Raw genomic sequence first — 42,383 nt, forward strand, 5'->3', positions numbered from 1 at the left:
GGTTGATAAAGCACTAATAGCAAAGCTTAGAGAGAAATACATGCAATGCCCGCCGGAAGGCATGTCGGCGGATGAAATCCGTGAGATGGACGATGAAGACCTTCTCGATATGGATTACTTCATGCACGAAGATGATGAATTCTTTGACGAGGTAGACTGATAATAACAATCAGCATACCTCCGCTTTGCATGGCCCGGTCTTGCCCGGGCCTTCAATTCAAGGTTGCGCCATCAAGGCGCAATTTCCTATTAAATAAAAAAACCACCTGAATAATCAGGTGGTAATTTTTAATACTTAATTAACTAAACAATTAAGCTCTTTCTACTTTGTTTGATCTAAGGCAGCTTGCGCAAACGTGCATTCTCTTAGTAGAGCCATTAACCTTACAAGCAACGTGCTGAACGTTTGACTTCCAAACTCTATTAGATCTTCTATGAGAATGGCTTACGTTGTTTCCGAAATGAACGCCCTTGCCACAAATATCACATTTAGCCATTTTGACACCTCCTTATAAGCCATGTAATGTTTAAATCTAATCATTTCATTGCGGTTTGTGTCCGCAACATTGATATATTAGCAGAAAGTAAATATAATTGCAAGTAAATCTTACAAAAAATATGGTTTATTTTTTATTAAACTGCTATTATAATACTATATGTATGCGATAAGATGGCTTTTTAGGCTATCTTCTATAAACGCGTTAAGGAGGAAATATATGAAGGCTTCTGTAGTGAATACGCATATGGGAAATATTTCTATTGATAACGAAGTAATTGCCCAGTACGCAGGTGCTGTAGCAATGGAGTGCTTTGGCATTGTTGGTATGGCAAATGTTAATGTTAAGGATGGACTTGTTAGTCTTCTTAAACTGGACTCTATGACAAGAGGAATCAACGTAACTCTTGACGAGGGTGATAAACTTAGACTTGACTTCCATGTTATAGTTGCTTATGGTGTTAGTATTTCTGCTGTATCAGAAAATCTTATAGATACTGTTAAATATAAGGTAGAGGAATTTACGGGGCTTGAAATCGAGAAGATCAATATCTATATCGAAGGCGTCCGTGTAATTGACTAATTCGATTGCAAGTTCTAGGAGGAATTTATTTTGAGTAACAATTGTTTAGACGCTAAGATGCTGTCAAAGATGTTTTTGACTGGTGCCAAGAATCTTGAAGCCAAGAAGGAATGGATAAACGAGCTTAACGTTTTCCCTGTTCCTGATGGAGATACAGGTACCAACATGACAATGACGATCATGTCTGCAGCCAAGGAAGTAAGCTCCCTTGGAGAGAATGCTTCCATGGAAGCCATCTGTAAGGCTATTTCTTCTGGCTCACTTCGAGGGGCTAGAGGTAACTCGGGTGTTATTCTTTCGCAGCTTCTTAGAGGATTTACCAAGGTTGTTAAGACCCACGATGAAATTGATGTAAAGATTCTTGCAGAAGCTTTTGATAAAGCTGTAGAGACTGCCTACAAGGCAGTTATGAAGCCCAAGGAAGGTACAATCCTTACCGTAGCCAAGGGCGCTAGCGAGAAAGCTAAAGAGCTCGCTGTAGAAGGTACAGAGGATATTGAATATTTCAGCAATGAAGTTATTAAATATGCAGATGAGGTTCTTGCCAAGACTCCTGATATGCTTCCTGTTCTAAAGCAGGCTGGCGTTGTTGATTCAGGCGGACAGGGTCTTATGCAGGTTCTCAAGGGAGCTCTTGATGGTTACCTCGGCAAAGAGATTGATCTTTCTATAACAGAAGAACAGGTAACACCTGGTGCCAGAACTAAGGCTGAGCCTAAGGAAGAAGACATCAAGTTTGGCTATTGTACAGAGTTTATAGTTCTTTTAAATAAGCCTTTAAATGTTAAGCAGGAGATTGATTTTAAGGGATTTCTTGAATCAATCGGTGACAGTATTGTTCTCGTTGCAGATGATGAAATCTGTAAGGTTCATGTTCACTCAAATGATCCTGGACTAGCTATTCAGAGAGCTCTTATGTATGGTCAGCTTTCAAACATGAAAATTGACAACATGAGAATGGAACATAGAGAGAAGCTTTTCCATGAAAATAGCGATGGTTCTTGGGCTGAGATCAAGACAGAAATTAATGGCGCTGCTGAAATGACTCCAACATATTCCAAAGATGATGAGATTCCTCTTGGAAACAAGGTTAATATGGATAGCGAAGAGGAAAAGGCGCCTGCAGAGCCTCCTAAGGAAATTGGATTTGTTACCGTTTGCGCTGGATCAGGCCTTGCTGATATCTTCAGAGGACTTGGTGTTGACTATGTAATAGAAGGCGGTCAGACAATGAACCCAAGTACTGCGGATATTTTAGACGCAGTTGAAAAGGTTAATGCTAAGACAGTTATCGTTCTTCCTAACAATAAGAATATTATTCTTGCTGCAAATCAGGCTGCAATTATGTCTGAAGATAATGCAGATGGAAAGAAGATTGTAGTTGTCCCATCCAAGACTGTTCCACAGGGAATTACTGCTATTATTAACTATGTTCCTGAGACTCCAGTCGATGAAGTAGTTTCTGCAATGACTGAGTCGCTAGGTACAGTAAATACAGGTGAAGTTACTTACGCTGTAAGAGATACCAAGATTGATGATGTTGAGATCAGACAGGGTGATTACATGGGTATTGGTGATGCCGGAATCCTAGCAGTTGGTGGAGAGATTGCGGACGTTACATTTGACATGCTTGATAAGATGATGTCTGAGGAGCTTGAGCTCATCAGCATTTATTACGGAAGCGATGTAGATGAGAAGGACGCTGATGCTCTCAGGAGCAGAGTTTCTGAGAAATTCCCTAATTGTGATGTAGAGCTCCAGTATGGCGGTCAACCAATATACTACTACATAGTTTCAGCTGAATAATAAGAGTAATATTGCCGGGCTTTTTGCCCGGCTTTTTCTTTATGCACAATACAATGTATAATAGTTTTATCTTTGATTTTAGGAAGGTGCCATTATGGGGAGTGGTTATTCTCAGGAACTAGTAATAAACTTAAAAGGAGTCGGGGAGAAGATATCTAAACTTTTTGAAAAATGTGGTGTAAGGACTGTTGGAGATCTTTTGTCCTACTATCCAAGAGCCTATGACGGTTTTCTTGCCCCTGTAAGAGCATGTGATGCCATTTCAGGCCAGGTTAACGCTGTTAAACTTACTATAATTGGCAGTATAGTGAAACGTCGTGTCAGAAACCTCTCTATTATTGCTTTTGAAGCTGCTGATGAAACTGGCAGAATAAAGATGACCTATTTTAATGCTCCATATCTCGCTTCTTCTCTCAAGAGCGGAACAACTCACATATTTAGGGGCATGGTTCAAAAGAAGGGCTCATTTTTAACTATGGATCAGCCCAAGATGTATAGCATAGAAGAGTATTCATCTCTAATTGGAAAGCTTCTTCCAAGATACCCTCTAGTAAAAGGACTGACCAATAATGCGGTTATGAAAGCAATGGAACAGGCCTTTCTAGGGGCTGAAGCCTCTAAAGAGTTTATACCAAGCGATATCCTGAACAGGCTAGGGCTAATTGGTCTTTCAGAGGCTGTTAGAGGCATTCATTTTCCTGCAAATGAAAAAATGCTTGAAGATGCCAGAAGAAGGCTTGCATATAATGAATTTTTACTATTTGTGTTAAGACTAAGGCTCCTTAAGAAGAATTCTGAAGAATTGTCTAATTCTTTTCCTATGCTCGAAACATCAGAAACCAGACGTTTACTAGAAGTTTTACCATATAAATTAACAAGTGCTCAGCTGCAAGCCTGGGAGGATATTCTTCATGATATTTCAGGGCCGTCTGTAATGAACAGGCTAATTCAGGGTGATGTGGGATCTGGCAAGACAATCCTGGCTTTCATGGCTCTTTTAACTGCCGCAGCAAATGGCTACCAGGCAGCTCTCATGGCTCCGACAGAAGTCCTTGCTGCCCAGCATTTTGAAGGTTTTAAAGAACTTATCGATAAATATGGTATCAGCTCCTTGAAACCAGTTCTTTTAACAGGAGCTCTTTCTGCCAAGGATAAAAGAGAAGCCCAGCGCCTTATAAGTCTTGGAGAAGTAAATTGTATTATCGGAACAAATGCGCTCATACAGGACAAAGTAGATTATAAGAATCTCGCGCTTGTAGTTACCGATGAGCAGCACAGATTTGGAGTAAGACAAAGAGAAGCTCTTGCTGGTAAGGGACTTAACACCCATGTTCTTGCTATGAGTGCCACACCAATTCCCAGAACACTTGCGATAATTCTTTATGGAGATCTTCATATATCCATAATAAATGAACTTCCAGGCGGGCGTCTCCCTATAAAAAACTGTGTTGTAGGAACTGACTACAGGCCAAAAGCTTATAAATTCATAAAAGATCAGGTAGAAGCCGGGAGGCAGGCTTATGTCATTTGTCCTATGATAGAAGAAGGAGAACTTGATGGCCTATGCAATGTGACAGATTATACTGAAATACTGCGTCAGAACTTACCGTCCAGTATTCGTGTTGAGATGCTCCATGGCAAAATGAAGCCAAAGGAAAAGGACGAGATAATGGAAGCCTTTGCAAGAAAAGATATTGATGTTCTTGTTTCTACCACTGTTATCGAGGTTGGAATTAATGTCCCTAATGCAACTGTAATGATGATTGAAAATGCTGAAAGATACGGCTTATCTCAGCTGCATCAGCTAAGAGGAAGAGTTGGACGTGGTAAGCATCAGTCTTACTGCATTTTTCTAAATACCTCAGAAGGTGAAGATGCTAAAAAGCGTCTCGATATCATGAATAAGTCAAATGATGGATTCAAGATAGCAGAGGAAGATTTAAGACAGCGAGGGCCTGGCGACCTTTTTGGAGTTCGACAGAGCGGAGACCTTAATTTCAGGGTAGGGGATATCTATCATGACAGTGATCTGGTAAAAGAATCTGCCATGGACGCTGATAGAATTTTATCCGAAGATCCAGACCTAAGTCTTCCACAATATCGTGTGCTTAAAGAGACACTAGCCACAAAATCTGCAAATTTTATTGACTTTGCTACTTTATAAAAGTAAGATATCTTTAGTTGAATAAGAAAATAGGAGCATTATCGGCACAAGCCGGGACAGGGGAGAAAATGTCTAAGATAGCAGTTATAACTGATAGTAATAGCGGAATCACACAGTCTCAGGGTAAGGAACTTGGTATTTTTGTTGTTCCTATGCCATTTACAATTAACAACGAAGATTATTTTGAGGACATAAACCTGACTCAGGATGAGTTTTATAACAAATTAGCAGAAGATGCTACTGTTTCTACAAGCCAGCCATCTCCAGATTCTCTTATGACTCTTTGGGATAAGGTTTTGAAAGAGTATGATCAGATTATTTATATTCCAATGAGTAGCGGTCTTTCTGGATCATGCCAGAGTGCTTTTATGATTGCATCTGAAGAATATGAAGGCAAGGTATTTGTTGTAGACAATCAGCGAATATCTGTAACTCAGAGACAGTCGGCCTTAGATGCCAAGGAAATGGCAGAGGCTGGGCTTTCTGCAGAAGAAATCGTTGAAAAGCTTATGGAGAATAAGTTTGAATCAAGCATATATATTATGCTTGATACTCTATATTACCTTAAAAAGGGCGGCAGGATAACACCTGCAGCAGCTGCACTTGGAACACTTTTGCGCTTGAAACCGGTTCTTCAGATTCAGGGCGAGAAGCTTGATGCTTTTGCCAAGGCAAGAACAAGTTCTCAGGGTAAGAATATCATGATAAATGCCATTAAGGCAGATATAGAGAACAGGTTTGGAGGCATGGAAGCCAAGGACTTCTGGATTTCCTGTGCCTATACCAAAAACTTAGAGTCTGCAAATGCCTGGAAGAAGGAACTGGAAGATGCTTTTCCGGGATTTGATATAAATATGGATCCTCTTTCATTATCTGTTGCATGTCACATAGGACCTGGTGCACTGGCAGTAACAGTAACGAAAAAGGTTCATTTCTGATTTACAAATTATTATTTTAGAAAAAAGTTTTATTAAAGGGGTTTTATAGCATGGCATCATTTGAACAATATGACGCTTCCAGTATTACAGTACTAGAGGGGCTTGAAGCAGTTAGAAAGCGTCCTGGTATGTACATTGGAAGTGTTACCACTCGTGGACTTAACCATCTGGTTTATGAGATCGTTGATAACGCGGTGGACGAACATCTGGCAGGATTCTGCACAATTATCCATGTTACTCTTGAAGCTGATGGTTCAGCTACAGTTGAAGATAACGGAAGAGGTATCCCTGTTGGAATGCACGCAAAAGGCATTACTGCTGAGCGTGTAGTTCTTACTATGCTACATGCCGGCGGTAAATTTGATAATAATGCATATAAGACAAGTGGTGGACTTCATGGTGTAGGTTCATCAGTTGTTAACGCGCTTTCAACGAGAATGAGCGTTAGAATTAAAAAGGATGGTTTTATCTATGAGGATTCCTATGAGAGAGGAATTCCTACGACCAAGCTTGTTGACGGGCTTCTTACACCAGTTGGAACAACTAGGGAAACAGGAACATGCATAAATTTCCTGCCTGATGATACTATTTTTGAAAAGACCAGATTTAAAGAGGATGATATTAAATCAAGGCTTCATGAAACTGCTTATCTTAATCCTGAACTTACCATTATTTTCCAGGATAAGAGACCAGGCGTTGAGGAATATATAGAGTTCCACGAGCCCGATGGTATCACTGGCTTTATCAAGGATATGAATAAGTCAAAAGAGTCTGTGCATGAGGTAGTTTCCTTTAGCGGTGAATCTGAAGGTGTAGAGGTTGAAGTTGCCTTTCAGTATGTCAATGAATTCCACGAAGAAGTCCTTGGCTTTTGTAATAACATCTACAATGCCGAAGGTGGTACACATCTAACCGGCTTTAAAACTATGTTTACTAATATCATCAACCAGTATGCAAGAGAACTCAATATCCTAAAGGATAAAGACAATAACTTTACAGGTACTGATGTTAGAAATGGTATGACTGCAGTTGTATCCATCAAACACCCTGATCCTAGATTTGAAGGTCAGACCAAGACTAAGCTTGACAATCAGGACGCTGCCAAGGTTGTTTCAAAGATAACTGGCGATGAGATGACAAGATTTTTTGATAGAAATCTTGAAGTCCTTAAGTCCATTATTGGCTGCGCTGAAAAAGCTGCCAAAATCAGGAAAACTGAAGAAAAAGCCAAGACCAACATGCTTACCAAGCAGAAATATTCCTTTGATTCTAATGGTAAGCTTGCAAACTGCATCAGCAAGGATGCTTCTAAATGCGAGATATTTATTGTAGAGGGAGATTCTGCCGGCGGCAGTGCCAAGATGGCAAGAGACAGGAATTACCAGGCTATTCTTCCAATCAGAGGTAAGATCCTAAATGTTGAAAAGGCTAGTATCGATAAGGTTCTTGCCAATGCTGAGATCAAGACCATGATCAACGCTTTTGGCTGTGGCTTTTCAGAAGGCTATGGCAATGATTTCGATATTAATAAACTTCGATATGACAAGATCATTATCATGGCGGATGCCGACGTTGATGGTGAGCATATAGCAACGCTACTTCTTACCTTGTTTTATAGATTCATGCCTGAACTAATATTCCAGGGGCATGTTTATATTGCCATGCCACCTCTTTACAAGGCTATTCCTGCAAGAGGTAAAGAAGAGTATCTATATGACGACTCAGCTCTTGCAAAATATAGAGCTACTCATAAGGGCAGCTTTACACTTCAGAGATATAAGGGTCTTGGTGAAATGGACCCTGAACAGCTTTGGGAGACAACTCTGGATCCAGAAAAGAGACTTTTAAAGGCAGTTGAGATTGAAGATGCCAAGATGGCTTCTCAGATGACTGAGCTTCTTATGGGTGTTGATGTACCTCCAAGACGAGAATTTATTCATCAGCATGCCACAGATGCTGAACTTGATATTTAACATGATATAGGTTAAGCATTTTGACTTTACATAGTATTACTCGGGAGAAAAAATGGAAGATAGAATTATCAAAACCGAATATTCGGATATAATGCAAAAATCATTCATAGATTATGCTATGAGTGTTATTGTTGCCCGTGCGCTTCCTGATATCAGAGATGGTCTCAAACCTGTTCAGAGAAGAACTCTTTATGATATGTATGAACTGGGCATCAGATATGACAGACCTTACAGAAAAAGTGCCAGAATTGTGGGCGATACCATGGGTAAATACCACCCACATGGTGATAGCTCTATTTATGACTGTCTTGTAGTAATGACTCAGGACTTTAAAAAGGCTGTACCCCTTGTAGATGGTCATGGTAACTTTGGCAATATAGAAGGTGACTCGCAGGCAGCCATGCGATACACCGAGGCTCGTCTAGCCAAGATTACCCAGGAGCATTTCCTTGAAGATCTGGACAAGAATGTTGTTGATTTTGTTCCAAACTTTGATGAAACTGAAAGAGAACCATCTGTACTACCAGTTAAGATACCTAATTTCCTGATAAATGGATCTGAAGGTATAGCTGTAGGTATGGCAACCAGCACTCCTCCTCACAATTTAGCAGAAGTTATTGATGCTGAAATTGCCTATATGCAGGATGATACTCTTACTACCAAGGATCTTATGAAATACATAAAAGGTCCGGATTTCCCTACAGGCGGCATAGTCATCAATAAAGATGAACTTTTAGAAATCTATGAAACTGGTGTTGGTAAGATCAGGATCAGAGGTAAGGTAGAGACCGAAAAGGGCAAGAATGGTCATATCAATCTAGTTATAACTGAGATCCCTTATACAATGATCGGTATGGGAATTGGCAAGTTCATGTCAGATGTAGCTGAACTTGCTGAAAAGAAAGTCACAAACGATATCATTGATATTTCAAACCAGTCCTCCAAGGAAGGTATCCGCATTGTTATTGAGCTAAAAAAGGATACTGACGTTGAGAACTTTACTAATCTTTTATACAAAAAGACCAAGCTAGAGGATACTTTTGGCGTAAACATGCTGGCTATCGACAATGGCAGGCCCGAGACTATGTCCCTAAAAGAAATCATGAGGGCTTGTGCTGATTTCCAGTTTGAAGTTGCAACACGTAAGTACACAACACTTCTAAAAAAGGAACAGGACAAAAAGGAAATTCAGGAAGGTCTTATAAAAGCCTGCAATGTAATTGATCTTGTTATTGAAATCCTTAGAGGTTCCAAGGATAGAGCTATGGCCAAGAATTGCCTTGTAAACGGAATCACTGATGGTATCAGCTTTAAATCAAGAGAATCCAAGGCCATGGCTGCTCAGCTCATGTTTACTGAGGCTCAGGCTGACGCGATTCTTGAGATGCGCTTATATAAACTGATTGGTCTTGAACTTGAGGCACTTGTTAAAGAGCATGAGGCGACAGTTGCAAACATTTACAGATATGAAGATATTCTTGAAAGCCACGAGTCAATGTCAATGGTAATCCAGAATGATCTTCAGAAGATTAAAAAAGAATTCCAGGCCGCAAGAAGAACAGTTATTGACAACAGAGAAACTGCTGTTTATGAAGAAAAACCAGTAGAAGAGATGGATGTGGCTTTTATCATGGATAGATTCGGCTATGCCAAGACAATTGATGCTTCTACCTATGAAAAAAATAAAGAAACCATCCTTGCTGAGTTCAAATACTCATTCATAATGAAAAATACAGGAAAGGTATGTTTCTTTACAAATACCGGTAATCTTCATACAGTCAAGGCAATGGATCTTCCACAGGGCAAGATGAGGGATAAGGGAGTACCTATCGATAATGTAAGTAATTTTGATACTTCCAAGGAAACAATCATTCTTGCAGCCAGTCAGTCAGACCTTAATCTTTACAGAATTCTTTTTACAACCAAGATGTCTATGATGAAAATTGTAGATGGCGGAGAATTCGATGTTTCAAAGAGAACAGTAGCTGCCACAAAGCTTGCTGATGGCGATGAAGTTGTAAATGTTGAGATACTTCATGCTCAGAAGACAGTTATACTTAGGTCTAATGAGGGATTCTTCCTTAGATTCTATGTAGATAGCATACCAGAAAAGAAGAAGGCTGCTGTGGGCGTAAGAGGAATGCGCCTTGGTAAAAATGATTATATTAGAGATGTCTTTTACCTTAATGATATGGAGGAAAGGGCGATTGAGCACAATGACAAAGAGCTTCAATTGGGACATCTTAAGGTAACCAGTCGTGATACAAAGGGAACAAAGGTAAGATTATGAGAGTAATAGCAGGTAGCGCCAGAAGACTTAAACTTGTAACTCCAGAGGGCAATGATACAAGGCCAACTCAGGACAGAATCAAAGAAACATTATTCAATATGCTGCAAATGCAGGTTCCAGGGGCCATTTTCATTGATCTTTTTGCTGGAAGCGGTGGAATCGGTATAGAAGCACTTTCAAGAGGAGCCAAAAAAGCTTACTTTATTGAAAATGCTCAGGGCGCTTATAAATGCATAATGGCCAATCTTAAGACCACTCATTTTGAGGAAGATGCAACAGTTCTCAAGCAGGACGTTGTTATAGGACTTAGAAATATTCATGAAGAAGAAGCTGACATAATTTTTATTGATCCTCCTTATCATGAAGATCTGTACGAGAGAACTTTAATGCAGCTTTCATCTATGGATTATGTTACTGAGCATACCATGATCATTTTGGAAAGCCCCCTTGAAATGGACTTTGATTTCGTAAATGATCTTGGTTTTGAAATCAGAAGAGTAAAAGAGTATAAAACAAATAAGCATGTGTTTATATATAGAAAGGCAGATTAAATGAAGACTGCATTATACCCAGGTAGTTTTGATCCAGTTACTTACGGACATTTGGACATTATAAGACGTGCATCCCGTATGTTTGATACAGTTATCGTGGCTGTCATGTGCAATTCCGCGAAAACTCCATTGTTTACGCTTGATGAACGTGTTAAAATGATAAGAGAGTCTGTAAAGGATCTTGATAATATCATTATTGAGTCTTTTGATGGTCTTCTTATTGACTATTGCAGAGATAAGAACATTCATACAGTTGTAAGAGGCCTTCGCGCCATTACAGATTTTGAATATGAACTTCAGATAGCACAGACTAACAGAGAGTTATCTCATGGTGAAGTAGACACAGTTTTCCTTACAACTAACATCAAATATTCTTATCTTAGCAGCTCCGTTGTCAAGGAAGTTGCAAGCTATAATGGGGATATAACACCATGTGTTCCGGATTTTGTAGCAAATGCGCTATATAGTAAATTCGGATTTGACAGATAATTAAGAGACTAATTTAGGGGGATAATAGTATGACAAGTAGGATTGAGCAGCTGATTGATGAAATCGAAACCTATATCGATAACTGTAAGCCTCAGCCACTTTCACAGACAAAAATCATTGTCAACAAGGAAGAAATCGACGAACTTTTAAGAGAACTTAGAAGCAAGACTCCTGAAGAAATCAAAAGATATCAGAAAATAATCAGCAATAAGGAAGCCATTTTAAATGATGCAAGGCAGAAAGCTCAAAACCTTATTGATGAGGCTACAGCCCATACAAATGAGCTTATCAATGAACATGAGATCATGCAGCAGGCTTATGCTCAGGCTAATGAAGTTGTATCTCAGGCTGCTTCACAGGCCAAGGAAATACTAGACAGAGCTATGATTGAAGCCAATGACATGAAGGCATCGGCTGTACAGTATACTGATCAGCTTCTTGCGGGTGTAGAGGATATTATTTCTCAGTCCATCGATGCAACAAGCAAGAATAATGATGATATTATTGCAAATATTAAATTAAACAGCGAAAATATGATCAAATCGATCAACCAGAGTAATGACAGCATTTTGTCTGCACTTACTCAGTACAGCGAGGTTATAAGATCTAACAGGTCAGACCTTCGCCCACCAGAGGTTATTAAACAGGCACCTGAGCAGGTTGCGGCTCCAGTTGAGAATGCCAGCGACCCTTCATCTAATACAGCACCTTTAGACATTGATCTTCTTTAATTTAATTCTTATAGGCTGTCGCCATCGGCGGCAGCTTTTCTTAGATTATAAAGTTATGTAATTATTTAGGGGGATTTATGAAAAGATTACTATCAGCTATTTTTAGTTTTATTTGTATTTTTATACTTGTTTTCTCTAGATATAGCACTACAAGCATTGCTGCTCCTAAGACTTATGTAATAGTCATAGATCCTGGACATGGCGGAGTTGGCGACAGGAATCTCGGAGCTCAGTATAACGGCTTTTCCGAGAAGGAATTAACCTTGATGGTTGCAAATGCCATGAAGGCCGAACTGGAAAAATATGACAATGTGTCTGTATACCTTACCAGGGAAACAGATACTATTGTAGGTCTTGATACTAGAGCTGCTATTGCCAAGAATCTAGGGGCTGACTTTGTTTTCAGTATTCATTTTAATGCCTCTTCAGAGCATTTATACTACGGAAGTGAGATATGGACTTCTGCATTTGGATCTTATTATCAAAAAGGTTATGATTTTGGCCAGATAGCAAGCAATGAACTTGCATCCCTTGGTTTGTATCAGAAGGGAGTAAAAACTAAGATAGGTAATTCTGGGAAAGACTATTACGGAATTATCAGAAACTGTGTTGCGAGAGGAATCCCTTGTGATATAATCGAGCACTGCTATTTGGATCATGCTTATGATGTTCAGCACCTTAGTCAAAAGGATTTCTGCACTAAGCTGGGAGTATCAGATGCTACAGCAGTAGCTAAATATTTTAAATTAAAATCATCATCAACAGGGGTTGATTATTCAACCTTCTCTTATAAATCGGTTAAAAAGCCGACTAGTACTGTTTATCATGATACAACAGATCCTGATACATGCCAGATAAAGACACTGGCCTATGACAGCACAAGCAGAAACGTCCTTGTAGAAATGACAACAAAAGACAAGCAAAGCCCCATAATTTATTTCTCTTATAGTTATGATGGTGGTACAACATTCTCACCTCTTCAAATGTGGGATAGGACCAAAGAAACGCAATCTTTTAATGTAAAGATACCAGCTTCTGTAAAAACATCCAATATAGTTTGCAGAGCTTATAACAGCTATGAACTGTTTAAACAGAGTAATGAGGTAACAATTGAGACTAGATAAATTTTTAGGACTTATGGGCGTTGGTACCCGCAAGCAGATAAAAGAATATGTAAAAAACGGAAGATGCCAGGTAAATGGTATAGTTGTTTCCAAAGCTGACATCCATGTAGATGAGAATAAAGATGTAATATCTTTTGACGGAAATGAGCTCGGATATAGCAAGTACCATTACTTTATGCTATACAAACCGCAGGGAGTAGTATCAGCGACAACAGACGGCAGGAACACAACTGTTCTTGACCTTCTTGCAGATGAAAATGTAAAGGGCCTTAGTCCTGCAGGAAGACTTGATATTGACACAGAAGGTCTTTTACTTTTGACAGATGATGGAGGTCTCATTCATAGGCTTCTTTCTCCTAAAAAGCACGTGGATAAAGTTTACGAGGTTCATCTTGCAAGCTCTTTATCAGAAGAAGATATTGATAAGTTGCAAAAAGGGCTTGATATCGGAGATAAAAAAGATAATGGCGATATAGACTATACGCTTCCTGCAAAGGTGATAGATAAAGGCCTGGATAAGGAAAACAGGCCAGTTGTCCATCTTATCATACATGAAGGAAGATTTCATCAGGTTAAACGTATGATGGAAGCAGTGGACAATGAAGTTCTTTTCCTAAAGCGTCTATCCATGGGCCCACTTGTTCTTGATGAAAATTTAATTCCTGGAGAATACCGTAAACTAACAGATGAAGAGCTTTCTGCTCTCGGGGTAAAATAACTTGAAAGGTTTTGTTTTATGAAAAAGATTTATAAAGGGGATTTCGGATATATCAGATATAACAGGAAGAAGGCTATTATCAGGACAGCGATTTCCCTTGCGATTACACTACTTATCTTTGCAGCAGGTCTAATTATTTATCATTCTCAGAAAAGCGTATTTAGTATTATTGCAGCCCTTGGCTGTCTTCCTACTGGTTGGAGCGCCGTTAATATGATAATGCTCCTAAAGGCAAAGCCATGTTCTGAAGAAGACCACAAAAAAATACTAAAGCATTGCGGAGAGCTTCTCATTCATTACGACCACGTGATCACATCCTATGACAAGAATTTTTACGTAAATGCTTCAACTGTTCTTGATAAGAATATTATTTGTTATACAGCAGATGAAGACATGGATATTGCAGACTGTGAAAAGCACATCAAAAAGATGATGGCGCCAAGTGGTTATTCAAGCTACAGCATAAAGATCTTTGACAATATTGATAAGTTCTGTGAAAGGCTTTCCCAGCTTGAAAGGCTAAGAAAAGAAAAAGGCATTGACATGCAGAAGATTGAGGACTCCTGGCAACCTGGTACTGTACAGACGCCTGCGTCCATTCTTTTATCCATATCACTTTAATGGAGTAGAAGACCATGAAAGAAATCATAATTGGAAATAATGAGCTAGACAAGCGACTTGATAGCTTCTTGAAATCATACCTTCCAAACGCATCCTTTGGCTTTATATACAAGATGCTTCGCAAAAAGAATATTACTCTCAATGGCAAAAAAGCTGATGGCAAAGAAAAGCTATCAAAAGGCGATAAAATTGCAATCTTTTTTGCTGATGAGACCTTAGAGAAATTCAGAGGCTCAGTCACAAATTCTAAAGAGCCTTCTAAAGGAGTCTCTATTAACGAATATAAAACTGCCTATGAAAAAATAGGAAATCTTCAGGTAGTCTTTGAAAATGATCATGTTTTATTTGTAAATAAGCCTGCTGGAATATTAACTCAAAAAGCAGAAGCTGGCGACATAAGCCTTAATGAATGGCTCATTGGCTATATGCTCTCAAAGGGACAGATTTCTCAAGAAGAACTTGAAACCTATAAACCTTCTGTCTGCAACAGGCTAGATAGAAATACAAGTGGACTTGTGATATGCGCCAAGTCATTAAAAGGCGCCAGAGTCATGAATAAAATGCTAAAAGACAGAACTCTTGATAAGTATTATAGGACTATAGTTTCTGGGCATATTCAGAAAGGTTCTAAATTAAAGGGCTTCTTGTATAAAGATGAAGCCCAGAACAAAGTCATCATTCAAAAAGAAGATCCAGGGGATAATAAGTATTCCTATATTGAAACTGAATATATTCCTTTGAAATATCTTAAGGAACAGGATATGACATATCTTGAAGTCAAACTAATAACTGGTAAACCACATCAGATCAGGGCACATCTGCAGAGCCAAAATACTCCAATAATCGGGGATCGTAAATATGGTGGCAAAAGCGTATATGGCCTTAAATTCCAGCTTCTTCACAGCTACAGACTTATATTCCCTGAAAATATGGATGAGGAATTATCTGATCTATCCGGAAGAGAATTCATTGCAGAACTGCCAGACATCTATGGCAGAATTCTAGAAAAGGGGTAATATGCCTACTTGGAAATCAAGAGGCCTTAGGGGGTCAACCTTAGAGGAACTTATAAACAGATCTAATGAGAGATATCAGGAGCTTTCTCTTGCTCTTATCCAGAAGATTCCTACACCTATTACACCTATCAATATTGAAAAAGAAACTCGTCACATTACTTTGGCATACTTCGACCAGAAAAGTACAGTTGATTATATCGGAGCTGTGCAGGGGATACCTGTTTGCTTCGATGCCAAAGAGTGTGCATCTACAACCTTTACTCTTGAAAATATCCATCCTCACCAGGTCAAATTCATGGATGACTTTGAAAAACAGGATGGAATTGCTTTTTTCTTAATTTATTTCACATCCCTAAATGAATTTTATTATCTACCCTTTAGACGCTTATTAGAATTTTGGAAAAGAGCTGAAAACGGCGGCAGAAAAAGTTTTAGAAGAGACGAACTCGACGATAAATATATTATCAAATCTCCAGGAGAGAGTGGAATTCTAGTGCCATACCTTGATCTTATCCAAAAAGATCTTGATGAAAGAGACTAAATACTTTTTTGTTGACATAGGACTAACCATCAGTTAAACTTTTTACTATGATAATATGCTAATGAATTAGCACTGTACAGTATTAAAGTGTTTCTTTTATAGAAAGAGGTGTCTATGACAAAAGTTCTTTTGCATACTCCAGATGGGGTAAGAGATATCTATGGCAAGGAATGCAGCGATAGAAAGCTTATCTGCAACAGGATACATGACAAGATTAAAAGCTTTGGTTACAAGGACATAGAGACTCCGACCTTTGAGTTTTTTGATGTTTTTGCAGAAGAAATCAATGCTGCTGATACCAAGGAACTATACAAGTTCTTTGACAAGGAAGGTAATACTCTTGTGCTTAGGCCGGACTTTACTCCTTCCATTGCCCGCTGTGCTTCCAAAGTATTGCTTGATAATGGGAATCCTGTAAAGGTTGTTTATCAGGGTTCTTCATTCCTTAATGTTTCAAACCTTCAGGGTAAACTCAAAGAAAACTATAATATTGGCGTGGAGCTTATGAATGATTCTTCAGTCTACGCTGATGCGGAGGCCATAGCTCTTTTGATAGAGAGTCTTAAATGCTCTGGCCTTTCAGATTTTCAGGTTAGCATAGGAGATGCTGATTATTACAAGGGAATCTGCGAGGAAGCTGGCATTGACTCAGATACAGAAGAGGAGATCAGAGCCCAGATAATTGGTAAAAACTATTTTGCTGCCGAAGCTATCATGAGGGAAAAGAACATTCCTGAAAAATATGCAAAGCTAATTGTTAAAGTTTCAGAATTTATAGGTTCTGACAGTGCTCTTGATAAGGCAATGAATGAAGCATCGAATGACCGATCAATTTTAGCTGTAAAAAGACTTAAAGAGCTCTATAAAGTTCTTAGCTATTATGGCGTTGAAAAGTATGTTTCCTTCGATCTAGGCATTCTTTCAAGATTCAACTATTATACAGGCGTTATTTTTTCTGCCTATACTTACGGTGTTGGTGATGCAATAGCCAAGGGTGGCAGATATGATAATCTTTTGGGCAAATATGGAAAAGATGCCCCATCTATAGGCTTTTCTATTGTAATAGATGACCTTATGTCAGCTCTTTACAGGCAGGGAATTTCAGTAGAAAACAAGGAAGATATTCAAGTTTTAAAATATTCTACTGATAATTTTAAAGAAGTTCTTGAAAAAGCCATAGAACTTAGAAAAAGCGGCCAAAACGTTAGCATGCAGATGGAATGATGGAGGCATAGGATTATGAGATATTTGACGTTTGCCCTTGGCAAGGGAAGATTAGTAGACTCCACAATGGAGCTATTAAATAAATGCGGGATTACCTGCGATGAAATTTTAGATAAAAAGACCAGAAAGCTTATTTTTACAAATGAGGAGCTAAAACTTAAATTTTTTCTGGCAAAGGGACCGGATGTTCCAACTTATGTAGAATACGGCGCAGCGGATATAGGAATAGTTGGAGCAGATACGATTCTGGAAGAAAACAGAAGAGTATATGAGGTTTTAGATCTTGGCTTTGGTAAATGCAGAATGTGTGTCTGTGGTCCTCATGAAGCCAAAGAGCTTTTGACTCATAGAGAGATGATCAGAGTCGCCAGCAAATATCCTAATATTGCCAAAGATTATTTCTTTAACAAAAAACATCAGACAGTAGACATAATCAAGTTAAACGGATCAGTTGAACTTGGACCAATAGTTAATCTTTCAGATGTAATCGTAGATATTGTTGAGACAGGCTCTACACTACGTGAAAATGGTCTGGAAGTTCTTGAGGAAATCTGTCCATTATCTGCACGAATGATTGTTAATCAGGTCAGTATGCAGATGGAAACAGAAAGAATCAGAAAACTAATAAATGATATGAAGGAGAAGTTAGATACATGAGAACTTTAAAACTTACAGAGGAGACAAAAAAAGAACTTCTCGGAAATCTTTTAAATAGAAATCCAGGCAGTTTTTCGGAATACGAGAACATTGTTAATGATATAATAGAAAATGTCAGAAATAACGGTGACAAAGCTCTTTTCGAGTATACTTCCAAATTTGATAAATGCCAGCTTGATAAGGATTCTGTTAAAGTAACAGCACAGGAAATCAAGGACGCATACAAAAAGCTAAATCCAGACCTTATAGAAGTAATGAAAAAAAGCGCTGAGAATATCAGAATTTTTCACGAAAAGCAAAAGAGAAATTCCTGGATTGAAACTAGAGAAGATGGAAGCATTCTTGGAATGAGAATTATTCCAATCGAGATTTCCGGCGTCTACGTACCAGGTGGAAAAGCAGCATATCCATCAAGCGTTCTAATGAATGTTGTTCCAGCCAAGGTTGCAGGAGTTGAAAGAATTGTAATGTGTACGCCTCCTGGGCCTGATGGACTTGTTAATCCAGGAACCCTTGTTGCTGCTGATATTGCTGGGGTAACAGAAGTTTACAAAGTTGGTGGAGCGCAGGCAATAGCAGCTATGGCCTTTGGAACAGAGAGTATTCCTAAGGTTGATAAGATAACAGGTCCTGGTAATATCTTTGTTGCCCTGGCCAAGAAAGCCTGCTTTGGACATGTTTCTATTGATTCAATTGCTGGCCCAAGTGAAATCCTTGTACTTGCTGATGAAACAGCAAATGCTAGATATGTAGCAGCAGATCTTTTATCACAGGCTGAACATGATGAACTTGCAAGTGCAATTCTTGTTACAACTTCTATGAAGCTTGCAGAGGATGTTTCAAAAGAAATAGATGAGTTTTTAAAGACTTTATCAAGAGCAGATATCATCAAAAAATCTCTTGAAAACTATGGATATATATTTGTGGCTGATAATATGGACGATGCAATTGACGCTGCTAATGCAGTAGCTTCTGAACACCTTGAAATTATTACCAGAAATCCTTATGAAGATATGACCAAGATTAAGAATGCTGGAGCTATTTTCCTTGGAGAATATTCATCAGAGCCACTTGGAGACTATTATGCAGGCCCTAATCACATTCTTCCTACTAATAGAACATCAAGATTCTTTTCACCACTTAATGTAGATGACTTCCTTAAAAAGAGCAGCATTATTTCCTATTCAAGGCAGGCTCTTTCAAAGGTTCATCAGGATATTGAGCTTTTTGCCAAGGAAGAAGGGCTTACAGCTCACGCCAATTCTATAGCTGTAAGATTTGAATGATTTGCAATATTCATTAACCGAACCAGTCAATGAATATTTAATTGACCGAGTTGGTTAATACGAATTTAGTTAAATGAAAAACTGTAAAAAAGCCCTGAATATTGCAAGTTAACTTTCTAAAGAGAGCATAAACTGCAAGTTATTTAATTTTAATAAATTAATTTAACAATATTTTGTGAGGTTAATTTAAGGAGACACAATCTATGGAAAACCGCGAAGCGACAATTGCAAGAAAGACAAAAGAGACTGATATTTCCATTTCTCTCAATATTGATGGAAAAGGCAACAGCAACATTGAAACTGGCAATGGTTTCTTTGACCATATGCTGGATGGATTTGCAAGACATGGTTTTTTTGATCTTACAGTGAAAGCCAATGGTGATTTAAATGTCGATTGCCATCACACAGTAGAAGATACAGGAATAGTTCTTGGTCAGGCAATTGCAAAGGCTATTGGTGATAAAAAGGGCATCAAAAGATATGGAAGTATGATCCTTCCAATGGACGAAACACTTGTAATGTGTGCAATAGACCTTTCCGGAAGACCTTATTTTGTGATGAATGGTGAATTTGCTTCTCCTATGGTTGGAGATTTTGACACTCAGATGGTCAGGGAATTCTTTTACGCCATATCCTATAGCGCTGGCATGAATCTCCACCTGCGGATCATAACAGGGCAAAATGATCATCACAAAATTGAAGCTTTATTTAAGGCCTTTGCCAAAGCCCTGGATGAAGCAACTACAATAGATCCTAGAATTGAAAATGTACTTAGTACAAAAGGAGCACTTTAATGTCAGAGTTTAAGAAAATATATGCATCCATTTATCTTGAAAACGAGAAGGCAACAAAAACACTTAAAAGTTCGGAATATCTTGCCGAGTCTCCTATTGAACTTGCTATTAGATATTCCAATGACAACGTAGATGGGATAATTGTTTTTGACAAGTCTCCTTCAGGTGATGACAAAGCCCATGAAAAAGCTCTTGATATCATAAAAGAAATTTGCAAAAAAAGTGATGTTCCAGTGATTGGTGCTGGAAATGTAAAACGTATGGAGGACATAAAAAAACTCCTCTACGCAGGATGTAAAAAGGCTTGTCTTAATTTTTCCAAAGCCGGAAATATAGATATTCTCAAGGAAGTATCTGAAAAATTTGGCAAGGATAAAATAGTTATCTGCTATAAAGATGAAGCTCAGATCATAGATAACAAAATTACAGTAAAAGAGTTTTCTAACGAGCTTATATATATATCACCTGGAAAGGCAGATACAACTATCAGTGATGAGATTGATCTACCTGTAATTGTTCTAAAAGATAACCATGAAGTTTCTCCTCTGGATATTTTTAAGGAAAATGATATAATCTTTGGAATTTCAGGAAATATAATAAACGACAGTTCTAAAGACGTTTCAAGAATAAAAGCTGCCTGTCTTAAAGAAGGCCTTAATATGTTCAGATTTATTCCAAAATTCACCTGGGAAAATCTTAAGAAAAATTCTGATGGGATGGTACCTGTAATTGTTCAGGATTATCGTACAGATCAGGTCCTTATGTTGGCATATATGGACAAAGAGGCTTATAATAAAACTCTAAGTACAGGAAAAATGACATATTTTAGCCGCAGCAGAAATGAGCTTTGGATAAAGGGTGAGACAAGTGGCCACTATCAGTTTGTTATGTCGCTTACAGCTGATTGCGATCTTGATACAATCCTTGCCAAGGTAAAACAGGTTGGAGCAGCCTGCCACACCGGCAGCTACTCATGTTTCTTTAACGAAATCGCTAAAAAGGATTATAGCGAAAAGAACCCTCAGAAAGTCCTTGATAGTGTATTTGAAGTTATAAAAGACAGAAAGGCAAATCCAAGAGAAGGCTCCTATACCAATTATCTTTTTGATAAAGGGCTTGATAAGATTCTTAAAAAGGTTGGTGAAGAGGCCACAGAGATGGTCATTGCCGCTAAAAATGAGGGTTCAAACGAAATAGTTTACGAAATGTCTGATTTCCTGTATCATATGATGGTCCTCATGGCCGAGAAAAATGTCAGCTGGGAGGATGTAACAGACGAACTATCTAGACGATAAGGGAAAAATATGAATTATAATTTAGCACTTTCAGATGAGATACTTCTTAGTATCGAAAAACCAGAAAGATACATTGGCAATGAAGTAAACAGTGTTATCAAGGATAAATCCCAGGTTGATATCCGATTTGCCATGTGTTTTCCTGATGTTTATGAGATTGGAATGTCTCATCTTGGAATCCAGATTCTTTATGGAATGTTTAATTCTTTTGATGATGTCTGGTGCGAGAGGGTTTATTCCCCTTGGACCGATATGGACAAACTTCTCAGAGAAAAAGACATTCCTCTTTTTGCGCTTGAATCTCAGGACCCTGTAAGAGACTTTGATTTCCTGGGCTTCACAATTCAGTATGAGATGTGTTACACCAATATATTGCAGGTGCTTGATCTGTCTAAGATTCCACTTCTTTCCAAGGATAGAACCTGGGATGATCCAATCGTTGTGGGCGGCGGTCCATGCACTTACAACCCTGAGCCTATAACTGATTTCTTTGACTTTTTCTATATCGGAGAGGGCGAGACCAGATATAGAGAGATTTTCGAGCTTTATAAAAAAGCAAAAAAAGAAGGCTATTCCAGACAAGAATTCCTAAGAGAGGTCTCTCATATTCCTGGAATGTATGTGCCTTCTCTTTATGATGTCAAATACAAGGAAGATGGAACAATTCTTTCTATGGATCCAATCTACGAAGATGTTCCTAAAACAGTTTATAAAGAAATGTGCAGAGATCTCTCAAACGAGTTCTATCCAACCAAGCCTGTTGTGCCTTATATCAAGATCACACAGGACAGAGTTGTGCTGGAAGTTATGAGAGGATGTATCAGAGGCTGCAGATTCTGCCAGGCTGGCCAGCTTTATAAGCCTCTTAGAGAAAAAGATGTAGAACACCTCAAAAAGCTTGCAATTGAATCACTGAAAAACACAGGCTATGAAGAAATATCTTTAAGCTCCTTAAGTTCCTCTGACTACAGCAAGCTTCCTGAGCTTTTGGATTTCCTTATTGATGAATGTAATGACAAGAAAGTCAATATTTCTTTACCTTCTCTTAGAATTGATGCATTTTCGCTTGATGTAATGAGCAAAGTTCAGGATGTCAAAAAGAGCTCCCTTACCTTTGCTCCAGAAGCAGGAACTCAGCGAATGCGTAATGTTATAAATAAGGGCCTTACTGAGGAAGATATTCTTAGAGGCTCCCACGAGGCATTTCTTGGCGGTTGGAATAAGGTTAAGCTATATTTCATGCTGGGACTTCCTACAGAGACTGACGAGGATATCCTAGGAATTGGCGATATTGCCAATAAAGTTGCTGTTGAATATTTTGAGACTGTTCCCAAGGAAAAGAGAAACGGCAGAACTATAGACATCGTTGCCTCCACCTCTTTCTTTGTTCCAAAGCCCTTCACTCCTTTCCAGTGGGCTCCAATGAACACCAAGGAAGAGTTCCTTGAAAAAGCAAATAAGACAAGAAAAGGCATTATGTCTCAGCTTAATCAGAAGCACATCAAGTACAACTGGCATGAGGCAGATGCAAGTATGATGGAGGGTATCCTTGCCAGAGGCGACAGAAAGCTTAACGAGGTAATTTTAAAAGCCTATCAGAGAGGCTGTATTTACGATGCCTGGGGAGAATATTTCAAGTTTGATGTCTGGATGGATATCTTTAAAGAATGCGGAGTTGATCCTTTCTTTTATACAACAAGAGAGCGTACAGAGGATGAGATATTCCCTTGGGATATCTTAAACTGCGGAGTTACGAAGACATTTCTTTTAAGAGAGTGGAAAAACGCCCTTGAAGGCAAGCCATCTACCAACTGTAGACAAAGCTGCCTTGGATGTGGAGCTACCTCCTATAAGGTTGGAGTATGTATGGAGGATAGAAATAATGCATAAACTTAGACTTAAATTTTCTAAAAACGGTCCAATCAAGTTCATAGGCCATCTGGATGTTATGCGTTATTTCCAAAAGGCCATAAGAAGGGCTGAAATTGATATTAAATATTCAGAAGGTTTTAGTCCTCACCAGGTTATCTCTTTTGCCCAGCCTCTTAGCGTTGGCGCTACAAGTGATGGTGAATATATGGATATGACCGTAAATACCATGGCTAGCTGCGAAGATATTATGAACAGATTAAATGCTGTCATGAATGAGGGTATATCCATACTTGCTGTAGAGGAGCTTTCAGATTCCTCTGAAAAAGCCATGACCGCAGCATATGCAGCCAAATATATAATTAAGTTCAGAGAAAGTCTAAAGCCTGATTTTGACTGGATTGCTGACTTTAAAGCTTATTTGTCACAAGATAAGCTTCCGGCCATTAAGAAAACAAAAAGTGGTGAAAAAGAAATAGATATGAAGCCCATGATCTTTGATTATTCCTTTGATGAAGAGCATGAGTCTGTAACAATGCTCCTAAGCATGAGCAGCCTTGCCACTTTAAAGCCAGCACTTTTATTTGGTGGTTTTATGAAATCAAAGAGGGTTGAACTTGACAATAGTGCTCTTGATCTTCACAGAGTTGATATCTACAAATTATGCGAAAATGGAGAAAAGAGCTATATTGAACCATTTATAACTGACGATACTAGTAAGAGGTTTTATTTAAATGTCTGACGGACAGATAATTCTATCAAAATATCATAATGCACCTGTTATAACAGGTTTTATTGATGGGAAAATGGAATTTCTTTCTTTTGACAGAAAAAGCCAGGTACACGAAGTATATCTTGGCAAAGTCGATCATATAGTCAAAAACCTGAATGCAGCTTTTATAAGATATGGCCAGGATAGTATCGGCTATTTGTCCCTTCAGAATATATCAAATGTTTGTGTAACTAACAGAAATGTTGAAGAGAAAGCCGCCTTAAAAAGCGGAGATGAAGTTATAGTCCAGATTGAATCTGAGGCCATTAAGAGCAAAAAGTCCAAGCTCACAACCTCAATTTCTATATCTGGCAAATACTCTGTTATAACCCTTGGAAGAAGCGGTGTAGGTGCTTCTTTAAAGCTAAATGATGCTAAGAGAAAGGCCCTCATAGATATAACCAAGCCTGTTTTTGAAGCTACGCTTAAAAGTTTCCAAAAAGAAAAGAATTTATCTTTTAGCGCAGGACTTATTGTACGAACAAATGCTGTAGATATTCCTGAGGAAAGCTACATATCCGCCATAACAGAAGATATTGCAGAATGTCTCAAGCGCATTAGCTTAATACTTACAGAGGGAAGGAAAAGAACTATCTACAGCCTTCTTTATTCTCCTGAAAATTCAAGTCTTGATAAAGCCAGGGCATTTCTTAGAAACAGAGGTATAACTGACTTTGAAGTCATAGAAGATACTGGTATACATGGTATCAATTCTAAGATAGACAGCCTTCGCCAAAATAAGATCTGGCTTAAAAGCGGAGCATTTCTAATAATTGAGCAGCTTGAGAGCTTTAATGCAATAGATGTAAATACCGGAAAGGCCATAAAGGGCAAAAAAGACATATCTATGGCTGTAAATCTTGAGGCTGCAGATGAGATCATGCGACAGGTAAGACTACGTAATCTCACAGGTATGATTCTTATAGATTTCATAAACATGAAAGATGAAAAAAATTATGAAATCTTGATAGGGCATATGACTGAACTATGCAGAAAAGATCCCATACACACTAACTTTGTAGATGTGACGGGGCTTGGCATTATGGAGCTTACAAGAAATAAAAACGATAAATCATTAAAAGAAATTTTGCAAGAAGTTGAAAATGCTGTTGACAATAGATAAATACAGTGTTATATTACTATGGTATGCCGCTTAACTAGGCTTAAGTGAATCTTTTGATTCCGCCAAAGTTAGCGAGTTTTTTGAAGAAGGAGGTAACTTATGTACGCAATTATTGTAACTGGTGGTAAGCAGTACAAAGTTTCCGAGGGCGACGAGATCAGAGTAGAGAAGCTTGATGTCGAGTCTGGAAAAGAGGTAACATTTGATAATGTTATCGCAGTAAACGACGGAAAGGCACTTAAGGTAGCTGGCGATGTTAGCTCAGCTAAGGTTAGCGCAACAGTTGTTGAGCAGGGCCGTGCTAAGAAGGTTGTTGTTTACAAGTACAAGAGAAAGACTGGCTATCACAAGAAGAATGGTCACAGACAGCCTTTCACACTTGTTAAGATTGACAAGATCACACTGTAATTATTGAAAACGTCTAAATAGCATGACTACTATAACTATTACAAAAAAATCTGATGATACATTTAAGAGCATTGAATGCAATGGACACGCAGGTTACGCAGAGTATGGCGAAGATATTGTTTGTGCTGCAGTATCTGTTCTTACGATCAATCTTGTTAATTCCATCGATTCTTTGACAGAAGACAAGATCATAGTTGATCAGGACGAAGACCAGGGTCTTATCAGGATTAGATTTGAGAATGATCCTTCTCATGATGCAGATCTTCTTCTTAAATCTTTTGAGTTAGGTGTAGATAGCATATTCAGACAGTATGGTAAGAAATTTTTGAACATTAAATTTAGGAGGGAATAAGTCATGATGAATATGAACCTTCAATTTTTTGCTCATAAGAAGGGTGTTGGATCTACTAAGAACGGTAGAGATTCAGAATCCAAGAGACTTGGAGCAAAAAGAGCTGACGGACAATTCGTAAAGGCCGGTAATATTTTATACAGACAGCGTGGAACACACATTCATCCTGGTGTAAATGTAGGCATCGGTAGCGATGATACATTATATGCACTTGTTGATGGTGTTCTTAGATTTGAGCGCAAGGGCAGAGATAAAAAGCAGGCTAGCGTTCATCCTGTAGAGAATAAGTAATTATTTTTGTTTAATCGGGCTTCAAACATGTTTGTTTGAAGCCCTTTTTCAAACTTTTGTGTTTCTATATAAAAAGGAGTAATATGCCTGTATTTGTAGATAAAGCAAAGATATTTATATCTAGCGGGAAAGGTGGCGATGGCCATATTTCCTTTAGAAGAGAAAAATTCGTAAATAACGGCGGCCCAGACGGCGGAGACGGCGGTAAAGGCGGCGATATTATATTTAAAGTCGATGAGGGTATCAACACTCTTGCCGATTTTCATTATGGTGGAAAATATAAGGCAGAGAATGGTCAGGATGGTAATAAGAGACGTTGCCATGGCAAAAATGGCCAGGATCTTGTCATTAAGGTTCCAGAGGGAACTGTAATAAAAGAAGCTAATAGTGGCCAGGTTATTGCCGATATGAGTGGTGATAACAAAGAAATGGTCATCTTAAAGGGTGGCAGAGGCGGAAATGGAAACATGCATTACGCAACCTCTACAATGCAGGCTCCTAAGTATGCTCAGCCTGGTCAGCCTGCCCTCGAACTTGAAGTTTTACTAGAGCTTAAGGTTATTGCAGATGTAGGCCTTGTAGGCTTTCCAAATGTTGGAAAATCCACTTTCCTGTCCAAGATTTCAAATGCTAAGCCCAAGATTGCCAATTATCATTTCACAACTCTTTCTCCAATGCTTGGAGTTGTTGATCTTAAGGATGCAAGAGGCTTTGTAGTTGCTGATATTCCTGGTCTTATAGAAGGTGCCTCTGAAGGACTTGGCCTTGGCCATGAATTTCTGCGTCACATAGAGAGAACAAGAGTAATGATCCACGTCGTAGATGCAGCTTCAACAGAGGGCCGTGATCCAATAGAAGATATAGAAGCTATCAATAACGAGCTTAAAACTTACAACGCTGATATCACTCAAAAGCCACAGGTTATTGCAGCCAATAAGATTGATATGCTTCCTGAGGGAGAACAGGCCGAGATCATACAGAAAATCCGTGACAGATATGAACCTCTTGGAGTTAAGGTATTTGCTACTTCCACACTTACTGGTCAAGGTATTCAGGAACTGTTATACTATATTAGTAAGGTATTATCTGAGATAAACGAAAAGCCTGTTGTATTTGATCAGGAATTCTTCCCTGAGACAATGGCTAGAACAGCAGATGATGCATTTACAGTAGAGTATGATCCAGAAGAGAAGGAATACGTTGTAGAAGGCCCTAAGATTGAGAAAATGCTGGGCTATACAAACCTTGAATCTGAGAAGGGCTTTGCTTTCTTCCAGAAGTTCATGGCTGACAACGGCATTTTGGATGAACTTGAGAAATTACATATCCAGGAAGGTGATACCGTGCGCATGTACGGCTTTAGCTTTGAGTATTACAGAAATGCTGATACAGCACCTGGAGATTTTGAAGAGGATGAAGAAGAATGACATTAACTAGTAAACAAAGAGCATATTTAAAGAGCCTTGCATCTGATCTTGAGCCAGTTTTTCAGATTGGTAAATCAAGTGTAAGCCCAGAAGTTACAGAGGCTATAACAGAAACCTTTAACACTCATGAGCTTGTTAAGATAACAGTTTTAAAGAACTGCTTAGAGGATGTCAATGAGGTAGCCAGAACAGTATCTGAGCGTACAAGATCAGAACTTGTTCAGGTTATTGGTAGAAGATTTGTGCTTTACAAGCCTTTCAAGGATGATCCTAAGATTATTTTACCTAAGGCTAGCAAGAAGGCTTAAATGAAACTGTCACCTATTTATACCAAAAGGAGGCCTGGCTATGGAATGCAGAAAGATTGGTATACTTGGAGGAACATTTGACCCTATTCACAATGCGCATTTGCTATTAGGCGAAGCTGCCAGAGAACAGTTTGGGCTTGACAGAGTTATCTATATTCCCAATTATCTGGCTCATATGCCTAACAGAAAAGAGGTATCTGGAACAGAAGAGCGTTATCAAATGGTCAAGATGGCCATAGAAGATAACCCTTATTTTACATGCTCCAGACTTGAAATTGATAAAGAAGGCGGCTCCTACACCGTAGATACAATTAATGACTTAAAAAACATGTATCCCGGAGATGAGCTTTATCTTATTCTTGGCGCTGATTCTGTACTTGGTATTGACAGCTGGTACAAGGCACCAGAGCTACTTGGCTCATGTATTATCCTTGCAGCCACCAGACGTGAGGATGACACAGCTGCCCTTGATAAAAAGAGAAGTGAGCTTAAAGATTTATATAATGCAGACATCAGACTTTTGACCTTTAATCGTATTGATATTTCCGCTACGGATATCAGAGAACGTATAAAGAGTGGAAAATCTGTAAGATACATGCTACCTGATAAATGCATTGAATACATATGTATAAAGGGGTTATATAAATGAGAACACTTGAGATTTCACAGAAATTAAGAAAAGAGTTACAGGAAACTCTTAAGCCAGATAGATTTGATCATACCCTTGGAGTAGCTTATACCGCAGCGGCTTTGGCTTTTGCCCATGGGGCTGATGCTGAGAAAGCTCTTATAGCTGGTATGCTTCATGACTGTGCAAAATGCATGAGTCATGACGAACAGATAAAAATATGCGAAAAGAACAACATTGAAATATCAGATGTAGAGAAAAGAAATCATTCTCTTTTGCATGCCAAGGTTGGAATGTATCTTGCAAGAACTAAATATGACGTATATGATACAGAAATACTGAATGCAATAAGATGGCATACAACTGGAAGAGAAGATATGTCTCTTTTGGAGAAAATTGTTTACATCGCTGATTTTATAGAACCCAATAGAAAGCCTCTAGAGGGGATGGATATTATCAGAAAAGAGGCATTTACAGATATAGACAGATGTCTTTCTCATATACTTCATGATTCTGTGATCTATTTGGATACAATAGGCAAGGAAGTAGATGAAGCTACAAATAATGCGTATCAGTATTACAAAAAGTACTACAAATAAGATAGTTTTAAAGCGAGGTATTTAATGGCAGATTTAAGTGTTTCAAAGAAAATGGCCAGCATGGCTGTAGACGCCCTTGAAGATAGAAAGGGAGAAGATGTTAAAGTTCTTGATATTAGCGAGATTTCAACTCTTGCAGACTACTTCATAATTGCTGGTGGTACTAATATAAATCAGGTTCAGGCTATGGCCGACAACGTTCAAGAAGTACTTGGAAGAGCCGGACACATGACCAAAAATGTTGAAGGTTATGAATCTGGAAATTGGATCTTACTTGATTTTGGCGATATTATTGTTCACGTTTTTGACAATGAGAACAGATTATTCTACGATCTTGAGAGAATCTGGAGAGATGGAAAAGTCATCGACAAGGAAGATTTAGATAAATAAATATATTTCAGGAATAGACTATCAAAACCAAGGTGTCCACTCGGAAATGCTTGTTTTCGTCTACGGTGTGATTTTCTAAGATTCATAAATGAAGAGAGCTCTCCTCTCAGCGTTGTTCGTAGCAGTCGAGCTCCCTTCATTTTTTCATCTTGAAAATCATAATCCTCGTCCGAGAACTGCACATTTCCAAACGGACACCTAAACAAAATCCTACAAGAATCAATAAAATCTCATCACACCAAACACCTTACCAAGAATCTGACAATCATCTACTATAATGGGATCCATAGTGTCATTTTCAGGTTGAAGTCTGATATGTCCCTTTTCTTTGTAAAATGTCTTAACAGTAGCGGAATCGTCAATAAGAGCTACGACCTGTTCACCATTCTTGGCAGTATTACACTGCTCAACAAAAATCTGGTCTCCATCAAAAATTCCAGCATTGATCATTGATTCACCCTTGACCTTAAGGATGAAAGCATTGGCTCCCTTAGGACACATGCTTGCCGGAATAGGAATATATGAATCAATATTCTCCTCAGCAAGAATAGGCTGTCCAGCTGCTACCTGCCCAATAACGGGAATACTAACAATTTCAGATCTGACCATATTAAAGCCATCATCACATATCTCAATAGCGCGGGGCTTAGTAGGATCTCGTCTGATATATCCATTCTTCTCAAGGGTCTCAAGATGAGAATGCACAGAAGATGTAGACTTAAGATTAACAGCCTTACATATATCTCTTACAGCTGGAGGGAATCCTCTCTGCAGAGTCTGTTCCTTGATATAATCAAGAATCTCCTGTTGTTTCTTAGAAATATTACCTTTCTCCATTGGCACCCTCCTAAAAATTTATTAAATCGGTTGAAACTCACGACATCTCTTAATTAGTATAACATTCGCATCAACAAAAAGCAAATATTTGTTCGGAAAATATGTTCGATTTTTGTTGACAAACAAGTGTTTGTTTTATATTATTATATCAGAACAACCGTTCGCAACAAATGTTCGTTTTTTATCAGAGAGGTGATGAGATGAGTAGTGCAATGTATGCAGCAGCAAGTCTTTACAATGATCCCAGATATTTTAGTAAGAGCGAAGTTCGAATTAGAGCCAATAAGATACGCAGACAGCGCATTTTTAGGAAGCAGATCATAATGCTTTTACTATTAGTAGCAATCATTTTATTCTCTGTAATATTTTTAAATAATTCAATTTCTACAGATGCGCAGTCAGATGATTACGCCCCAGAATTCAAATATTATACAGCTGTGACTATTCATGCCGGAGATTCTTTATGGAGTATAGCTTCAGAGCATTTCAATCCTGATCATTATGAGGATTTGGGCTCTTATGTAGGAGAAATCTGTAGTATAAACAAACTCTCTACAGATTCAGTTGTAAAAGCAGGAGAATGTATTATTTTGCCCTACTATGAAACTGAATATAAATAAGGAATGAATATTTTTTCAGCAATTTGTCTGCTTCAATGCCCATACTTTCCCAGATTTAGTTACTAAAATATTTCAAATTATTATATTTTCTGTTTATAAAAGTCTCCTTCCTGATATATAATGATATGGTTAAGGAGACTTTTTTTATGAAGCTTTCAGCATTACTAAACTTCAAGTCAATAGTTATCCAGTGCCACGATAATCCTGATGCAGATGCTATCTGTTCAGGATATGTGTTATACAGATATTTTCTGGCACATAATAAGAAGGTTCGATTTATCTATTCTGGTAATTTTAAGATCAGTAAGAGTAATCTTGTTTATCTTATCAAAGAGCTTAAGATTCCTATCGAATTTGTGGCAACCCTGAAGAATAAGCCAGATTTACTCCTATTAACTGATTGCCAATACGGAGAGGGTAATGTAAGAAAATTCCCTGCCAAAGAGGTCGCCATAATCGACCATCACCAGGTCTACGTCAACCTTCCCAAGCTCAACGAAGTGAGGAGTAACCTTGGAAGCTGTTGCTCAGTAATATGGAATCTGCTTAAGATTGAAAATGACGAAGACATTGTCGACAAGAATATTGCAACAGCTCTTTATTATGGTCTATATTCTGATACCAATGCATTTTCCGAGATGTCACACCCTCTTGATAGAGATATGGTTGAATCTCTTGACTATGACAAGAACCTCATTCAGAAATTAAAGAACATGAACCTCACTTTAAGAGAAGCGAAGATAGCCGGAGTTGCAATGCTTGGCCTTGAATACCATGCCGAAAACAGATATGCTATTTTGCGCTCAGATCCTTGCGATCCTAATATTTTAGGGCTAATTGGAGATTTCATTGTTGCTGTAGATAATATAGATGTATGCCTTGTTTATAGTATTTTGTCTTTTGGTGTTAAGTTTTCAATAAGAAGCTGTTCCAGCGAAACAAAGGCTGATGAACTTGCAACTTTCCTTGCTCAGAAGATAGGATCCGGAGGCGGACATACTGAAAAAGCTGGAGGAATTCTTAAGAACGAACTTATTATCAAGCAATATCCAGATTATATCGAAATTGATGATGATTCAGCTAAGCACTCTATATCAAATATAATAAGAGAGAGAATGGCTGACTATTTTGAAAATGCTGAGATTATCTACGCTAGCAACGCAACTCTCGATGTGTCTCATATGAGCAAGTATGAGAGATCATCAATCACACTTGGTTACGTAGAAGCATCTGATAGTATTCCTGCAGGAAATATGGCAATCATCAGAACTCTTGATGGAGATAATAATGTCGAGATCAAGGATAATACTATCCTTATCATAGATATGACAGGCAATGTTAAGGCTATTTCCCTTGAGAAATTCAATAATAGCTTTAAGAAATCAAGGAAGAAGTTTAAGCTTAATATCGACTATAGTCCTGTAATCAAGAACGCAGATACAGGCAAATCCATATCACTTCTCCCTATAGCCAAGAGCTGTGAATCTACCAATGATATCAGGATTTATGCCAAGAAACTGACCAAGACCACCAAACTTTTCTCATATTGGGATCTGGACAGATACATGGTAGGACAAAAGGGTGACTATCTATGCGTCAGTCAGGATGACCTTCACGACATGTTTATAGTTGAGAAGAATCTATTTAAGAAAACATATAAAGCAGTGTAAAAAAAGAAATCTTGAGTAAACCGTATATTTACTCAAGATTTTTTTGTTTTTAATTATCCTCACGTAAGTGTACCATTCTTGCAGCTTTTCGTCTGTTTGCATCATCCTGGGCTGCATAGTGCTTACGGGTAGTATTAACATCTTTGTGCCCAAGGACATCTGCAACAAGATATATATCGCCAGATTCCTGATATAGATTTGTACCAAAGGTACTTCTGAGCTTATGTGGCGTTATCTTTTTTAGAGTAGTGACATTCTGAGCGTATTTTTTTACAAGTTTTTCTACGGCTCGAACTGAAATTCTCTTATTCTGAAGAGAAAGAAATAGTGCATTTTCGCTGCCTTCTTCTGGTATTACAGCCTTTCTCTGTTCAATGTAGTCTATGAGTGCTGTACGAACTTCATCAGGAAAATACACTATAGTATTGTATCCACCTTTTCTATGAATCCTAAGGCCGTTAGTATCAAAATCAATATCATCAAGATCAATTCCTACACATTCAGAAACTCGGATTCCAGTACCAAGTAGAAGTGTCAATAAAGCTACATCCCTTAGCTTTGTCTTATTATGGTACCGCAATTGAGCTTTTGTAAGCTTTTCCCCAGCTTCAACCTGATCAAGGAGGGTAGCAACTTCATTGGGCTCAAGGCGAATTATCTCATGCTCATGAAGTTTTGGCATGTTCACAAGCTCTGGTGTATTCTTTTGAATAAGCTCTGCTTTATAGAAATAGTTGTACATGGATCGTAGCGCTGACATTTTTCTCTTTTTGCCCTGCTCAGCGTTAGTGATCTCTTTATCCTCCTTCTCATAAAGAGAGAGGTATTCAAGATATTCCTCAATATCTTCACGCTGTATCTGGTCAAGAAGTCCTATCTCAAATTCCTTAATATCAGTTTTGGAAAGGGCAGGATTTTGGGTATGAAGATACTCAAAAAAAGTTCTCAGATCATAGGCGTATCCAAGCCTTGTCCTAGCTGATGTTGTAGGCTCAATTCCCCTAAAGAACTGCCTGCAGAATTTGGGAAGTGTATCAAGAACATCACGCATCCTTAAGATATTTATCTTATCTTGCTCTGTATAATATTTTTCTTCGTTTCCATTATTGTTTTTCATAGATTTAAGTATATCACACAAGAGAACCATAACCACAGTATTTAGTGTTTTAACATCACTTAAATTATCAGTGTGCACAAATTTTGATTCCAAATTTGTCCATATTATAGGTTGATGAATCTTTTACATAAATGTTACAATTTTAAAGTACTTCATTTTTTGTTGGGTGGTTTTTTGTTTTGGGAAATAAAGTTAATTATAGAAAAAGAGACGGTAGTAGGCTGTCTATTTCTGAATATAAAGAGAAAAGAAAAAAAGAAATCATAAGGCGAATGGCACTTCTTTTATCCTCAGTGGTATTAGGAATAGTGCTTATTTCTTCAGCCATAATTCACCATAAAACAAAGAATAGCAGCGTAGTAGAAGCTGCTGAAATAGCATCTGTAGAGGCTTCAGATACTGCAGAATCTGAGATTGTAGATACAGTTGTGCAGGATGTAGAAATAGAGGAAGAGAATCCTTTTATGGCAAGATCAGAGGATGCTTCTTCGTTTTTTGAAGGCTACAATGTCGAGCTATCAGAAAACACCTCTTATATAAGCAGTGAGAATGTTCTAAGTACTTATGCCTTATTAGTTAATCTTGATAATGGAACTGCCGTTGCCTCCAAGGATGGAAACGTCAGGATTAATCCAGCTTCTATGACAAAGATTCTTACTCTTTTAGTTGCCTGCGAGCATATAACAGATCTTGATGATACTTTTGTAATGACTCAGGCAATAGGAGATTTTGTATATAGCAAAGATTGTAGTGCTGTAGGCTTTCAGGTTGGGGAAGTCGTTACAGTAAGAGATCTTCTCTATGGCACAATCCTTCCAAGTGGTGGTGATGCAGCAATGTGCCTTGCTGAGTATGTGGCAGGTTCTCAGGAAGCCTTTGTAGACATGATGAATGATAAATTATCAGAACTTGGCCTTTCTGGCACAGCTCATTTTACTAATTGCATTGGTATCTATGATGAGGATCATTACTGTACTTTGGTTGATATGGCCATGATCTTAAAGGCGGCAGAAGAGAACGCTTTATGCCACGATGTATTACAGGCAAGAACCTATACAACTTCCGCTACAGAACAGCATCCAGAGGGTATAACAATTTCAAACTGGTTTATCAGACGTATTGAAGATAAGGATACTCATGGAGAAGTTGTTGGCGCCAAGACAGGTTTTGTAGTACAATCAGGTTGTTGCGGCGCAAGTTACCAGATTTCAAACGATGGATCTCATTATATCTGTGTTACAGCAGATGCCTGGAGTTCCTGGAGATGCATCTACGATCATGTTGAAATCTACGACACATATACAAGTTAAAGGAAGTGATATAAATGCATTTAAAGAAATACAGTAAGATCATTGCATCCATAGCTCTTTTGCTGATACTGGCTATGGTCCTGGGGTCTGTTGCGGGCTCATTTTTATCTTACTAATAATCACCAGCCATCATAGAATATGATGGCTGATTTTTTTTGAATAAAACGTATAATGGAGAAAATTTATATGAGCAAAAATAACGATGAAAAAGAATATGTGGACCTTATCGATAAGCTTTTTCCCGAGAAAGTTGCTATGAAGGTTGCAAAAGTAATAGTCTTTTTATTTATTGTAAGTATCATAATCGCTGGCGGTGTATTTTGTTTTAGATGTTATCAAGACAGGAAAGAGTCAAAAGAAAATCGTATGGCGTACTTGTATTACTGTCAAAATAAAGCCTTTGCAATGGACGAGATTGAGCAATTCTATTTGGATAAGACCCATGTACGAGAAATTGAATTACATACTTATCTCTTAGCTTATAAATTCGATCATCCTGATGAGGATATTACAGTAACCGATATAGAAGAATACCTTGGAAATAGCGAATTTGACGAAAATAAAAAGTTACGTGTTCTAAACAGGCCAGAAACAATTGAAAATTATATTAAATGGTATATGAATCCAAATAGCAGTAAATTCTTAGTAAATTATGTATCAGCCATTGCCCGCTACTATAAAGACACTACCGGGAAGGACTTCAATGATATAAATGAGTATGATTGCGATGCTTTAGATAAACTTGGTGAGGATTTCTATAATTATCCAGATAAAGAGAAATATTTAGATTTAAGCTCTGACCAGAGAAAATACTTTATTGATAAAGAGACCCTTAGTCTCTTTGAAGGATTTGCAGAAGGCGATACTAGAGCAGTTTTCTCAGCTGCCATATCAGATGAAAGACTTACCTTTAACAAGAATTTTGAAACAGGAAAAGAATATTCCATTTCAGATATAGAAGCTCTTTTTGAGAAAAAAACAGGTGAGAGGGACTTTATCTGTAACAAAGAAGGTATCGAAACAGAGTATGTGGATTTGGGTTGTGATGGAGAATATGAGTATCGCGTAACACTCCCATATTCCAAGAATGGCAGAGGATGTCAGCTGGTATATTTCTATGTAGATAAAGACACTCAATATGTACAGACTCTTAATGTGTACGATAATGATGGGAAAAAATACTCACAAAGTAGCGACGAGTACCAGACGGTTCAGCAATTCTATGAGAATGAGGGATATATATTCCTGCCAGATGATGGTGCTAATGAGCTAAAGAAAAGCATAAAGAAAAATGCCGGATTATAGAAACAGCATCCAAAAAGGTTGTTCCATTGGTAGAAATCATAAGCATGAACGGGGAGTTTGCCAGCAAATTATAAGTGTTTTTGATTAAGTATTACTGGCAAAACGGCTTGGGCATGCGGCTCCTACTGATATTACGAATAGAAAAAGGGCATAAATATGGGATTTGTGGGCAGTCACTTTTCGCAGATGAAAAAGCTGTGGGAAGTGGCTGTTTTTATTCGTAAATTTAATATATTTTTCATCCTGACTTTACACCCTTGTTATACGGAATATGTAAAATTAATGTATGTAATTATGTGAATGATTTTATAAACTCAGTTGGTTAAAAGGTCCATGAAAAAGAGACTCTAACAAGTGCTAAGGATGCGAATGCTAATGATGATTCTTGTCTATTTGGTACAAGCATCTTGTAATACTCGGACGTTAGTTCCGCTATTATCCGGACAAGGTTTCTACTAACATCCGGACAAGATTCCTGTATCAAGTGGACAAGATGACATCTACTTTTTATATTACTCGCTTGCCGCCTTATTGTCATCTCCGGCGTCAGCCAGCATATGTTCTATCGTAGGGCGGCGGGAAGGACCTTTTAGGTCAAATCTATATGCATTGCGCACTATGCGGTCTAGGACCGCATCTGCAATCGTTTGATCCTTGAAAACTGAAACCCAATTCTTAACAGGTAACTGTGCTGAGATGGCTACGGACTTATGTCTGTGGTATCTCTCCTCGATGACTTCAAGGAAGTCCTGAGTCATGCCTAGGTCTAACTGTTTCATACCGAAATCATCAAGCAGTAAAAGATTAGGTTTTACCAGATCCTGCATCAGCTTGTTGTATGAGCCATCACCTCTGGCGATATTCAGGTCTGTAAGCAACCTTGGAACTCTGTAGCACCTTACAGTAAGCCCTCTGGTGCAAGCTTCTCTGCCAAATGCTGATAGCAGATATGTTTTGCCAACACCAGTCGCTCCTGTGATGATGAGGTTATTACCGCTTGTGACCCACTGGCAGTCAGAGAGTCTTGCGACGTCTGCCTTTTTGAGTTTTCGTATAGGCTCATAATCCAGGTTCTCAAGGCATGCAGTTGGCTCTCTTAGATGTGCAAGTCGTATAAGCCGGTTTGTCTTGGCTTTGTTTCTTGCATTAAACTGGGCTGTTACTATCATTCCCAGCCTGTCATCAAAGGGAAGAGCCTGCGAAGCAGGAAGTTCATCCTGCCTGGCGTACTCAAGCCTCATGGCATTTAACTTCATTGCTGTTAACTGTTCCGCTGTCTGGTAGTTCATGATGCATCACCTCCTATTCCCATTCTCCGACACGGAGATTTTCATGGTTTGGAGTTGGAGTGTCCGCATCGGAGTGATCAGCGTTTACGGGCTTCTTGTCCTGATTGTTTTTCAGGATGTTCTTGAGTGTTGTATATGTAACAGAGTTGAGATCAAGTGCCTTCTTACAGGCATTATCAACTCTGGTGTTACCGTACTGCTTGCTGAAGTTTACTACAGCCATGCAGGATTTATATGCCTGCTCCTCAAAGTCAGCAGACTTAAGGAGTGTATCTACAAAGCGATAAGCATTCTGCCCGATACTTGATGCCCTGTAGCGATAATGAGTTCCATCATACTGATTGAATTCTCTGATAGCACGATGGTTTGCTGGCATGTGATTTATATCAGTTGCATAACGCCTTCCAGAGAACTTTCTGATATGGAGCGCAACCCTTTCGCCCATTGTGTTGAAGATTTCAATCTTCTTGGCATAGGCATGTATGGTAACGGAGTTCTTGTAGAGAGTATATGGCACTGAATAATAAAAGCCGTCATAGTAGACGTGATAGTTATTAGGTACCGTCTTGACTGGCAGTGTCTCATAATACTCAAAAGGATCTTTGGGCAATGGTCGCAGAGCAGGCTTATCCAGAGCAATAAAGTTGCTGCTTCTTGATCCTGGGCGGTGCTTAAACGGCCTTTCAGCAAGCTCGAGCACACGATCTTTGATGTCAGCATTCAGAGCTTCAAAGCTGTGATATATTTTATCCTTAAGCCATTCAAGGAGCCATGTTTCAAGCCAGCCTACGCCTGATTCAACTGTAGGTTTGTCTCTTGGCTTTTTGACTCTTGCTGGGATGATAGCAACCTGATAATGACGGGCAAGGTCTCTGTAAGCATGGTTGAGCTCCGGATTGTAGAGGTTGGTATGTACAACCGCTGTTTTGCAGTTGTCGGGCACAAGTATCTTGGGAAGCCCTCCATACCACTCAAGAGCATCTATATGAGCCTGATTCCAGTTGATCTGTGTTTCATTAGGAAATGCTTCAACAAAAGGATATGAACTGTCTCCAAGCGTAGCTACGAAGAAATGAGCATCATGAATCACACCGGTCTCATAGTCAACAATGCATGGAAGAGTATCACCAATCCAGTCGACAAACAGTTCCTTGCCAGGTTCGCGCTCCTGAGGCAGTACCACTTCTTTACCGGTATCTTCTTTCCATGTATTGAACTTGGCACAGAAGTAACTGTAGCTGTAGCCATCAGGATTATCTTTGCGGTATTCCTGCTCCCAGATGTAATAAAGGTTGATTCTTCTGCTGGACATAAGTCGCTTGTATATAGCTTCCCAGTCTGGTTCATCCTTGGATTGCTTACGGCCAAAGGAGTCTGGATATATCAGCTCATTGATCCGCTCAGGAGAAAGCTTTGTTGCTTCTTCATAGGTTAGTCCACAGTCCTTGCATCTGTTAAGAATTTCGCCAACGGTAGTTTTGGAGCAATCTACAGCTGATGCTATATCTCGTAGATTGAGATCCATTTCCCTCAGGCGAAGGATTTCAGTAACTTTCATAGTATCAAGACACCTCATTTCATACCCTCCTTAGAATGTAATTAATTACATTCTAAGAAGATCAATGTGAGATGTCATTTGTCCGGATGATTCAGGAACGGTTGTCCGCATGTTTCAAGAATGCTTGTCCGGATAATAAAAGATTACGTGTCCGGATAATTCAAGAATCCTGTCCGGATGATACAAGAATCATCATGCTAAAGATGGTTATATCCTAAAGGTATGAGTGAAACAATCTGGAGAAATACATGGGAATCATAAAAGAATTAACCGTAACACAAATCACTGGTATAATTGCCGCTTTTCTAGTAGTGGTGATCATTACTCTTATAATTATTATCTCTCATATGAGAAAGAAGATTACAAAGATAAAGTTTGATGCGAAAGAGAGCGCTGAGGAAAATAAAAAGGCATTTCTGCAGGAAAAAGATATACTAATTGCCAATAATAATGCAGAAATTTCTGCTCTTAAGCTTGAATATGAAAAGAGAATACAAGAAGTAAAGGAAACAATAGATAAGCGAAGGGATGTATTGGCAAATAAAAGCGAAAAAAATCTGATTATAGATGTAATAAATGCATTGGATGGTCAAAACGATAAGCTTGATAGAATTGAGAAAGTATTATACTCAGATCAGTTTGGTAAGCAACTTGAGGATTTAAAACAATCGTTTATTAGTGAACTAGGTAGGTTTTCTTTTTCGGTCAATGACCAAGTAGATCAGCTTTGTGAGAGACTTAATAACACGGATGTTATTTCAGCGATTTCAAATATAGGTAGTGGCATAAATGACATAAATGATAGTGTGTCATCGATTGAATCCGATGTTGAAGAGATTAAGACTAGTATTTGTGATAAGTACAGTTATGATTCTTTGGCTTCAAATATTTCTTCTTTAGAGTCGGAGATTATCAGTGCACGAGAGGCCGCAGAGAGTGCAAAAGAAGAAGCGGAAAGTGCTAGATGGGCAGCTGAACAGCTTCAGTATAATAACAACTAACTACGGACGGATGTTTTCATAAGTTATGGCATTTTTTGCAGCCGAAAAGGAATAGATAATGGGCTTGTTTGATAATTTCTTTATTGGTTTAAGAGGTAAGTCCGGAGAAAGAAAAATCGCCAATAAGTTGGGAATGATAGATTTCTTCGGATATAGTGGAACGTGTCTTAGAAATCTATATGTACCTAGATACGATGGGTCCACTTCAGAAATAGACCTTGTGTACGTTACTAAAAAAGGTCTGTTTATTATAGAAAGCAAAAATTACTCAGGATACATATTTGGAAACGAAAGAGCCAAAAACTGGACCAGCACCCTATTAGGAGCCAGAACGTGGTTTGGAGGCAGAAAAGTTGAAAAATACCATTTCTATAATCCTGTAAAACAGAATCAGTCTCATATAAAGGCACTTAGTAATTACATTGGCCAGTTTTATGCCTTTTCAATAATTGTCTTTGGGGATGATTCGGAATTAAAAGATATCTCGATATCTTCTCCAGGCATTTTTGTTTGTAACACGAGTGATTTAAGAATAGTGATAAAGAATATCTGGAATCAGTTTCCGGATGTATATGATGATGCTCAGGTAAATTATATTTGCAGTAGATTATTGCCATTAACTAACGCCAATGATTATGTGAAGGCTGCTCATATTCAAAACATCAAAATGGGAAATAATAGCTTAATATGTCCTCGCTGCGGAGGGAGCTTAGTACTTCGAACCGCTCAACGAGGTAAATACCAAGGGAAAAGTTTTTATGGCTGTTCAAATTATCCAAAATGCAGATTTACAAGAAATCTCTAATATATTCAAGTGACATATTTAAAAGAATTGTAGGAGGGCAAATATGTATACAAATAATCAAGCAGGAACATGGGATATTCTTCTTTATATATTTATAATTCTTATGGGAATACTAATACGTTTATATGCCGCATGGGCCATATCTAACAGAGCATACATGATTGTTTCATTTAAAGGTTACAGCGCAGACGAAGTAAGAATAGGTAGGCTAGCGGTGGTCACGGCCTTGTTTTTTGGTATTATAGCCAGCTTCATTGCTGCTTTAGTATTTGTTCATGCTTTGCCTGATAGAGGAGAAATAGATTAAGATGGAAAAAAGTTGGAGCTTGAAGAAAGGGCTAAGATTTTATTGGATATGATATCAACTGGATAATTGTTATAGAATAATTATTGGAGATACTAAATCTTCATTTTTTCTAGAAAGGTATACTATGAAAAAATTTAAGCTACTCATTATATCGATTTTGTCTGTTGTACTCATATTCTCAACTGTATATACAAATAATCTGAAAGCATATGCATCGTATGATGAATTTATTCCATTTTGTTTTGATAACACAGTCCCCAATTATGACAATATCAGAAGTGCAATATATCCACAGGTATTTAGTATTACGCCAATAGAAATATGGGACTTATTCATACAAGAAGGAGTAAAAATATATGTTACCTCATCCGCTCCAAGATTTAATACTAACGGAGGCGCGATAAATGGTAAAACATATGGAGCATCCGTTATTTTCAATCCTTCATCAAAAAAGATTCAAAGTGTAAATGCTCCTGTTGAAATATACATAAGTAATAATGCTAACGTAGACACTTATTTGCATGAATGTGGTCATGCTTTAGATTTCATAGCAGAGTATATTACTGGTTACTACAAAGGTAATTGTACAATTAGTGCATCATCAAAATGGAAATCTTTGTATTCTAAATATGCTTCTGTAATGGCACGCTTTGATATACCAGCAGCCAATAATATGTATGATGCCACAGAAGGTTTTGCTGAAGCTTATAGATTGTATCTTACATACCCACAAGATTTAAAAACGTATTGCCCTGAAGTTTTCACTTTTGTAGCAAATCAAATTACTAAACCTGAATTATTCACGGCTTAATTACAAAGCCGCATAGTTACTGCATTTAAACTGCATATTGCTTTCACCCAATAAGTGAAACCTAAGGGTATTAATAAAGCCCCAATTCTGTTACAATTTTAGGTGTCGAATCCAAAACCATAACAAAAAAGAGGCTTCATATGTATAGTTTAGATTACACAACCTTAGAAAGCAATAAGCGTTTTAAATTAAATTTTGATGGAGGCGATTTATCCTCCGATGCTGGTCTTCTCCTAATAAAGGAATTTATCAGCAAACTGCACTTTGACAAGCTGATTGACAGCATATT

43 protein-coding genes and 1 pseudogene are annotated in these 42,383 nt (G+C 38.2%); 39 read left to right on the forward strand and 5 right to left on the reverse strand.

All coding sequences use genetic code 11. The annotated features are described in order from the left end of the window. Positions 1-311: 311 nt before the first annotated feature. On the reverse strand, positions 312-497 hold the full coding sequence (gene rpmB, locus BLO53_RS16315) for a 50S ribosomal protein L28 (protein ID WP_026487808.1): 186 nt from the start codon (positions 495-497) through the stop codon (positions 312-314). Positions 498-716: 219 nt separating this feature from the next. Here rpmB and BLO53_RS16320 point away from each other — a divergent pair, with 219 nt between their 5' ends. The 30 genes from BLO53_RS16320 (at position 717) to rsfS (ending at position 29,464) form a co-directional block, all read left to right on the forward strand. Then, on the forward strand, positions 717-1,079 hold the full coding sequence (locus tag BLO53_RS16320; RefSeq protein ID WP_026487807.1) for an Asp23/Gls24 family envelope stress response protein: 363 nt from the start codon (positions 717-719) through the stop codon (positions 1,077-1,079). A gap of 30 nt (positions 1,080-1,109) precedes the next feature. Next, entirely contained in the window at positions 1,110-2,885 is a 1,776-nt protein-coding gene (locus BLO53_RS16325; RefSeq protein ID WP_092064008.1) for a DAK2 domain-containing protein, read from the forward strand. Between the two features lie 94 nt (positions 2,886-2,979). Continuing rightward, a complete protein-coding gene (gene recG, locus BLO53_RS16330) occupies positions 2,980-5,049 on the forward strand; it encodes an ATP-dependent DNA helicase RecG (protein ID WP_092064011.1) in 2,070 nt (689 codons plus the stop codon). Between the two features lie 68 nt (positions 5,050-5,117). Continuing rightward, positions 5,118-5,987 (forward strand): DegV family protein, encoded by an 870-nt coding sequence (locus tag BLO53_RS16335; protein WP_092064014.1) that lies wholly within the window; start codon positions 5,118-5,120, stop codon positions 5,985-5,987. Positions 5,988-6,037: 50 nt separating this feature from the next. Further along, positions 6,038-7,960, forward strand: coding sequence for a DNA gyrase/topoisomerase IV subunit B (locus BLO53_RS16340; RefSeq protein WP_092064017.1), 1,923 nt, complete (start codon positions 6,038-6,040; stop codon positions 7,958-7,960). Between the two features lie 52 nt (positions 7,961-8,012). Further along, positions 8,013-10,250: a DNA gyrase/topoisomerase IV subunit A gene (locus BLO53_RS16345; RefSeq protein ID WP_092064021.1), complete on the forward strand. Its 2,238-nt coding sequence runs from the start codon at positions 8,013-8,015 to the stop codon at positions 10,248-10,250. Further along, positions 10,247-10,801: a 16S rRNA (guanine(966)-N(2))-methyltransferase RsmD gene (rsmD, locus tag BLO53_RS16350; protein WP_092064024.1), complete on the forward strand. Its 555-nt coding sequence runs from the start codon at positions 10,247-10,249 to the stop codon at positions 10,799-10,801. Before BLO53_RS16345 ends, rsmD begins: the two co-directional genes overlap by 4 nt. Beyond that, positions 10,802-11,290, forward strand: a complete 489-nt coding sequence (gene coaD / locus BLO53_RS16355) for a pantetheine-phosphate adenylyltransferase (protein ID WP_092064030.1) — start codon at positions 10,802-10,804, stop codon at positions 11,288-11,290. Between the two features lie 29 nt (positions 11,291-11,319). Continuing rightward, positions 11,320-12,021, forward strand: a complete 702-nt coding sequence (locus BLO53_RS16360) for an ATPase (protein WP_092064033.1) — start codon at positions 11,320-11,322, stop codon at positions 12,019-12,021. A 77-nt stretch (positions 12,022-12,098) separates the two neighbouring features. Further along, a complete protein-coding gene (locus BLO53_RS16365; RefSeq protein WP_092064036.1) occupies positions 12,099-13,145 on the forward strand; it encodes an N-acetylmuramoyl-L-alanine amidase family protein in 1,047 nt (348 codons plus the stop codon). Continuing rightward, positions 13,132-13,863 carry a pseudouridine synthase gene (locus BLO53_RS16370; protein ID WP_092064039.1) on the forward strand — a complete coding sequence of 244 codons (732 nt, stop codon included), beginning with the start codon at positions 13,132-13,134 and terminating at the stop codon, positions 13,861-13,863. The genes BLO53_RS16365 and BLO53_RS16370 overlap by 14 nt, the downstream gene beginning before the upstream one ends. Positions 13,864-13,881: 18 nt before the next feature. Next, positions 13,882-14,484, forward strand: coding sequence for a hypothetical protein (locus BLO53_RS16375; RefSeq protein ID WP_092064042.1), 603 nt, complete (start codon positions 13,882-13,884; stop codon positions 14,482-14,484). Positions 14,485-14,498: 14 nt separating this feature from the next. Then, the gene (locus BLO53_RS16380; protein WP_092064045.1) at positions 14,499-15,500 is read left to right on the forward strand and encodes an RluA family pseudouridine synthase; all 1,002 of its coding nucleotides are present in this window, start codon (positions 14,499-14,501) and stop codon (positions 15,498-15,500) included. A 1-nt stretch (position 15,501) separates the two neighbouring features. Next, positions 15,502-16,041 (forward strand): Holliday junction resolvase RecU, encoded by a 540-nt coding sequence (locus BLO53_RS16385; RefSeq protein WP_092064048.1) that lies wholly within the window; start codon positions 15,502-15,504, stop codon positions 16,039-16,041. 114 nt (positions 16,042-16,155) lie between these two features. Further along, positions 16,156-17,265, forward strand: coding sequence for an ATP phosphoribosyltransferase regulatory subunit (gene hisZ, locus BLO53_RS16390; RefSeq protein ID WP_092064051.1), 1,110 nt, complete (start codon positions 16,156-16,158; stop codon positions 17,263-17,265). 15 nt (positions 17,266-17,280) lie between these two features. Then, positions 17,281-17,922, forward strand: coding sequence for an ATP phosphoribosyltransferase (gene hisG, locus BLO53_RS16395; RefSeq protein ID WP_092064054.1), 642 nt, complete (start codon positions 17,281-17,283; stop codon positions 17,920-17,922). Further along, on the forward strand, positions 17,919-19,208 hold the full coding sequence (hisD, locus tag BLO53_RS16400; RefSeq protein WP_092064057.1) for a histidinol dehydrogenase: 1,290 nt from the start codon (positions 17,919-17,921) through the stop codon (positions 19,206-19,208). The genes hisG and hisD overlap by 4 nt, the downstream gene beginning before the upstream one ends. Before the next feature lie 203 nt (positions 19,209-19,411). Further along, complete coding sequence (hisB, locus tag BLO53_RS16405; RefSeq protein ID WP_092064060.1) at positions 19,412-20,002, forward strand: imidazoleglycerol-phosphate dehydratase HisB; 591 nt, start codon at positions 19,412-19,414, stop codon at positions 20,000-20,002. Beyond that, entirely contained in the window at positions 20,002-21,297 is a 1,296-nt protein-coding gene (hisIE, locus tag BLO53_RS19815) for a bifunctional phosphoribosyl-AMP cyclohydrolase/phosphoribosyl-ATP diphosphatase HisIE (protein WP_092064063.1), read from the forward strand. The genes hisB and hisIE overlap by 1 nt, the downstream gene beginning before the upstream one ends. A 9-nt stretch (positions 21,298-21,306) precedes the next feature. After that, a complete protein-coding gene (locus BLO53_RS16415) occupies positions 21,307-23,187 on the forward strand; it encodes a TIGR03960 family B12-binding radical SAM protein (protein ID WP_092064066.1) in 1,881 nt (626 codons plus the stop codon). Continuing rightward, entirely contained in the window at positions 23,180-23,908 is a 729-nt protein-coding gene (locus BLO53_RS16420) for a TIGR03936 family radical SAM-associated protein (RefSeq protein ID WP_092064069.1), read from the forward strand. The genes BLO53_RS16415 and BLO53_RS16420 overlap by 8 nt, the downstream gene beginning before the upstream one ends. Continuing rightward, positions 23,901-25,061 (forward strand): ribonuclease E/G, encoded by a 1,161-nt coding sequence (locus tag BLO53_RS16425; protein WP_092064072.1) that lies wholly within the window; start codon positions 23,901-23,903, stop codon positions 25,059-25,061. The genes BLO53_RS16420 and BLO53_RS16425 overlap by 8 nt, the downstream gene beginning before the upstream one ends. 99 nt (positions 25,062-25,160) lie before the next feature. Then, positions 25,161-25,469, forward strand: coding sequence for a 50S ribosomal protein L21 (gene rplU, locus BLO53_RS16430; protein ID WP_026487786.1), 309 nt, complete (start codon positions 25,161-25,163; stop codon positions 25,467-25,469). Between the two features lie 22 nt (positions 25,470-25,491). After that, on the forward strand, positions 25,492-25,821 hold the full coding sequence (locus tag BLO53_RS16435; RefSeq protein WP_092064075.1) for a ribosomal-processing cysteine protease Prp: 330 nt from the start codon (positions 25,492-25,494) through the stop codon (positions 25,819-25,821). A 3-nt stretch (positions 25,822-25,824) separates the two neighbouring features. Next, positions 25,825-26,112, forward strand: coding sequence for a 50S ribosomal protein L27 (gene rpmA / locus BLO53_RS16440; protein ID WP_022774002.1), 288 nt, complete (start codon positions 25,825-25,827; stop codon positions 26,110-26,112). Between the two features lie 83 nt (positions 26,113-26,195). Further along, a complete protein-coding gene (gene obgE, locus BLO53_RS16445; RefSeq protein WP_092064078.1) occupies positions 26,196-27,539 on the forward strand; it encodes a GTPase ObgE in 1,344 nt (447 codons plus the stop codon). Continuing rightward, positions 27,536-27,847: a ribosome assembly RNA-binding protein YhbY gene (yhbY, locus tag BLO53_RS16450; RefSeq protein ID WP_092064081.1), complete on the forward strand. Its 312-nt coding sequence runs from the start codon at positions 27,536-27,538 to the stop codon at positions 27,845-27,847. Before obgE ends, yhbY begins: the two co-directional genes overlap by 4 nt. Positions 27,848-27,887: 40 nt before the next feature. After that, positions 27,888-28,496, forward strand: a complete 609-nt coding sequence (nadD, locus tag BLO53_RS16455) for a nicotinate-nucleotide adenylyltransferase (protein WP_026487782.1) — start codon at positions 27,888-27,890, stop codon at positions 28,494-28,496. Beyond that, on the forward strand, positions 28,493-29,074 hold the full coding sequence (gene yqeK / locus BLO53_RS16460) for a bis(5'-nucleosyl)-tetraphosphatase (symmetrical) YqeK (protein ID WP_092064084.1): 582 nt from the start codon (positions 28,493-28,495) through the stop codon (positions 29,072-29,074). Before nadD ends, yqeK begins: the two co-directional genes overlap by 4 nt. A 24-nt stretch (positions 29,075-29,098) precedes the next feature. Beyond that, entirely contained in the window at positions 29,099-29,464 is a 366-nt protein-coding gene (rsfS, locus tag BLO53_RS16465; RefSeq protein WP_026487780.1) for a ribosome silencing factor, read from the forward strand. A gap of 219 nt (positions 29,465-29,683) precedes the next feature. Here rsfS and lexA read toward each other — a convergent pair whose 3' ends face one another. Beyond that, entirely contained in the window at positions 29,684-30,301 is a 618-nt protein-coding gene (lexA, locus tag BLO53_RS16470) for a transcriptional repressor LexA (RefSeq protein WP_026487779.1), read from the reverse strand. Positions 30,302-30,501: 200 nt separating this feature from the next. On the opposite strand from lexA, the gene BLO53_RS16475 reads away from it, so the two are divergent. Both BLO53_RS16475 and BLO53_RS16480 read left to right on the forward strand, forming a co-directional pair. Beyond that, complete coding sequence (locus BLO53_RS16475; protein ID WP_176757332.1) at positions 30,502-30,921, forward strand: LysM peptidoglycan-binding domain-containing protein; 420 nt, start codon at positions 30,502-30,504, stop codon at positions 30,919-30,921. Positions 30,922-31,067: 146 nt separating this feature from the next. Next, a complete protein-coding gene (locus BLO53_RS16480; protein WP_176757333.1) occupies positions 31,068-32,591 on the forward strand; it encodes a DHH family phosphoesterase in 1,524 nt (507 codons plus the stop codon). 49 nt (positions 32,592-32,640) lie between these two features. On the opposite strand, the gene BLO53_RS16485 is transcribed toward BLO53_RS16480, so the two are convergent. After that, a complete protein-coding gene (locus BLO53_RS16485; protein WP_092064118.1) occupies positions 32,641-33,708 on the reverse strand; it encodes a tyrosine-type recombinase/integrase in 1,068 nt (355 codons plus the stop codon). Positions 33,709-33,887: 179 nt separating this feature from the next. On the opposite strand from BLO53_RS16485, the gene BLO53_RS16490 reads away from it, so the two are divergent. Together BLO53_RS16490 and BLO53_RS16495 are read left to right on the forward strand one after the other, a co-directional pair. Continuing rightward, the gene (locus tag BLO53_RS16490) at positions 33,888-35,018 is read left to right on the forward strand and encodes a D-alanyl-D-alanine carboxypeptidase family protein (protein WP_092064093.1); all 1,131 of its coding nucleotides are present in this window, start codon (positions 33,888-33,890) and stop codon (positions 35,016-35,018) included. Between the two features lie 186 nt (positions 35,019-35,204). Continuing rightward, positions 35,205-36,323, forward strand: coding sequence for a hypothetical protein (locus tag BLO53_RS16495; protein WP_092064096.1), 1,119 nt, complete (start codon positions 35,205-35,207; stop codon positions 36,321-36,323). A gap of 512 nt (positions 36,324-36,835) precedes the next feature. On the opposite strand, the gene istB is transcribed toward BLO53_RS16495, so the two are convergent. Beyond that, positions 36,836-37,612, reverse strand: coding sequence for an IS21-like element helper ATPase IstB (gene istB, locus BLO53_RS16500; protein ID WP_092064099.1), 777 nt, complete (start codon positions 37,610-37,612; stop codon positions 36,836-36,838). 13 nt (positions 37,613-37,625) lie between these two features. Continuing rightward, positions 37,626-39,188, reverse strand: coding sequence for an IS21 family transposase (gene istA / locus BLO53_RS16505; RefSeq protein ID WP_092064102.1), 1,563 nt, complete (start codon positions 39,186-39,188; stop codon positions 37,626-37,628). Between the two features lie 230 nt (positions 39,189-39,418). Here istA and BLO53_RS16510 point away from each other — a divergent pair, with 230 nt between their 5' ends. The 5 genes and pseudogenes from BLO53_RS16510 to BLO53_RS19000 form a co-directional block, all read left to right on the forward strand. Next, positions 39,419-40,171, forward strand: coding sequence for a hypothetical protein (locus BLO53_RS16510; RefSeq protein ID WP_092064105.1), 753 nt, complete (start codon positions 39,419-39,421; stop codon positions 40,169-40,171). A gap of 58 nt (positions 40,172-40,229) precedes the next feature. Beyond that, complete coding sequence (locus BLO53_RS16515; RefSeq protein ID WP_092064108.1) at positions 40,230-40,976, forward strand: nuclease-related domain-containing protein; 747 nt, start codon at positions 40,230-40,232, stop codon at positions 40,974-40,976. 43 nt (positions 40,977-41,019) lie between these two features. Continuing rightward, positions 41,020-41,283 carry a hypothetical protein gene (locus BLO53_RS16520; protein WP_092064111.1) on the forward strand — a complete coding sequence of 88 codons (264 nt, stop codon included), beginning with the start codon at positions 41,020-41,022 and terminating at the stop codon, positions 41,281-41,283. Between the two features lie 124 nt (positions 41,284-41,407). Continuing rightward, positions 41,408-42,094 carry a hypothetical protein gene (locus tag BLO53_RS16525; RefSeq protein ID WP_092064115.1) on the forward strand — a complete coding sequence of 229 codons (687 nt, stop codon included), beginning with the start codon at positions 41,408-41,410 and terminating at the stop codon, positions 42,092-42,094. A gap of 140 nt (positions 42,095-42,234) precedes the next feature. Next, a pseudogene (locus tag BLO53_RS19000) lies at positions 42,235-42,383 on the forward strand (IS1380 family transposase); the annotation flags it as partial.

This window comes from Butyrivibrio sp. INlla14, assembly GCF_900102515.1.
Lineage (GTDB): Bacteria > Bacillota > Clostridia > Lachnospirales > Lachnospiraceae > Butyrivibrio.

Excerpts from the sequence above, each read along its gene's own strand:
- rpmB (WP_026487808.1), bottom strand. The coding sequence starts at position 497 with ATGGCTAAATGTGATATTTGTGGCAAGGGCGTTCATTTCGGAAACAAC.
- BLO53_RS16320 (WP_026487807.1), top strand. The coding sequence starts at position 717 with ATGAAGGCTTCTGTAGTGAATACGCATATGGGAAATATTTCTATTGAT.
- recG (WP_092064011.1), top strand. The coding sequence starts at position 2,980 with ATGGGGAGTGGTTATTCTCAGGAACTAGTAATAAACTTAAAAGGAGTC.
- BLO53_RS16335 (WP_092064014.1), top strand. The coding sequence starts at position 5,118 with ATGTCTAAGATAGCAGTTATAACTGATAGTAATAGCGGAATCACACAG.
- BLO53_RS16340 (WP_092064017.1), top strand. The coding sequence starts at position 6,038 with ATGGCATCATTTGAACAATATGACGCTTCCAGTATTACAGTACTAGAG.
- BLO53_RS16345 (WP_092064021.1), top strand. The coding sequence starts at position 8,013 with ATGGAAGATAGAATTATCAAAACCGAATATTCGGATATAATGCAAAAA.
- rsmD (WP_092064024.1), top strand. The coding sequence starts at position 10,247 with ATGAGAGTAATAGCAGGTAGCGCCAGAAGACTTAAACTTGTAACTCCA.
- coaD (WP_092064030.1), top strand. The coding sequence starts at position 10,802 with ATGAAGACTGCATTATACCCAGGTAGTTTTGATCCAGTTACTTACGGA.
- BLO53_RS16360 (WP_092064033.1), top strand. The coding sequence starts at position 11,320 with ATGACAAGTAGGATTGAGCAGCTGATTGATGAAATCGAAACCTATATC.
- BLO53_RS16365 (WP_092064036.1), top strand. The coding sequence starts at position 12,099 with ATGAAAAGATTACTATCAGCTATTTTTAGTTTTATTTGTATTTTTATA.
- BLO53_RS16375 (WP_092064042.1), top strand. The coding sequence starts at position 13,882 with ATGAAAAAGATTTATAAAGGGGATTTCGGATATATCAGATATAACAGG.
- BLO53_RS16380 (WP_092064045.1), top strand. The coding sequence starts at position 14,499 with ATGAAAGAAATCATAATTGGAAATAATGAGCTAGACAAGCGACTTGAT.
- BLO53_RS16385 (WP_092064048.1), top strand. The coding sequence starts at position 15,502 with ATGCCTACTTGGAAATCAAGAGGCCTTAGGGGGTCAACCTTAGAGGAA.
- hisZ (WP_092064051.1), top strand. The coding sequence starts at position 16,156 with ATGACAAAAGTTCTTTTGCATACTCCAGATGGGGTAAGAGATATCTAT.
- hisG (WP_092064054.1), top strand. The coding sequence starts at position 17,281 with ATGAGATATTTGACGTTTGCCCTTGGCAAGGGAAGATTAGTAGACTCC.
- hisD (WP_092064057.1), top strand. The coding sequence starts at position 17,919 with ATGAGAACTTTAAAACTTACAGAGGAGACAAAAAAAGAACTTCTCGGA.
- hisB (WP_092064060.1), top strand. The coding sequence starts at position 19,412 with ATGGAAAACCGCGAAGCGACAATTGCAAGAAAGACAAAAGAGACTGAT.
- hisIE (WP_092064063.1), top strand. The coding sequence starts at position 20,002 with ATGTCAGAGTTTAAGAAAATATATGCATCCATTTATCTTGAAAACGAG.
- BLO53_RS16415 (WP_092064066.1), top strand. The coding sequence starts at position 21,307 with ATGAATTATAATTTAGCACTTTCAGATGAGATACTTCTTAGTATCGAA.
- BLO53_RS16420 (WP_092064069.1), top strand. The coding sequence starts at position 23,180 with ATGCATAAACTTAGACTTAAATTTTCTAAAAACGGTCCAATCAAGTTC.
- BLO53_RS16425 (WP_092064072.1), top strand. The coding sequence starts at position 23,901 with ATGTCTGACGGACAGATAATTCTATCAAAATATCATAATGCACCTGTT.
- rplU (WP_026487786.1), top strand. The coding sequence starts at position 25,161 with ATGTACGCAATTATTGTAACTGGTGGTAAGCAGTACAAAGTTTCCGAG.
- BLO53_RS16435 (WP_092064075.1), top strand. The coding sequence starts at position 25,492 with ATGACTACTATAACTATTACAAAAAAATCTGATGATACATTTAAGAGC.
- rpmA (WP_022774002.1), top strand. The coding sequence starts at position 25,825 with ATGATGAATATGAACCTTCAATTTTTTGCTCATAAGAAGGGTGTTGGA.
- obgE (WP_092064078.1), top strand. The coding sequence starts at position 26,196 with ATGCCTGTATTTGTAGATAAAGCAAAGATATTTATATCTAGCGGGAAA.
- yhbY (WP_092064081.1), top strand. The coding sequence starts at position 27,536 with ATGACATTAACTAGTAAACAAAGAGCATATTTAAAGAGCCTTGCATCT.
- nadD (WP_026487782.1), top strand. The coding sequence starts at position 27,888 with ATGGAATGCAGAAAGATTGGTATACTTGGAGGAACATTTGACCCTATT.
- yqeK (WP_092064084.1), top strand. The coding sequence starts at position 28,493 with ATGAGAACACTTGAGATTTCACAGAAATTAAGAAAAGAGTTACAGGAA.
- rsfS (WP_026487780.1), top strand. The coding sequence starts at position 29,099 with ATGGCAGATTTAAGTGTTTCAAAGAAAATGGCCAGCATGGCTGTAGAC.
- lexA (WP_026487779.1), bottom strand. The coding sequence starts at position 30,301 with ATGGAGAAAGGTAATATTTCTAAGAAACAACAGGAGATTCTTGATTAT.
- BLO53_RS16475 (WP_176757332.1), top strand. The coding sequence starts at position 30,502 with ATGAGTAGTGCAATGTATGCAGCAGCAAGTCTTTACAATGATCCCAGA.
- BLO53_RS16480 (WP_176757333.1), top strand. The coding sequence starts at position 31,068 with ATGAAGCTTTCAGCATTACTAAACTTCAAGTCAATAGTTATCCAGTGC.
- BLO53_RS16485 (WP_092064118.1), bottom strand. The coding sequence starts at position 33,708 with ATGAAAAACAATAATGGAAACGAAGAAAAATATTATACAGAGCAAGAT.
- BLO53_RS16495 (WP_092064096.1), top strand. The coding sequence starts at position 35,205 with ATGAGCAAAAATAACGATGAAAAAGAATATGTGGACCTTATCGATAAG.
- istB (WP_092064099.1), bottom strand. The coding sequence starts at position 37,612 with ATGAACTACCAGACAGCGGAACAGTTAACAGCAATGAAGTTAAATGCC.
- istA (WP_092064102.1), bottom strand. The coding sequence starts at position 39,188 with ATGAGGTGTCTTGATACTATGAAAGTTACTGAAATCCTTCGCCTGAGG.
- BLO53_RS16510 (WP_092064105.1), top strand. The coding sequence starts at position 39,419 with ATGGGAATCATAAAAGAATTAACCGTAACACAAATCACTGGTATAATT.
- BLO53_RS16515 (WP_092064108.1), top strand. The coding sequence starts at position 40,230 with ATGGGCTTGTTTGATAATTTCTTTATTGGTTTAAGAGGTAAGTCCGGA.
- BLO53_RS16520 (WP_092064111.1), top strand. The coding sequence starts at position 41,020 with ATGTATACAAATAATCAAGCAGGAACATGGGATATTCTTCTTTATATA.
- BLO53_RS16525 (WP_092064115.1), top strand. The coding sequence starts at position 41,408 with ATGAAAAAATTTAAGCTACTCATTATATCGATTTTGTCTGTTGTACTC.